Origin of the sequence: Fulvimarina fulva (genome assembly GCF_039652615.1) — a bacterium.
Lineage (GTDB): Bacteria > Pseudomonadota > Alphaproteobacteria > Rhizobiales > Rhizobiaceae > Fulvimarina.
Genome location: NZ_JBDJAC010000005.1, coordinates 1 through 56,648, shown reverse-complemented (window position 1 = coordinate 56,648; position 56,648 = coordinate 1). Strand labels below are relative to the sequence as shown.

At 62.0% G+C, this 56,648-nt stretch carries 53 protein-coding genes, 1 other RNA gene and 2 pseudogenes; 37 read left to right on the top strand and 19 right to left on the bottom strand.

The window, feature by feature from the left end; translation table 11 throughout:
* Positions 1 to 48 precede the first annotated feature (48 nt).
* Positions 49 to 1,860, bottom strand: coding sequence for a M3 family oligoendopeptidase (locus tag ABDX79_RS08845; protein WP_346219919.1), 1,812 nt, complete (start codon positions 1,858 to 1,860; stop codon positions 49 to 51).
* A 251-nt stretch (positions 1,861 to 2,111) separates the two neighbouring features.
* Here ABDX79_RS08845 and ABDX79_RS08840 point away from each other — a divergent pair, with 251 nt between their 5' ends.
* Both ABDX79_RS08840 and ABDX79_RS08835 read left to right on the top strand, forming a co-directional pair.
* Positions 2,112 to 3,548, top strand: a complete 1,437-nt coding sequence (locus ABDX79_RS08840) for a sigma-54-dependent transcriptional regulator (protein ID WP_346219918.1) — start codon at positions 2,112 to 2,114, stop codon at positions 3,546 to 3,548.
* Between the two features lie 381 nt (positions 3,549 to 3,929).
* Positions 3,930 to 5,492: a peptidoglycan L,D-endopeptidase MepK gene (locus ABDX79_RS08835; protein ID WP_346219917.1), complete on the top strand. Its 1,563-nt coding sequence runs from the start codon at positions 3,930 to 3,932 to the stop codon at positions 5,490 to 5,492.
* Positions 5,493 to 5,697: 205 nt separating this feature from the next.
* Here ABDX79_RS08835 and ABDX79_RS08830 read toward each other — a convergent pair whose 3' ends face one another.
* The 4 genes from ABDX79_RS08830 to ssrA form a co-directional block, all read right to left on the bottom strand.
* Positions 5,698 to 5,940 carry a ribbon-helix-helix domain-containing protein gene (locus tag ABDX79_RS08830; protein WP_346219916.1) on the bottom strand — a complete coding sequence of 81 codons (243 nt, stop codon included), beginning with the start codon at positions 5,938 to 5,940 and terminating at the stop codon, positions 5,698 to 5,700.
* Entirely contained in the window at positions 5,937 to 6,161 is a 225-nt protein-coding gene (locus ABDX79_RS08825) for a DUF4169 family protein (protein WP_346219915.1), read from the bottom strand. The genes ABDX79_RS08830 and ABDX79_RS08825 overlap by 4 nt, the downstream gene beginning before the upstream one ends.
* Before the next feature lie 18 nt (positions 6,162 to 6,179).
* Positions 6,180 to 6,746, bottom strand: a complete 567-nt coding sequence (locus ABDX79_RS08820; RefSeq protein WP_346219914.1) for an SspB family protein — start codon at positions 6,744 to 6,746, stop codon at positions 6,180 to 6,182.
* Between the two features lie 56 nt (positions 6,747 to 6,802).
* Positions 6,803 to 7,178: a transfer-messenger RNA gene (ssrA, locus tag ABDX79_RS08815) on the bottom strand.
* Between the two features lie 196 nt (positions 7,179 to 7,374).
* Between ssrA and ABDX79_RS08810 the strand changes: the two genes are divergently transcribed.
* The 8 genes and pseudogenes from ABDX79_RS08810 (at position 7,375) to ABDX79_RS08775 (ending at position 16,010) form a co-directional block, all read left to right on the top strand.
* On the top strand, positions 7,375 to 8,169 hold the full coding sequence (locus tag ABDX79_RS08810; RefSeq protein WP_346219913.1) for a thymidylate synthase: 795 nt from the start codon (positions 7,375 to 7,377) through the stop codon (positions 8,167 to 8,169).
* Positions 8,166 to 8,705, top strand: a complete 540-nt coding sequence (locus tag ABDX79_RS08805) for a dihydrofolate reductase (RefSeq protein WP_346219912.1) — start codon at positions 8,166 to 8,168, stop codon at positions 8,703 to 8,705. The genes ABDX79_RS08810 and ABDX79_RS08805 overlap by 4 nt, the downstream gene beginning before the upstream one ends.
* A gap of 223 nt (positions 8,706 to 8,928) precedes the next feature.
* The gene (gene hflK, locus ABDX79_RS08800) at positions 8,929 to 10,131 is read left to right on the top strand and encodes an FtsH protease activity modulator HflK (RefSeq protein ID WP_346219911.1); all 1,203 of its coding nucleotides are present in this window, start codon (positions 8,929 to 8,931) and stop codon (positions 10,129 to 10,131) included.
* Positions 10,128 to 11,003 (top strand): annotated as a pseudogene (hflC, locus tag ABDX79_RS08795) (protease modulator HflC); the annotation flags it as partial. The gene hflK and the pseudogene hflC, both read left to right, overlap by 4 nt.
* Before the next feature lie 281 nt (positions 11,004 to 11,284).
* Positions 11,285 to 11,470, top strand: coding sequence for a DUF2065 domain-containing protein (locus ABDX79_RS08790; RefSeq protein WP_346219910.1), 186 nt, complete (start codon positions 11,285 to 11,287; stop codon positions 11,468 to 11,470).
* A 309-nt stretch (positions 11,471 to 11,779) separates the two neighbouring features.
* A complete protein-coding gene (locus tag ABDX79_RS08785; protein ID WP_346219909.1) occupies positions 11,780 to 13,660 on the top strand; it encodes a Do family serine endopeptidase in 1,881 nt (626 codons plus the stop codon).
* Between the two features lie 523 nt (positions 13,661 to 14,183).
* Positions 14,184 to 14,999, top strand: a complete 816-nt coding sequence (locus tag ABDX79_RS08780) for an outer membrane protein (protein WP_346219908.1) — start codon at positions 14,184 to 14,186, stop codon at positions 14,997 to 14,999.
* A gap of 126 nt (positions 15,000 to 15,125) precedes the next feature.
* The gene (locus ABDX79_RS08775; RefSeq protein ID WP_346219907.1) at positions 15,126 to 16,010 is read left to right on the top strand and encodes an SMP-30/gluconolactonase/LRE family protein; all 885 of its coding nucleotides are present in this window, start codon (positions 15,126 to 15,128) and stop codon (positions 16,008 to 16,010) included.
* 46 nt (positions 16,011 to 16,056) lie between these two features.
* On the opposite strand, the gene ABDX79_RS08770 is transcribed toward ABDX79_RS08775, so the two are convergent.
* Positions 16,057 to 16,521, bottom strand: coding sequence for a rhodanese-like domain-containing protein (locus tag ABDX79_RS08770; protein ID WP_346219906.1), 465 nt, complete (start codon positions 16,519 to 16,521; stop codon positions 16,057 to 16,059).
* Positions 16,522 to 16,653: 132 nt separating this feature from the next.
* Positions 16,654 to 17,505, bottom strand: coding sequence for an MBL fold metallo-hydrolase (locus ABDX79_RS08765; RefSeq protein ID WP_346219905.1), 852 nt, complete (start codon positions 17,503 to 17,505; stop codon positions 16,654 to 16,656).
* A gap of 231 nt (positions 17,506 to 17,736) precedes the next feature.
* Here ABDX79_RS08765 and ABDX79_RS08760 point away from each other — a divergent pair, with 231 nt between their 5' ends.
* Entirely contained in the window at positions 17,737 to 18,174 is a 438-nt protein-coding gene (locus ABDX79_RS08760; protein WP_346219904.1) for a BLUF domain-containing protein, read from the top strand.
* Positions 18,175 to 18,204: 30 nt separating this feature from the next.
* Here ABDX79_RS08760 and ABDX79_RS08755 read toward each other — a convergent pair whose 3' ends face one another.
* Positions 18,205 to 18,711, bottom strand: a complete 507-nt coding sequence (locus ABDX79_RS08755) for a GFA family protein (protein WP_346219903.1) — start codon at positions 18,709 to 18,711, stop codon at positions 18,205 to 18,207.
* Between the two features lie 118 nt (positions 18,712 to 18,829).
* On the opposite strand from ABDX79_RS08755, the gene ABDX79_RS08750 reads away from it, so the two are divergent.
* Positions 18,830 to 19,579 carry a YebC/PmpR family DNA-binding transcriptional regulator gene (locus tag ABDX79_RS08750; protein ID WP_346219902.1) on the top strand — a complete coding sequence of 250 codons (750 nt, stop codon included), beginning with the start codon at positions 18,830 to 18,832 and terminating at the stop codon, positions 19,577 to 19,579.
* Positions 19,580 to 19,804: 225 nt separating this feature from the next.
* Here the strand turns inward: ABDX79_RS08750 and ABDX79_RS08745 are convergent, their stop codons facing one another.
* A complete protein-coding gene (locus tag ABDX79_RS08745; protein WP_346219901.1) occupies positions 19,805 to 20,395 on the bottom strand; it encodes a Uma2 family endonuclease in 591 nt (196 codons plus the stop codon).
* Between the two features lie 241 nt (positions 20,396 to 20,636).
* On the opposite strand from ABDX79_RS08745, the gene ABDX79_RS19695 reads away from it, so the two are divergent.
* Positions 20,637 to 21,179: a cell wall hydrolase gene (locus tag ABDX79_RS19695; protein WP_463671141.1), complete on the top strand. Its 543-nt coding sequence runs from the start codon at positions 20,637 to 20,639 to the stop codon at positions 21,177 to 21,179.
* Here the strand turns inward: ABDX79_RS19695 and ABDX79_RS08735 are convergent.
* The 3 genes from ABDX79_RS08735 to ABDX79_RS08725 all read right to left on the bottom strand — a co-directional run bounded on the left by ABDX79_RS08735 (position 21,132) and on the right by ABDX79_RS08725 (position 23,285).
* Complete coding sequence (locus ABDX79_RS08735; RefSeq protein ID WP_346219900.1) at positions 21,132 to 22,217, bottom strand: serine hydrolase domain-containing protein; 1,086 nt, start codon at positions 22,215 to 22,217, stop codon at positions 21,132 to 21,134. The two genes, ABDX79_RS19695 and ABDX79_RS08735, sit on opposite strands and share 48 nt — an antisense overlap.
* A gap of 262 nt (positions 22,218 to 22,479) precedes the next feature.
* Positions 22,480 to 22,812: a response regulator gene (locus ABDX79_RS08730; protein ID WP_346219899.1), complete on the bottom strand. Its 333-nt coding sequence runs from the start codon at positions 22,810 to 22,812 to the stop codon at positions 22,480 to 22,482.
* Between the two features lie 218 nt (positions 22,813 to 23,030).
* Positions 23,031 to 23,285 (bottom strand): hypothetical protein, encoded by a 255-nt coding sequence (locus tag ABDX79_RS08725; RefSeq protein WP_346219898.1) that lies wholly within the window; start codon positions 23,283 to 23,285, stop codon positions 23,031 to 23,033.
* Positions 23,286 to 23,559: 274 nt separating this feature from the next.
* Here ABDX79_RS08725 and ABDX79_RS08720 point away from each other — a divergent pair, with 274 nt between their 5' ends.
* Positions 23,560 to 24,057, top strand: coding sequence for a hypothetical protein (locus ABDX79_RS08720; RefSeq protein WP_346219897.1), 498 nt, complete (start codon positions 23,560 to 23,562; stop codon positions 24,055 to 24,057).
* 79 nt (positions 24,058 to 24,136) lie between these two features.
* Here ABDX79_RS08720 and ABDX79_RS08715 read toward each other — a convergent pair whose 3' ends face one another.
* From ABDX79_RS08715 to ABDX79_RS08700, 4 genes are all read right to left on the bottom strand, one after another.
* Positions 24,137 to 24,448, bottom strand: coding sequence for a polyhydroxyalkanoic acid system family protein (locus ABDX79_RS08715; protein WP_346219896.1), 312 nt, complete (start codon positions 24,446 to 24,448; stop codon positions 24,137 to 24,139).
* 153 nt (positions 24,449 to 24,601) lie between these two features.
* A complete protein-coding gene (locus ABDX79_RS08710; RefSeq protein ID WP_346219895.1) occupies positions 24,602 to 25,984 on the bottom strand; it encodes a DEAD/DEAH box helicase in 1,383 nt (460 codons plus the stop codon).
* 245 nt (positions 25,985 to 26,229) lie between these two features.
* Complete coding sequence (locus ABDX79_RS08705; RefSeq protein ID WP_346219894.1) at positions 26,230 to 27,393, bottom strand: D-alanyl-D-alanine carboxypeptidase family protein; 1,164 nt, start codon at positions 27,391 to 27,393, stop codon at positions 26,230 to 26,232.
* Positions 27,394 to 27,577: 184 nt separating this feature from the next.
* A complete protein-coding gene (locus tag ABDX79_RS08700) occupies positions 27,578 to 28,675 on the bottom strand; it encodes a TraB/GumN family protein (protein ID WP_346219893.1) in 1,098 nt (365 codons plus the stop codon).
* Positions 28,676 to 29,022: 347 nt separating this feature from the next.
* Here ABDX79_RS08700 and ABDX79_RS08695 point away from each other — a divergent pair, with 347 nt between their 5' ends.
* The 4 genes from ABDX79_RS08695 (at position 29,023) to ABDX79_RS08680 (ending at position 36,234) form a co-directional block, all read left to right on the top strand.
* Positions 29,023 to 30,546, top strand: a complete 1,524-nt coding sequence (locus ABDX79_RS08695; protein WP_346219892.1) for a Do family serine endopeptidase — start codon at positions 29,023 to 29,025, stop codon at positions 30,544 to 30,546.
* 598 nt (positions 30,547 to 31,144) lie between these two features.
* On the top strand, positions 31,145 to 31,822 hold the full coding sequence (locus ABDX79_RS08690; protein WP_346219891.1) for a response regulator transcription factor: 678 nt from the start codon (positions 31,145 to 31,147) through the stop codon (positions 31,820 to 31,822).
* A gap of 4 nt (positions 31,823 to 31,826) precedes the next feature.
* Positions 31,827 to 33,245 carry a sensor histidine kinase gene (locus tag ABDX79_RS08685; RefSeq protein WP_346220111.1) on the top strand — a complete coding sequence of 473 codons (1,419 nt, stop codon included), beginning with the start codon at positions 31,827 to 31,829 and terminating at the stop codon, positions 33,243 to 33,245.
* Positions 33,226 to 36,234, top strand: coding sequence for a bifunctional [glutamine synthetase] adenylyltransferase/[glutamine synthetase]-adenylyl-L-tyrosine phosphorylase (locus tag ABDX79_RS08680; RefSeq protein ID WP_346219890.1), 3,009 nt, complete (start codon positions 33,226 to 33,228; stop codon positions 36,232 to 36,234). The genes ABDX79_RS08685 and ABDX79_RS08680 overlap by 20 nt, the downstream gene beginning before the upstream one ends.
* A 158-nt stretch (positions 36,235 to 36,392) precedes the next feature.
* Here ABDX79_RS08680 and ABDX79_RS08675 read toward each other — a convergent pair whose 3' ends face one another.
* Positions 36,393 to 36,815, bottom strand: coding sequence for an NUDIX hydrolase (locus ABDX79_RS08675; protein ID WP_346219889.1), 423 nt, complete (start codon positions 36,813 to 36,815; stop codon positions 36,393 to 36,395).
* 275 nt (positions 36,816 to 37,090) lie between these two features.
* Here ABDX79_RS08675 and ABDX79_RS08670 point away from each other — a divergent pair, with 275 nt between their 5' ends.
* The 15 genes from ABDX79_RS08670 to ccmB all read left to right on the top strand — a co-directional run bounded on the left by ABDX79_RS08670 (position 37,091) and on the right by ccmB (position 50,995).
* A complete protein-coding gene (locus ABDX79_RS08670; RefSeq protein ID WP_346219888.1) occupies positions 37,091 to 37,672 on the top strand; it encodes a LysE/ArgO family amino acid transporter in 582 nt (193 codons plus the stop codon).
* Between the two features lie 23 nt (positions 37,673 to 37,695).
* A complete protein-coding gene (locus ABDX79_RS08665) occupies positions 37,696 to 38,574 on the top strand; it encodes an aldose 1-epimerase family protein (RefSeq protein WP_346219887.1) in 879 nt (292 codons plus the stop codon).
* A 121-nt stretch (positions 38,575 to 38,695) separates the two neighbouring features.
* The gene (gene trpS, locus ABDX79_RS08660) at positions 38,696 to 39,763 is read left to right on the top strand and encodes a tryptophan--tRNA ligase (protein ID WP_346219886.1); all 1,068 of its coding nucleotides are present in this window, start codon (positions 38,696 to 38,698) and stop codon (positions 39,761 to 39,763) included.
* Positions 39,764 to 39,821: 58 nt separating this feature from the next.
* A complete protein-coding gene (locus tag ABDX79_RS08655) occupies positions 39,822 to 40,316 on the top strand; it encodes a universal stress protein (protein ID WP_346219885.1) in 495 nt (164 codons plus the stop codon).
* 127 nt (positions 40,317 to 40,443) lie between these two features.
* Positions 40,444 to 41,007, top strand: coding sequence for a NifU family protein (locus tag ABDX79_RS08650; protein WP_346219884.1), 564 nt, complete (start codon positions 40,444 to 40,446; stop codon positions 41,005 to 41,007).
* Positions 41,008 to 41,031: 24 nt separating this feature from the next.
* Complete coding sequence (gene tsaB / locus ABDX79_RS08645) at positions 41,032 to 41,730, top strand: tRNA (adenosine(37)-N6)-threonylcarbamoyltransferase complex dimerization subunit type 1 TsaB (protein ID WP_346219883.1); 699 nt, start codon at positions 41,032 to 41,034, stop codon at positions 41,728 to 41,730.
* Positions 41,731 to 41,945: 215 nt separating this feature from the next.
* Positions 41,946 to 42,470, top strand: coding sequence for a GNAT family N-acetyltransferase (locus tag ABDX79_RS08640; protein ID WP_463671140.1), 525 nt, complete (start codon positions 41,946 to 41,948; stop codon positions 42,468 to 42,470).
* A gap of 40 nt (positions 42,471 to 42,510) precedes the next feature.
* Positions 42,511 to 43,317, top strand: coding sequence for a lyso-ornithine lipid O-acyltransferase (gene olsA / locus ABDX79_RS08635; protein WP_346219881.1), 807 nt, complete (start codon positions 42,511 to 42,513; stop codon positions 43,315 to 43,317).
* Positions 43,318 to 43,587: 270 nt separating this feature from the next.
* Positions 43,588 to 44,949 carry a tRNA (N6-isopentenyl adenosine(37)-C2)-methylthiotransferase MiaB gene (gene miaB, locus ABDX79_RS08630; protein WP_463671148.1) on the top strand — a complete coding sequence of 454 codons (1,362 nt, stop codon included), beginning with the start codon at positions 43,588 to 43,590 and terminating at the stop codon, positions 44,947 to 44,949.
* Between the two features lie 41 nt (positions 44,950 to 44,990).
* Entirely contained in the window at positions 44,991 to 46,013 is a 1,023-nt protein-coding gene (locus tag ABDX79_RS08625) for a PhoH family protein (protein WP_346220110.1), read from the top strand.
* 44 nt (positions 46,014 to 46,057) lie between these two features.
* On the top strand, positions 46,058 to 46,612 hold the full coding sequence (gene ybeY, locus ABDX79_RS08620) for an rRNA maturation RNase YbeY (RefSeq protein WP_463671147.1): 555 nt from the start codon (positions 46,058 to 46,060) through the stop codon (positions 46,610 to 46,612).
* Between the two features lie 46 nt (positions 46,613 to 46,658).
* Positions 46,659 to 47,816 (top strand): hemolysin family protein, encoded by a 1,158-nt coding sequence (locus ABDX79_RS08615; RefSeq protein ID WP_463671139.1) that lies wholly within the window; start codon positions 46,659 to 46,661, stop codon positions 47,814 to 47,816.
* Positions 47,817 to 47,951: 135 nt separating this feature from the next.
* Positions 47,952 to 49,589 carry an apolipoprotein N-acyltransferase gene (lnt, locus tag ABDX79_RS08610; RefSeq protein ID WP_463671146.1) on the top strand — a complete coding sequence of 546 codons (1,638 nt, stop codon included), beginning with the start codon at positions 47,952 to 47,954 and terminating at the stop codon, positions 49,587 to 49,589.
* A gap of 45 nt (positions 49,590 to 49,634) precedes the next feature.
* The gene (gene ccmA / locus ABDX79_RS08605) at positions 49,635 to 50,330 is read left to right on the top strand and encodes a heme ABC exporter ATP-binding protein CcmA (protein ID WP_463671145.1); all 696 of its coding nucleotides are present in this window, start codon (positions 49,635 to 49,637) and stop codon (positions 50,328 to 50,330) included.
* The gene (gene ccmB / locus ABDX79_RS08600) at positions 50,327 to 50,995 is read left to right on the top strand and encodes a heme exporter protein CcmB (protein ID WP_346219876.1); all 669 of its coding nucleotides are present in this window, start codon (positions 50,327 to 50,329) and stop codon (positions 50,993 to 50,995) included. Before ccmA ends, ccmB begins: the two co-directional genes overlap by 4 nt.
* Positions 50,996 to 50,999: 4 nt before the next feature.
* Here ccmB and ABDX79_RS08595 read toward each other — a convergent pair whose 3' ends face one another.
* Entirely contained in the window at positions 51,000 to 51,329 is a 330-nt protein-coding gene (locus ABDX79_RS08595) for a DUF6460 domain-containing protein (RefSeq protein WP_346219875.1), read from the bottom strand.
* A gap of 160 nt (positions 51,330 to 51,489) precedes the next feature.
* Here ABDX79_RS08595 and ABDX79_RS08590 point away from each other — a divergent pair, with 160 nt between their 5' ends.
* From ABDX79_RS08590 to ABDX79_RS08575, 4 genes and pseudogenes are all read left to right on the top strand, one after another.
* Positions 51,490 to 52,143 carry a septation protein A gene (locus tag ABDX79_RS08590; RefSeq protein ID WP_346219874.1) on the top strand — a complete coding sequence of 218 codons (654 nt, stop codon included), beginning with the start codon at positions 51,490 to 51,492 and terminating at the stop codon, positions 52,141 to 52,143.
* Positions 52,144 to 52,236: 93 nt separating this feature from the next.
* On the top strand, positions 52,237 to 53,010 hold the full coding sequence (locus ABDX79_RS08585; protein WP_346219873.1) for a tellurite resistance TerB family protein: 774 nt from the start codon (positions 52,237 to 52,239) through the stop codon (positions 53,008 to 53,010).
* Between the two features lie 654 nt (positions 53,011 to 53,664).
* Positions 53,665 to 54,486, top strand: a pseudogene (locus ABDX79_RS19690) (nitrate- and nitrite sensing domain-containing protein); the annotation flags it as partial.
* 120 nt (positions 54,487 to 54,606) lie between these two features.
* Positions 54,607 to 55,851, top strand: a complete 1,245-nt coding sequence (locus tag ABDX79_RS08575; protein ID WP_346219871.1) for a methyl-accepting chemotaxis protein — start codon at positions 54,607 to 54,609, stop codon at positions 55,849 to 55,851.
* 169 nt (positions 55,852 to 56,020) lie between these two features.
* On the opposite strand, the gene ABDX79_RS08570 is transcribed toward ABDX79_RS08575, so the two are convergent.
* Positions 56,021 to 56,648: IS3 family transposase (locus ABDX79_RS08570; protein ID WP_346219870.1), on the bottom strand; the 628-nt coding region annotated here is incomplete at its 5' end.

The window sequence follows — 56,648 nt, the reverse complement described above, 5'->3', positions numbered from 1 at the left end:
CGATCCAGTGATAGCGACGCGCGCCCTCTGCGCGCAGGACCCTCGAAATCAGTCCATCTTTTCCAGTTCGTCGATGAAGCCCGAAATCATCTGCAGACCGCGCGACCAGAAGGCCGGGTCGGAAGCGTCGAGGCCAAAGGGGGCGAGAAGCTCCGAATGGTGCTTCGTGCCACCCGCCTTCAGCATCGCGAAATACTTCTCCTGAAAGCCGTCCTCGGCGTTTTCGTAGACCGAATAGAGCGAGTTCACGAGACAGTCGCCGAACGCATAGGCGTAGACGTAGAAGGGTGAATGGATGAAATGCGGGACATAGGTCCAGTAGGTCTCGTAGCCGTCGCCAAGGCGAACGGCCGGGCCGAGGCTCCGGCTCTGGACCGACAGCCAGATCTCACCGATCCGCTCGGACGTTAGCTCACCTGACCGGCGTTCCTCGTGGAGCGCCCGCTCGAACTGGTAGAACGCGATCTGGCGCACCACCGTGTTGATCATGTCCTCGACCTTGGAGGCGAGCAGCGTCTTTCGTTCTTCCGGCGTCTTTGCCTGGGCGAGAAGCGAGCGGAAGGTGAGCATCTCGCCGAAGACCGAGGCCGTCTCCGCGAGCGTCAGCGGCGTCGCGGCCATCAGCGCACCCTGATCGCCCGCCAGCACCTGATGGACGCCGTGGCCGAGTTCATGGGCCAGCGTCATCACATCCCGCGGCTTGCCCATGTAATTGAGCAGGACATAGGGGTGAACGCTCGGCACCGTCGGGTGCGCGAAGGCACCCGGCGATTTGCCGGGACGCAGCGAAGCGTCGATCCAGCTTCTGTCGAAAAAGCGCTCGGCGATCTCCGCCATGTCCGGCGAGAAGCCGGAATAGGCCGAAAGCACGGTCTTGCGCGCATCGTTCCAGGAAATGTCGCGGCGCTTGGCGTTCGGAAGCGGTGCGTTGCGGTCCCAGAATTCGAGCGCATCGAGGCCAAGCCACTCTGCCTTCATCGCGTAATAGCGGTGCGAAATCGAGGGATAGGCCTGTGTCACCGCGGTGTTGAGCGCATCGACGACCTCGCGCTCGACCCGGTTCGCCAGATGGCGGGAGTCGGCGACATCCTCGAAACCGCGCCAGCGGTCGGAGATTTCCTTGTCCTTGGCCAGCGTGTTGGTGATCAGCGTGAAGGTGCGCAGATTGCGGGAAAAGACATTGGCGAGTTCCGTCGCAGCCTTGCGGCGCTTGTCGCGGTCCTCGTCCTGAAGAAGGTTGAGCGTCGATTCGAGGGCGAGATCGTCACCATCGACGGTAAAGCGCAGGCCGGTCAGCGTCTCGTCGAAGAGCCGGTTCCAGGCGCCTGCGCCGGTGATGCCCTTTTCGTGAAAAAGCTCTTCGACACGGTCCTCGAGCTGGAACGGTTTGTCCTTCCTGAGGTCGACGAGCCAGGGCCGATAATGGGCGAGATGCGGCTCAGCGTCCATGGCGCCGTCCATCACCGCATCCTCGATACGGTTGAGTTCGAGCGTATAGAAGAGAAGGTGAGTCGAGATATCGGTGACGGCGCCCTGGATATCGCCGTAGAACTTCGCGCGGACCGGATCGGACGTGTCGCCCGCATAGATCAGGCCGGCATAGGAGATGATCCGTCCGAGCAGTTCCTCGAGCTTCTCATAGTCGCGAACCGATTGCGCGAGCGAGGCCGGGTCGTTTTTTGCCAGGCCCTCGAGTTTGCCTTTCCAGTTCTCCTTGAACAGCGCCGCATCCTGCCGGGCCCGGTTGAGATCGCTCTGCAGCTCGGGTGAATCCATCGCGGGATAGAGATCGTCGAGGCTCCATTCGGGAAGATCCGAGGTCCCGACGGATACCCTTTCGGCGGCGGAGCTAACGGACATGGAGAAGCGGTTCGTCATGGGCAGAGCCTGATCGTTTCATATGAGAGTTCGGCGAAAAGCCCTAAGGCCATACGCTCGCATGTCCTCTAGATAAACGCTCGGACGGTTTTCGCTAGTTCCGAATTTCCTTCAATTTGAGCGAATCTCCTCAGTCATCGTTTGCCGCGTTTCTTGAGATGGCCTTCAGGGCCCGCGTGCCAGTTTGGGTCAACCCCGCACCAGAAGGGGACAAGTCAACAAGGGTACGGACAATGGCACGACAAGTCTTGGTGGTCGACGACGATCCGATCCAGCGGCGGCTACTCGATGCCCAGATCTCGCGCATCGGCCTTCAGCCGATCCATTGCGACGGCGGGCGGGCGGCGCTCGATATTCTCACCAGTCAGAAGGCGCGCGACGTCGCGGTCGTCGTGCTCGATCTTCTGATGCCCGACAAGAGCGGCCTCGAGGTGATGGCGGAGATGCGCAAGCGCCGCATCGAGATCCCCGTTGTCGTGCAGACTGCCAAGGATTCGGTCGAAACGGTCGTTGCGGCGATGCGCTCCGGTGCGTTCGACTTCGTGGTCAAACCGGTTTCGCCCGATCGCCTTCGCTCCGCGCTCACCAGCGCCTTGCGCATGCTTGATACGCGCTCGAACCCCATGCGCGTTCCCGCCACCCTGCAGCAGGCAACGATGCCCGAACCCATGGCTTCGGTGGTTTTAAGCGCGGCCAAGGCGGCGCGGTCCACCATCCCTGTGCTGATTGGTGGCGAAACCGGCGTCGGTAAGGAATGGATCGCCCGGGCCATACAGAACTGGGGCCCACGCGCGGGCAAACCCTTCGTGACGGTCAACTGCGGAGCCCTGCCGTCGGATCTCGTCGAGAGCATCCTGTTCGGCCATGTAAAGGGCGCCTTCACCGATGCCGCCCGCGAGCATATCGGCAAATTCCGCGAGGCCGATACCGGCACGCTGTTTCTCGATGAGGTCGGCGAACTCACACCGGCGGCTCAGGTCAAGCTGTTGCGGGTGATCCAGGAAGGGCTCGTCGACCCGGTCGGCGCCGATGCGCCGGTCAACGTGGATGTGCGCATCCTGTCCGCGACCAATCAGTCACTGGTGACCGCCGTCGCAGAGGGCCGGTTCCGGGAAGATCTCTATTACAGGCTCAACGCCTTCGAGTTGACGGTTCCGCCCCTTCGCCTGCGACGGCAAGAAATCCGCAGCCTGGCAAACGCGTTCCTCCAGCGCTTTGCCGAGACAGAGCCCCAGTCGCCCGCCCGGCGTTTCTCTCCCGCAACCCTTGATCTTCTTGAGAGCTTCGACTGGCCGGGAAACATCCGCCAGCTCGAGAACATGGTGCACCGGGCCGTCGTCATGGCCGAGCGGGAAACGCTCCAGCCGGCCGATTTCGATGCGTTGCTCCTTGCCAACAACGCGCAGCAGGCGGTTGAACGTACCAACACGCCCGATCGGCCGATGATGCTGGAACTGGCCGAAGAAGCGCAGCCCTGGCAGGGCGGTACCAGCGATCTCCTGCGCGATGGTCGGGGCGAGCTGAGGAAACTCGACGAGATCGAAGCCGACATCATCCGGATCGCGCTCGCCCAGTATAATGGGCATATGAGCGAGGTCGCGCGCCGGTTGGGGATCGGCCGCTCGACGCTTTACCGCAAGCTACGCGAATACGACATCTCAGCCCCTTGAGGCCCATGTCTGCGGTCATTCCGCTTCCCGCGAGATTTGCTGGTTTTAGACTATCTGCGGGCGCGATTTTACGGCGAACCGCCCGGTCATTCGGGGCGGCTGTCTCAGAGTCATGTGCGGCCCGGTTTGTGCTGCGATGCAAAAAATCTTGATCGCAAACGCGCTTCACCCGTTTTGCAATGATCAGGACCCGTTGGGGATATTTTAACCTTTACCCAACCTTAACTCTTCTCCAATAAAGTCGAAAAATGCGGCCAAGGTGTCATTCTTATGCCGCAGTTCACAGCGAACTGTGGCGTCAATGATAGCGGCAATCCGCTGACGTAACGGTGTCTTGGGGGATACGAGGCACCGGAACGCTCGATCGGAAGGGGATGGGCTTTGAAATTTGCAACCACCGCCGCGCGCCTGCGCCACTGGGCCATTGCCCTTGTCGCATGTGCCACAGTTTTTGCCGCGTTCGGGCCTGCGACGGCATCGGCCGAGACGCGCACACTGAAATTCTACAATCTGCACACCAAGGAGCGCGGCAGCTTCGCCTACAAGCGCAATGGCCGCTACGATCAGGGTGAGCTCAAGAAGATCAACTGGTTCCTGCGTGACTGGCGCAAAGGCAAAGCCACCACGATGGACCCGCAGCTGCTGGACCTGATCTGGGAGGCTTACCGGCAGGCCGGTGCGCGCGATTACATCAACGTTGTCAGCGGCTACCGCTCTCCAGCCACCAACGGCATGCTGCGCCGGACCCGTGGCGGGCAGGCCAAGAAAAGCCAGCACATGGTGGGCCGGGCTCTCGATTTCTTCATTCCCGGCGTCAAGCTTTCGACGCTTCGCGCGATCGGTCTCAAGATGCAGGTCGGCGGCGTTGGCTTTTACCCCAAATCCGGCTCTCCCTTCGTTCATTTCGACACGGGCAATGCCCGTCACTGGCCAAGGATGAGCCGGCGCGAGCTCGCTGCCGTGTTCCCGAACGGCGGAACTGTTCACGTTCCGTCCGATGGTAAGCCGCTTCCCGGCTACCAGCAGGCGCTTGCCTCCTACAAGCAGCGCCGCGCGGCGGGCGATCTTCAGGTCGCTAACGCCTCTTCGTCTTCCGGTGGCGGAAAGACGCTTCTCTCCATGCTCTTCGGTGGCGGGGCCGACGAGGAAGAGGATAATGCCGAGGCCATCCAGGTGCCGACGCAGGTTGCCCGGGCTCAGCGGCAGCCGCAGCCGCAGGCTCCGGTCGTCGCCAGCGTCGTTCCGACCTCCCGGCCGAGCAACTCCGCGCCGCGTCCGGCAGCCGTCGCAATGCTCGATGCCGGCTTTGATACCAGCCGCGACCGCCGCAACGATCCTGCTGCCGCAGTCAATGGCGAACTGGAAGAAAGCCAGGTCGCTTCGCTCGATCCGAGCAATATCCCTGCGCCACGCTGGGCTCCGGCCCGCTCGGTCCCCGCGACGGTTCAGAACAGCACGCCGGAACGGGCAGCTCCCTCTCCCGATGCGACGGCTGCGATGATCGCCGCGCTTGAGAGCCAGGCCCAGGACGAAAAGCGGATCGGTTCGGAACTCGCCTATGCGGTTCCAACCCCGAGCGGCCGCCCCGCCTTCAGCTCCGTGTTGAAGAACGAGGTCGCCGCGATCGTCCCGAAAGATGCGCCGAAAGCGCCACCAGCAATGCGCCAGGTCTCGTTGCCGCAGCCAAGCCTTCGTCCGAAGCATGAACCTGCCGCGTCAACTTCAAGCACTGCTGCTGTGAAGCCTGCGACCGATAAGAGGGCTGTTGCTGCCGTGACAGCCGCCCTCGAACCGAAGAAGAAGCCGATTGCCGAAAAGGGTGGATGGCCGCTTCGCTTCCTGCACTCCGAGGCCGGTCAGGCCGCGAGCCGCGATCCGCTCGTCAGGATCGAGAGCGAGGACGACATCAACGCCCGCATCGAGGCGGCAGTCTCCTTCGATTGAGCGTGATGTCCGCTCGGGCTTTTAGAAATCAATCGCTTCAAACTGATAAGCGGCGCTCCCTCGGGGGCGCCGTTTTCGTGTTCGGGTGTGGTGCGCGTCAATGAGGTCAAGAGAAAGAGTTCGCGTATCCGCGAAGCGGCTCAGCCCCCATGGACGGGAGAAATTACTCGGCATCGATCAGCCAATCATTCGTCCGCTGATCCAATTATGTACTGCGCGTGCCGTCGCTGCTGTCGTCGTGGCGCGCGAGTGCCTCTTCCAGAATATGGACGCGGAGAGCCGATGAGAGATTGATGGTTACATCCCGCGTCTCGTCGATCTTGGCCACGAGCTCGGCGACGCTGACGGCCTGCTCTTCGGCAAGCTGGTTCAGCCGGCGCCAGAACGCTTCCTCAAGGGTGATGGAAGTTCGATGACCGCGAATCGACAGGGAACGCTTGATGGTCACGCCGGATCGTCCGGCGCTTCTGCATCGTCTCTGGAGGTGAGTTGACCGCGATCGCGCTTGTGACCATCGAGGGCCTGATGCGCCCTGGATCGGAGCGCATCTTCAAGCGATTTGAGCCTTGCCGGCGTTCCGAATTTGATGCGGTTGTCCGCTGCCTCGGCCTCGCGGTCGATGCGGGCCTTGGCTTTTCGCGCACGTCTCAGATTGACGATGTCGCCCATTCCGTGGTGCCCGTCAGATCAGGGCTTCTTCCGAAACGCGTCGAGGGAGACGACCTGAGCATCCGGACGCTCTTCTTCGCCCGTATTCTCTTTATCGCCGTCATCGGCCGAAGCGCCGCCGCCGGCTTTTTCACGCACCGGGAGAGGGGTCGCCGAGAGCGCGCCGCCGGATGGCATATCGTCCTGCGTCATCTGATCGTCGGCGCCGTCCGAATTGGCCGCTTCGGTGCCGCGCACGTCGAATTCCAGTTCGAAATTGACAGACGGGTCGTAGAAACCGCGAACGGCTGAAAACGGGACGAGCAGCTTTTCCGGGATATCGGAGAAGGACAGGCCGATCTCGAAGGAGCTGTCGGTGACGTTCAGATCCCAGTATTGGTGCTGAACCACGATCGTCATCAGGTCCGGATACTTCTCGCGCAGACGCGAGGAGATCCGCACGCCGGGTGCGGAGGTGAGGAAAGTGATGAAGAAATGGTGCTCGCCCGGCAGGCCTGTTCTTGCAACCTCGCCGAGCACTTTCCGAATCACCCCGCGAAGGGCGTCCTGCGCAAGCACGTCGTAGCGGATGAGGTCTTGGCTCATGCCATGGTCCCGGTCTCGAAAATCGTCTGTGACGCTTTAGCAGGCGCCATGAGAAAAGTGGAGGCTTCTGTTGCCAGGCGCCTCCGGGCCCCGCCTAGGAGTGCGAACCCCCAGGGCTTGATTCGAAGCTATCGCACCGCTTACGCGGCGAGACGTGCTTCCGCATAGTTGTCGTTTGCAACTATTGATACGGCCCGATGACGGCGGAACCATTCCGAGCAAAAATTCGATCTTTACGCCCTCGTCGATCCTATTTCGCCCCCGCCGCATCACATCGTGCCCGCCTGGAAGGACGGTTTTGATGGGATGTGGTGGAGGCGCCGGGTACCGCCCCCGGGTCCGAAAGGTTTATTGCATCGAACGTTTATCGCCATAGCCGGAACAAGTCCGACACCGCGCAATATAGGGATAATAGTCCTGACTGGAAAGGGCATTTCCGCTGGCCTTCATGCCCGCCGGCGGTGCAGCCTCGCCCAGTCTGGAAATCCGACGCGCTTCGATCGTGAAATGACTCGACTTTCGCATCCCAGCCGTGGAATCGCTGAAACCGGATGCGAAAAGTGGTTTCGCCAGGTTATGGCACTTTGACCGATTTCGCCGAGGCTCATGCGACAATGCAGGTTTTACAGTGCGGCAATATCTCGATCTTCTGGAACGGGTCCTCGACCAGGGGGTGACCCGCGGCGACCGAACAGGGACGGGGACCCAGTCCGTCTTCGGACATCAGATGCGGTTCGACTTGTCTGAGGGCTTCCCGCTTCTGACGACCAAGAAGCTGCACATCCGTTCTATCGTTCACGAGCTTCTCTGGTTTTTGAAGGGCGATACCAACATCGCCTATCTGAAGATGAACGGCGTGCGCATCTGGGACGAATGGGCCGACGAAAATGGTGACCTCGGTCCCGTCTACGGTTCGCAGTGGCGGTCGTGGCCGGACTATGATGGCGGTCACATCGACCAGATCGCTGATGTCCTGATGGCGATCCGGACGAAACCGAACTCGCGCCGGCTCATCGTTTCGGCCTGGAACCCGGCGCTTGTCGACGAGATGGCGCTGCCGCCCTGCCACTGCCTGTTCCAGTTTTACGTGGCGGACGGCAAGCTTTCGTGCCAGCTCTACCAACGCTCGGCCGATATCTTTCTCGGCGTCCCGTTCAACATCGCATCCTATGCTCTCTTGACCCATATGATCGCACAGGCCTGCGACCTCGGCGTCGGTGATTTCGTTCACACGCTCGGTGATGCGCATCTCTATCTCAATCACCTCGAGCAGGCGCGGCTGCAATTGACCCGGACACCCGGCCCTTTGCCGGTCCTCAATCTCAATCCAGAGGTCCGCGATCTCTTCGCCTTCACTTTCGAAGACATTGCGATCGAAAACTACGAGGCGGCACCGCATATCGCGGCTCCGATCGCCGTATGAGCATGCGGTTCCGGATCGAATTCGTGGCCGTCGTCGCAGCTGCTAGAAATGGGGTGATTGGTGCGGACGGCGGCATGCCGTGGTCGATCCCGAGCGATCTGAAGCGCTACCGTCAGCTCACCATGGGAAAGCCCATGATCATGGGCCGCAAGACGCTTCAATCGATCGGCAGAGCGCTCGATGGACGCGACTCGATCGTTCTCACCCGCGAGCAGAGCCTGCCCATCGAGGGCGCGATCATCGCGAACGGACCGGGCGATGCGATGGCGAAGGCGATCCAGTGCGCCATGAACCGACGTGCCAATGAGATCGCCATCGTCGGCGGCGCCGAAATCTACCGCCTGTTCTGGGATGACATCGATCGGATCGCCCTCACCGAAATCGATGCCGAACCCGAAGGCGATGCGGTGTTTCCGCACATCGATGACGATGAATTCAAGCTTTTGTCAGAAGAGGACTGGACGCGCGGCGACCGGGACTCGGCGGCCACGCGATTCAAGTCCTACGCGCGAATACCCGACGTTCAACAAGATTAACGAGGTGCGACCAAATCGAATTGCAAGTGTCCGCAAGTCGATCGTTCACCCCTCAAAAGCGATCCTGCGCCGAAGGTCTTCGATTTTCCACCGCGCCGGACGCGCAAAACGGTCGCGGGCGCGTTGAAAGCAGAATTTGCAACTCTTATAAGAACCTGCAGACGGTTTAGAGCGAGCGGTGCTTTCTGCCCCTTCGCGCTTTTCATCAATTGAAAGGACTTCGATGCCTTGGAGCAATCAGACCGGTGGCGGCGGGAATAGTGGGGGCCCCTGGGGGCAGCGACCGCAAGGCCCGCGACCCGGCGGCGGTGGCAATAGCGGCGGCCCGAACAACAGCCCCGATCTAGAGGATATTCTGCGCCGTGGTGGCGATCGGCTGAAACGGGCGATGCCCGGTAGCGGCGGCCCGAGCGGCGGCGCTGGGGCGATCGTGGTGCTCGTCGTGGTCCTGCTCGGCATCGGCTGGCTTTTCAAATCCGTCTACACCGTCCAGCCGGACGAGGTCGGCGTCGAAATGCTGTTCGGAAAGCCCAAGCAGGAACTCGCCGAGCCCGGTCTGCACTTCATCTTCTGGCCGTTCGAGACCGTCGATACCGTTCCTGTCGTCGAGAGCCAGATCACCCTGGGCTCCAGCCAGCGGGGCGAAAACTCCGGCCTGATGCTGTCCGGCGACCAGAACATCGTGGATGTGCAGTTTGCCGTCCTTTATCAGGTCGACAATCCCCAGAACTTCCTCTTCAACGTTCAGGACCCCACCTCGATGGTGCAGCAGGTCTCTGAAAGCGCCATGCGTGAGGTCGTTGGGCGCCGTCCCGTGCAGGACGTCTTCCGTGACGATCGTGCCGGTATCGCCGACGAGGTTCGCGAAATCACGCAGCAGACACTGAACGAATACGGCACCGGCATTCGGATCAACGCAATCTCGATCGAGGACGCCGCGCCGCCTCCGCAGGTGGCAGATGCCTTCGACGAGGTGCAGCGTGCCGAGCAGGACGAGGATCGTTTCATCGAAGAGGCGAACCGTTATCGCAACCAGCAGCTCGGTCAGGCACGCGGTGAAGCGGCGCAGATCCGTGAAGACGCTGCGGCCTACAAGAGCCGTGTCGTTCAGGAGGCTGAAGGTGAGGCGCAGCGCTTCTCTTCCATTCTCGTGGAATATGAAAAGGCCCCGGACGTGACGCGCAAGCGTATGTTCCTCGAGACGATGGAGGGCGTTCTGCGCGACTCCAACAAGATCATTCTCGAGGGGAATGTCGGCGGCGAGCAAGGCGTGGTGCCGTACCTTCCGCTGAACGAATTGCAGCGCCAGAACGCCAATTCGAACCGCAATAACAGCAACGGCGGCAGTGGCGGCAACGGCACCACCGCTTCGGTTCCGCCAACCAGCGCGAACAGCCGTTCGGTGCCGGGAGGGCCCAATCGATGAATAAAATCTATGCCCTCATCGCCGTCATCGCGATCGCCGCGCTCGTGGCCTGGAACTCGATCTTCATCGTCAACGAGAAGGAGCAGGCCATCGTCCTGCGCTTCGGCGAGATCCAGCGGGTCGTGGACGAGCCCGGCCTGTACTTCAAAATGCCGTTCGGCTTTGCCGGGGCCGACACCGTGCAGATGCTTCCCGATCGGCTCCTGCGGTTCGATCTCGACGATATCCGCGTTCAGGTGTCAGGTGGTCGCTTCTACGTGGTGGACGCGTTCCTTGTCTATAATATCGCCGACGCCGCGCGCTTCCGGCAGGCCGTTTCGGGCTCGATACCTCAGGCAGAACAGCGTCTGCGCACCCGTCTCGATGCTGCGCTGCGTCGTGTCTACGGTCTTCGCGGCTTCGAGGCTGCGCTCTCCAACGAGCGTGGTGAGATGATGCGGCAGGTGCGCGACGAGATCATTCCCGATGCCCAGACCCTGGGTGTCGAAGTGGTCGATGTCCGAATTCGCCGAACCGATCTCACCGACGAGGTCTCCGAGCAGACTTATGAGCGTATGCAGGCCGAGCGTCTCGCCGAGGCCGAGCGTCTGCGCGCTCGCGGTCAGGTCGCGGCTCGTGAGATCCGCGCCGGTTCTGACCGTGAGGTTGTTGAAACGGTCGCATCTGCCCGCCGCGATGCGGAAATCCTGCAAGGTCAGGGTGATGCGGAGCGCAACCGCGTCTTTGGCGAGGCCTATGGTGCCGATCCGGAGTTCTTCAACTTCTACCGCTCCATGAGCGCCTATCGTCAGGCTCTCGAAAACTCCGGTACAACGCTGGTTCTGTCGCCTGATTCCGAGTTCTTCCGCTATTTCCAGAACGACGGTGGACAGTCTTCGAACGGCGGCAATCAGATCAGCCCCAGCGATCTGCCCGAGATCAACCTTCAGTCCTCGGGCAACAACGCGAACGGCGCAGCTGTCGGCAGTGATGGGGAGGCCTCATCCTCCACCAACGGGTCGGCAGCGTCTTCAGCCAATGGGTCGTCCGCCGGCGGTTCGACGACGCCGGCTGGCGGCACTTCTTCCGGTCAGCCAGCGCCAAATGGCGGTGGCGGAAACACCGGCGCCGCAACTGGCAATACGGCGGTAGCGCCTCAGGACAGTTCCGCTCAGTGACGGACTTCCTTACCGCCCTCGGTCTCCTTTTGGTGATCGAGGGCGTTGTCTATGCAGCCTTCCCATCTCTCGTGAAGCGCCTTGCCGCCGAGGCATCGCAATCACCTGAGCAGTCTTTGCGGATCGGCGGCCTTTGCGCTGCAATCATCGGGTTCGGCATCGTCTGGCTCCTGCGCCATTGATATCGTATCCGGCTGATCAAGCCGAGGACGGTATAGAAGCCCCAAGCGGCGCCGACACGTTTTCAAATCCGTGATCGCGAAACGATCAAGCGGATTTCATATAAGGCGGAGCCTCGCTGCCCCACTGCAGCGGCCCACACCCGCTTTGCACATTTGTTTGATGTCTCGATTGAAACCGGCCGGAACATTTCGCCCTACTTGCGCGATGAGCCTCCGGCGTGAAAGCTTGTGCTCTTGGCATAACGCGCCGACCGGCAGCGGCCTTGAGCCGACCCGGATGTCCGACGAGAACGGAAGACGACACCGCCGATGAAATCTCTCCTGCCGCGCCTTTTTCTCACCACCGCGCTGATGGCGTCATTCGCCGGGCCTCAAGGCCATGCGCAGACGCCCGATCAGGGTCAGGGCAGTGGGCAGAGCGATGCCGTCGAAGAGGGTGTGAGGACCCCGGATCTGCAACCGGAGGCGCAACCGGATGCCGTCCCGGAGATACCCGAAGCACCGGCCGATACACCATCCGAGCAGCCTTCTTCGGACAATCCCTCAGGCAATGGCGAAGCTCCCGAGACGGACAACCCCGCCGAGCCCTCGTCTCCGCAGCCCCCGGAAGAGACGCAGCCTTCGGAACCGAGTGCTCCCGAAGCCGAGGCGGAAGCGGTGGTTCCTGCCTTGCCTGCGCCGCCGGTCGAGGGAAGTGGAGGGACGACGGGTTCCGCTGCAGGAACCGTCAGTCAGTCGACCGTCACGCGGCCTTCATCTCGCCAGGGGCCGGAGTCGGTCTCCGAGCTTGCCGAGAGCCTGCTCGATGCCGTGGTGAACATCTCGACTTCCCAGCGGGTCGAGCGGCCCGGCGGTGGTATTCCGCCGCTCGAAGCGCCGGATGGATCGCCGCTTCAGGAGTTCTTCGACGATCTCCTGCGGGGCGACAACAATGAGAGCGGCCGCCGTGTTCAGTCCCTCGGCTCGGGCTTCGTCATCGATCCATCGGGCATCGTCGTGACCAACAATCACGTGATCCAGGACGCAGACGAGATCACCGTCAACTTCGCCGACGGCTCGCAACTCGATGCGGAGCTGGTCGGTCGCGACACGAAGACCGATCTCGCCGTCCTCAAGGTCAAATCCGACGAACCGCTCGCCTCCGTCGCGTTCGGCGATTCCGAGACGATCAAGATCGGCGACTGGGTCATGGCGATCGGCAATCCGTTCGGCCTTGGCGGTTCAGTCTCGCTCGGCATCGTTTCGGCGCGCGGCCGCAACATCAATGCCGGGCCATACGACAATTTCATCCAAACCGACGCGGCGATCAACCGAGGAAATTCCGGCGGGCCGCTGTTCGACATGGACGGCAATGTCGTCGGCATCAACACGGCGATCATCTCACCCACCGGGGGCTCGATCGGTATCGGCTTCTCGGTTCCGTCCAATCTCGCGATCAACGTGGTCAATCAGCTTCGCGAATTCGGCGAGACCCGTCGCGGCTGGCTCGGCATCCGCCTGTCCGCGGTCACGGACGATATCGCGAACGGCCTCGGCATCGGCGAGGCGCGCGGCGCGATCGTGGTCGGCACGATCGATGGCGGTCCGTCGGAAGGCGTGCTCAAGGCCGGCGACGTGATCACGTCCTTCGACGGCAAGGCGGTCGATTCATCCCGGGACCTTCCGCGTATCGTGGCGGAGACGCCGGTCGGAAAGGCGGTCGAGGTCGGGATCCTGCGCAAGACGTCTCGCGAGTCCGATGCCGAACCCATGACGGTGACCATCACGCTTGGCCGGCTCGAGGACGGAGAGCGGCAGCTCGAAGAGGAGCAGAACGGTAACGACGACGAGAATGCCGACGACGAGAGCGGGGCCAACCAGCCCGAAGAAGGCAGCGGCGAGAGCAGCGCGGTCGAGCCAGTTCTCGGTCTGACGCTCGGCGAGATTACCGAGGATGCCCGCTCCACATACGATCTGCCCGACGATGCCAAGGGTGTCCTCATCGAGAACGTGGCGGCGGGATCGAATGCGGCCGAGAAAGGCATCGAAGCCGGCATGCTCATTCGCGAGGTCGCCCAAGAGACGGTGTCGTCTGTGTCAGATGTCCAGGACAAGCTCGCCGAATTGCGACAGGATGGTCGGCGAAACGCCTTGTTGCTGATCGCCAAACCGGACGGCGATCTGCGATTTATCGTTCTGCCGCTCGACTGATACCGTATCCGGCTGATGACGTCGGGGACGGTATCGAAGCCGCAAGCGGCGCAGATACGTTTTCGCATTCATGATCGCGAGGCGGTCGGTGGATGTCCCGGACGGCACATCGCAGGATCTGAACGCGCCTTCGGCTGAGGTCATTCGCCCAGATGCCGGGCGTTGCAGCATGACAAGGGAGTCGGCAGCGAATGCCGGCTCCCTTGTCGTTTCGAAAGAAATAAAAGAGCCGGATCGACCGTTGAGAAATCACGCTTGCATCAAGTAAAGGTGAGGAGGACTTGAGGTGCTGTAGAAAAAATCAATTCCATCTGCATCTTTTTGAAAATTGCATCGTATCTTCACGCTTTCGTGCTGTTGCTTACTTGTAACATGCTGTTTTCTAAAGTCTTTTCGGGACGATTTCATCTTGCGGCACGGCCGCTTTCCCGTCAGGAATTGCGAGACTTGAACGGGACCTCTGCCGATAAATTCGGTGCCCCGCTTCACTCATCGCTCAATCCGGCAAGGGACATAGATCCATATGAAGCGCCTCCTTCTTTCGACCGCAGCCATTGCCATGATGACGGCACCCTCGCTCGCAGCGGACGTTATCTACGAAGAGCCAATGATGGCTCCGGCTCCCATGGCGATCGCGCCGGTCGCATCCGGCTGGACGGGACTTTACGTCGGTGTTCAGGCCGGCGGTGCGTTCAACCCCGAAGATCCGGACAATGTCGCACTGCGCACGAACGGTTTCGCGTTCGGTGGCTCGGCAATCCAGCGTGCTTTCGGCTCCAACTTCGACTCGAATTTCGATTCGAGCTTCATCGGCGGCGCGCATATCGGCTATGACTATCAGATCGACAGTGTCGTGCTCGGCGTCGTCGCTGATATCAACGCGATCGACGTGACCCGCTCATCGAATGCCGACTCCTCGACGCCGGCCTTCTATCGCACCAACCGCAATCTCGACTATCTGGGTACCGTTCGCGCCCGCGCCGGTTATCTCGTAACCCCGTCGGCTCTCGGCTACGTCACGGGTGGTCTCGCATATGGCGATGTCGACTACTCCTTCTCCACGAATTCGCCGGCTGTCATGGGAGCCAACCCGGCCGCGATCGTGATGGAAGACGAAGACAATGTCGGTTACACCGTGGGTGCCGGCATGGAGGTGAAGTTCACCGACAACATGTCCTTCGGTGCCGAATACCTCTACACCAACCTTGGTGGTGGCGGTTCCACGCGCCTGTCGGGTGGACCCTTCGCAGGCGGCGCCGGTGGATCGACCGATTTCGTCGTGGACGACGATTTCGACTTCCACACGATCCAGGCGAAGATCTCCTATAAGTTCAACTGATACCTGCTGGCCAATCCTGACCTGGACCCAGCACGAAACCGGCGTCGAAAGGCGCCGGTTTTTTCGTGCCTAGGGACCGATGCGCCGCTATCCTCGTTTCCAGAAGAAGCATGGGGAGGAAAAGCGATGACGGAAGATATGTTTGCGCGGGCCGTCGACGACCGCAATCTGGAGCTCGGCGAGGGGCCGAGCTACGATCCGCTGACGGATAAAGCCTATTGGTTCGATATCCTGGGCAAGACGCTTTACGAAATGGACTGCGGCAGCGAGGCCGTCACGGCATATTCCCTTCCGCGGATGGCAAGCGAGATCGCCGGCATCGATGCGGGCCGGCAGCTCGTCGCCATGGAAGACGGTTTCTACATTCGGGACCGCGCGAGCGGCGATCTTGAGCTCCACCTTCCCCTCGAAGCGGACAACCCGGATACGCGGTCGAACGATGGCGGCATCCATCCGGCCGGTGCGCTCTGGATCGGCACGATGAGCAAGAGCGGCGTGCGCGAGGCGGGTTCGATCTACCATTACCGCGCGGGCAAGGTGACGCGGCTCTTCGAGGGGATCTCGATCCCCAACGGCATTTGCTTTTCGGCCGATGGCGAAACCGGCTATTTCTGCGACACCGCCGTCAATCGCCTTATGCGCGTGGAACTCGACCCGAAAACCGGGCTCCCGACCGGGGAGCCGGAGGTCTTTCACGACCAGACTGGCGGGAAGGGCGCACTCGATGGCGCGTCGGTCGATGAGGCAGGCAATCTCTGGATCGCCCTGTGGGGGGCGAGCGGTGTCCTGGTCCTGACGCCGCAAGGTGAGGTTATCCGCACTGTCGAGATCCCGACGCGCCAGCCGACCTGCGCCGCCTTTATCGGGCGCTCGGCGGAACGGCTTCTCGTGACGACCGCCTGGGAGCACATGGAGCCTGAGCGCCGGGCGATCGACAAGAATGCCGGGAAGACCTTCATCCTCGAACCTGTTGCGCGCGGACGGCACGCACCGCCGGTCGTCATCGCGTGAGTGATGATGGCGACCGGCCGCGATAGGTCGAAGGCGAGCGAAACGTTCAGACCGCTTCGGCGAGGCCGCCCTCGGTTTCGGTGACGGAGGATGGCTCCTCACCCTTGGCCAGAAGGAACCCTTCGTCGAGCCAGCCGGTGATCCCACCGATCATTTCCTTCACGGGCCGGCCCAGTTTCGAGAGCCGGACGGCCGCCTTGTTCGCGCCATTGCAATGGGGCCCGGCGCAATAGACGATGAAGAGCATGTCCTCGTCCCATTCGCTCATCCGCCGTTCGGTGATCTTGCCATGGGGAAGATTGATCGCGCCGGGAACGTGGCCCTGCCGGTAAAGGGCGGGGCCACGGACGTCGAGCACCACGAAATCGGTCGCCTCTTGCCGAAGGCTTTCGTGGGTGTCCCAGCAATCGGTCTCGTAACGCAGCCGCCTGGAGAAATGATCGAGCGCCTCTTCGGCGGGGAGGGCGGGCACCGCCGCGACGGCACTTGGCGTTTTCTCGGTTTCGGACATCTCGGATCGTCTCCACGCATCGAGCTCTCACCTGTTTAGCTCGCTTCGATGGTTTTCTGAAACCAAAGCGATCATTGCTGCGTGAACTTCGCGTGCAGGAAATGCCGTGAGCGTCCAACTTTGGAGAAAAGTTCAAACCCCCTGAAGCACGATGACCGTCGGCTGGCGCGGCAGCGTCGTGGGGGAGACCGTGATGCTGCGTTCGCTGCTCCGTTCCACCGCGAAGTCCGGCATTACGTCCAGAAAGCGCTCGATCGGCCCGCGAAAGCGGTGCATCGGAAGAACGATCGAGGAGCGCAGCCGGTCTGCGATCTCGCCCATGCCGCGCTGGCTCATGGTCATGCCGCCATCGACCGGCACCATGAGAATGTCGAGCCGACCGATCGCCGAGAAGTCCTCGTCTGTCAGCTGGTGGTGGAGATGGCCGAGATGCCCGATACAAAGCCCCCCGGTCTCAAAAATGAAAATCGAGTTTCCGTCTGCTTCCATGCCGCCATAGGCGCGAATATCCGTTGGCACGTTGCGGACGTAGACATCGTCCTCGATCAGCCGATGGCGCGCCGGGCCTCCCGCCGGATTCCAGCCCTGCAGAACATGCTGGATCGAAGGATCGGGGTAGTTGGTGAAGTGACTGCCGTGAGCCTTGTTCATGGTCACGATGTCCGGAACGAACTCGCCCGAATACCCGGCATAATCCGTGGCGATCGTTACCCCGTTGGGCGTTTCGATCACATAGGTCGAATGGGTGATGTAGGTGATCGTCGTTTCGCCGATGGGTGGTCGGCTCTCGAACAGGCCGCGGCTCTGGCTGTCGAGCTGGGCAAACATCGCATCCGGAACGAGGCCGGCAATGGCGCGGCACTGGCTCGGCGGTTCGTCCAGCACCTGTCGATCATTTTCGCTCTGGGCCGCTGCCGGAAGGCAGCCGATGGCGAGCGGGACCAGAAAAGCGATGGTCGCGGCATTCGAGAACGACAAAGGCATCAGGGCGCTCACAAGGGTTCGACACTGACCAGAGCGGCATTCGCCGGAGACTGGAGCCCTTGGCGACGGCGCTTCGGCAAGCTTGACGAATTTTGAACCGATTGAAAGCTTTGCTCGCTTCAAAGTCGCGTTATTTCAAGCGCATGAAATAGGTGCGGCAGCGTCTGACGTCTTCGCCAGTCGGCTCGAGCCGCAACCCTGTCGTTCATCGCGGAAAGATTGGAGTGCTGCATGCCGATCCACCGGATTGCCTATTACTCGACACCGCAGCCGACGCTGACCAGCGACGATCTGGAGGCTATCGTGAAGGTCGCGCGGACGCGAAACGCCGAATTGAAGATCTCTGGCGTTCTCCTTCATGTCTTCGGTCAGTTCATCCAGCTTCTGGAGGGGCCGGCCGGCTCGATCGAGAGGGTGATGGAGGCGATCGTGCGCGACAATCGCCATTCCGACATCCATATCTTCCTGAAACAGTCCGGAGCCGTGCGCAGCTTCGAGCGCTGGGCGATGTGGTCCGACTATGTCGGTGGCGATCTGACCAGCGATGAGCAAAGAGAGCGCGAAGCGCTGCAGCAGGCCGCCTTGAAGGCATTGGCGGACATGGACCGCGAGGCCGTCATCAGTGCCCGTGCGGTCCCCGCGCCGGAGGCAATCCCGCCGGGCCGTTGAGTGTGCCCAATCTCGCGTGCTGCCCGGTCCTCACGCCATCGGCGTGCCGCCGGCTTCCAGCATCAGCCGCCAGCGCTCCTTGATTGCGGCGGATTTATCGTCGGGTTGCCGGGCATAGGCAAGCTCATCTGCGCCGATCACCACATAGGGCTGCTTGGACGAGACCCAGATATGTCCGGCCGGAACGAGCCATGAGGTGTCGTCCAGCGTTCCGGCCTTGATGTTGAGTCGGCCCGGATCGTTCTCGGATCTGTGCTGGATACGCACACCGCAGTCTGGACAGAAATCGCCAAACCGCCGTGTTCCGCTGTCCGACATACGCGAGATCGTCTTCAGGTTTCCGGTGACCGCGACCTCAGCCGGATCGCATCTGAGGCTCATTCCGAAGGCGCTCGACGTGTGGCGCTGGCATTCGGTGCAATGGCACAGGTAGAACGCCTGGGGAACGGCGCCGATCGCGTAGCGTATCGCGCCGCAGGAGCATCCGCCTTTCAACGGCAGGTCGGGCAGGGTCACGGGCTTGATGGGGTTCGCCAAAGGCTTTTCCTCTTCTTTGCGTTGCGCGTGCCCAATGCCGGCGGGTTATGGACGTGCCGCTTCATATTTTTTATATGAAGGGCACTTTCAGACATTCCAGCCTTATGACGGGGTCCCGATGGCCGGCCATTCACAGTTCAAGAACATCATGCACCGCAAGGGTCGGCAGGACGCCGTCCGCTCCAAGATGTTCTCCAAACTCGCGCGCGAAATCACCGTTGCGGCAAAATCCGGCCTGCCCGATCCCGATATGAACCCGCGCCTCCGCCTTGCCGTGAACAACGCCAAGGCCCAGTCCATGCCGAAGGACAATATCGAGCGGGCGATCAAGAAGGCCTCAGGCGGCGATTCGGAAAATTACGAAGAGGTTCGCTACGAGGGCTATGGCCCGGCGGGCGTTGCCGTCATCGTCGAGGCGCTGACCGACAACCGCAATCGCACCGCCTCGAATGTCCGCTCCTATTTCACCAAGTCCGGCGGTTCGCTCGGCGAGACCGGTTCGGTCGCCTTCATGTTCGATCATGTGGGCGAGATCGTCTATCCGGCCTCGGTCGGCGAGCCGGACGCCGTTCTGGAAGCGGCGATCCTGGCGGGCGGCGACGACGTGATCTCCGACGCGGAGAACCACGTCATCATCACCGCCTTCGAGGACATCAACGATGTTTCCAAGGCGCTGGAAGAGTCCCTTGGCGAGGCGATGAGCGTGAAGGCGATCTGGCGCCCGCAGACCAATGCGCCGGTCGATGAGGAAAAGGCCCAGAGCGTGATGCGTCTGATCGACAATCTCGACGACGACGACGATGTCCAGAACGTCTACGCCAATTACGAGGTCGACGAAGAGACCATGGCGAAGTTGTCCGCTGCTTGAGGACTTTCGCATCGGACCGAATAGTGGGCGCCGTTTTTCGGAAAATTCGGTGTGAAATCAATAAATGGAAGCATGGGGCTCGCTTCCAGAATCGGGCCCTATGCTGACCAACCTGCGGAAGCGCCCTGCGACAACTGCTCGATCGATGCGCGAAGCAGGACGCGAACGAAGCTTAACCGCGAAATAGGGGCGCTGAGCCCGGTTGAACCGCCTGGGCGCGCCCTATCACGGTTTCCCGGACCGGCCGACCTCGGTGTCCTCGTAAATCTCGTCGAGTGTCAGGTCGCAGCCGATCTCCGGTAGTTCGACGACGCCGTCGAGTGTCTCCACGATCTCCGAAGCCCAGGCGTTTTCGCCGCGCCGCCAGACGATGATCTCGGCGCTTTGGGACGCGATGAGAAGAACCACCCAAACGCTCTCGTTGGTCTTGTATTCCTCGACTTTCCGAAAACGGTCGAACGCCATGGTCGAGGGCGAGAGGACTTCGACGAGCACGCGGGGTTCTTCGGTTCGCATGGCTGTGTCAGGCCCTCGGTGACAATCCACGATGACGTCGGGACGACGGATATTTCCATTCGGGTTGATGACGGTGAGATCGTCGGTATGCGGTCGACAGGGCTTTCCACGAAGCTTCTGTCTCAGTGCCGCCAGAACATTGACCGTGATGATATCGTGTCGTTTGGATGCTCCCGTCATGGCTTTGGCTGGCAGGGCAGGTATGCCGTCGACGAGTTCGTGATTCTTGTCCTGCGTGAGCTGCCACTCGAAGAATTCGTCCGGCGTCATGCGGTGCGGTGTCGTGCGGGCTTCGCGCATTTGCGGCTCCGATAAACAGAGTTCGATCATAGTCCGATCTTGCTGAAGGTGCCATGCATGATCGGCGCTGGGCGGCTCTCTCCTGTCGATCGCTCTGCGTTGTTGAGGCATATAGGCCGAAGACTGGTTCGCGCGCCGTAATTTACCAGCTCGTCCGCGGTTAACCATTTCTTTCAACGGATGATTCATTGCGAGATGTCACCGTAGACGGATGTTGTTTTTCCGTTCGAGGAGCGCTGCGATGCGCATCCCATACAAGACGTCCGCCGCGCTGCTTACGCTTCTGTCGCTGTCTGGCTGCGCGTCCTTCGGCCCGCGAATGAGCGCCCAGGAATGCATGGCGAGAGCCATGTATTTCGAGTCCAACCGGTCGAGTGAAGAGGGCATGGTTGCCGTCGGCACGGTGGTCATGAACCGGGTGGAGTCCCCAAAATTCCCCAATTCGGTCTGCGCTGTCGTCGGCCAGAAGAACCAGTTCGCGCCGGGTGTTCTCACCAAGCGGATGGACAAGGGGCGCGATCTCGCCTTCAAGGCCGCCGACATGGTCCTGGGCGGCACCCGCCACGGCTGGGTGGGCGATCATGCCATGTTCTTCCACACCTATGGCTACAGCTTTCCCTACAAGAACATGCACTACGTGGCGATTCTCGGCGGAAACTCGTTCTACGAGAAGCGGCGCGATGCCTGGATGACGCAGGACATGGTCGCCGAACGCCAGCGTGAGGCACGCAATCGCTCAAAGGACGGGTTCTTCAGCTTCCTCGACCCGTTCGATCTCTTCTGATGCGGCCTGCTGCCCGCGCACCGCAGGGATGATCTCTTCGCCGATAAGCCTGTGCAGGTCGCGAACATAGCCTGATCCGCCCGAGGGCCGTGTCTCGTCCGAGGTAATTGCAACGGTAAGGTCGAGATCCGGCACCACATAGATCATCTGGCCGCCATAGCCCCAGCCATAGGCGACCTCTTCGCCGCCAAACCCATCGATGAACCAGCCATAACCGTAGCGGCCGTCATGCCAGCGCGAGACCGTCCGCTCGGTCCAGGATGTCGCGATCCAGTCTTCCGGGATGATTTCTTCGCCGTTTTCGGTTCGTCCGTCGTTTCGATAAAGTTCGCCGAAGGCCAGAAGCGAACGCGGCGTCATCGCCATCTGGTTTCCACCGAGATAGATCCCTTGCGGATCGCGCTCCCAACTGGTGATCCGCACACCCGCCGGCCCCAGCCAGTCATTGGCGAGGTCCAGGGTGGAGCGGCCGGTCTCGCGGGTCAGGATTGCCGAGAGAAGATGGGTTGACCCCGTGGAATAGAGCATCCGGCCACCGGGATCGGTCTCGAACGGGCGGGCGAGGGCGTTTTCCACCCAGTCGCGGCTCGCGATCCACCCACCGTAATTGCCGCCAGAGGTGCGCTCCAGCCCGGCCTGCATGGACAGGAGATTGCCGATCGTGATGTCGAAGATACGCGGATCGGGATCGTCCGGCAGCTTGTTCTTGAGAAGGGGCGCGATCGTCTGGTCAGGTCCTTCGAGGAAACCCTTTTCGATCGCGATACCGACAAGCGCGGAGATAATCGATTTCGACGCGGATTTGATGTTCTCCGGTCGGTCCGGCGAATGGCCGGAAAAGCCCTCGGCAACCACGGTCTCCCCGTCGATCGCGATCAAGAGCGTCTCGATCGTCTCGAAACTACCGGCCCGTTCGATCGCGTTTCGGAAATCGACCTTGTCCCGCGCGACCGCATGATCGATTGAGGATACGGCGATTGCAAGCCCGATAACCGGGACCGCAGATCGGATAACGATTGATCTGTAGACATTGGCCATCAGTCGATAATGGCGATTGGCCGAGATGCTTGAAAGGCGTTCACCGAATGATGAACTGGACCTGATTGCAAGCAGCGCGCGGTGTCGATCTTCTTCGTTCAATCGAGATGGCATTCGATCGAATCGAGCGCCGCGCTCATTCAGGGGCCTGCGTCATGCAGGATGCGGGCGGAAACGGTGCTTGCGTTTCCTCATCCCATAACAAAAACGCCGCAACATCTCCGGGATGCGCGGCGTTCGAGAAACGGGCCGACAGGCAAGATCAGGGAAGGATAGCCTGAATCTGCGACAGCTCGAACGGCTTCTTTACATGCGGCACCTTTCTGTACTTCGACGGCAACCGATCGACGGCGCTCGAAACGAAGCAGAATGGCACCTGCGCCTGTGCAAGCCGGCGGGCGATCGGCAGCGAGGTTTCGTGCTTGCCTTCAAGCCTGACATCCAGGAGGGCGAAATCGACACCGCCTTCGCCAAGATATTCTTCCGCCTCGGCCACCGTATGGGCGAGACAAACGTCCGCACCGCATTCTTCGCGAACTGTATCCTCAAGATCGAGGGCGATCAGAGGTTCGTCTTCCAAGATCAGAATACGCATCTGTCCGGCTCCCTTCATTTCCCAATCAATGGTTGGTCGGGCAACAGGTTGCGTGCGATCGGATATATTTTTAGCGAATGCCGCAAATTTTCATGAACACTTGGCTTCAGAAGACGAGTTCTGAACGACACTGTCTTGCCACAAATGAGATACGCATAATCGCGGCGTCGCGAGCCATCCGTGGCGGAAAGCCGGTGCCGACTTTTCGGCTCGATAGTTTATGCGGCGTAGTAGCGGCCGGAAAGCCGGGCCCTGTCCGCGCGCCCGATGGCCTCGGCCGGTCCGGTAAACCGCAGGCCGAGTTCGTCGCGAACATGCCAGACGACCGCCGCCGGGCGAAGCGTTTCCTCGCCTTCGTCAAAGAGCAGCAAGATCGCGGGAACCGGCCCGTCCCCATATCGTCTCACGCGAACCCCGCCCTCGGAGAGGTTGATGGCCGATCCGTCCTCGATGAAGCGCTTGCCGCGCGTCACGAGCTTGATCGGCCGCAGCCGCGTGCGACGGCGGCTCTCAATTCTCTTTTCTACCGTGGGACGGACGGGTGAGGGTACGGACATGGCGAAAAGACTAGGCGAGGCGTCGTGAAACAAGCGTTAAGAGCAGCCGATCCGCCGTACGGGACTCGACCCACACCAAGCTTGTGGGAACCTTTCCTTAAAGCTCGCCATGGCATTGTTCCACACAAGGCACACCCGGTGCGTTTTTCCGGGATTGCTGAATTGTGGCAACGAAAGTTCCGAGTGAGCCATGAGTACGACAGATCGCGCGTCATTTGCGAATGCCGACCACCTTGCCCCAATCAGGCGCTCCGAGGACAGTGGGTCCGACGGTATCGTCCGCGTTATTTCGTTGAGCGTCTTTTCGCTGTCGATCGCATTTTTCTCGGTCGTGACGACGATTTCCTACTTCGATCCCGATTTCTTCGAGCGAATGCTGATTGCCGATATCGAAAAGGTTTCGATCGATCCCATCATGACGGGATCGACGAAAAAGGCCACCGAGGAAATCCACGTGGATGCGATGCCGGCCGAGCGTGTGGTCCGCCGACACGAACTTCAGCCCCAGGACTTTGCCATCGTGATGGTGTTCGGTCAGGAGGCGCATCTGGCCTCGCCAGGCGAACTCTGGCGGGTGAAACCGGGTATGATCGTACCGGGCCTCGGCAAGGTTCTCTCGATCGAGGAGTCGGAGAACGGCGGAACCATCAAGACGGAAAAGGCCGTGCTGCAGGGACTTCCCAGATAATGACGCTCACCTGGGCAATGCGCGGATTGTAGACCGTCCGGCCATTTGAGCCAGACCCCGCCTCGCAAGGCCCGCGCCTTTATTTCTTTTCCAGAAGGACCTGGCCTTCCTTGCGGAGGCGGCCTTTCAGCTTTTCGGCGATCGATGCGAGGATCATCGGCAGGTCGACCTCGACGTGAACCTGTTCGTCGAGAATATCGAGCCGTCCCGTGACCGACTGGCCCATGACCCGCGCACGGAAATCGAGATGGTCGCCGGTCCAGGTGTCCTCGAACTTCACCATGCCGCCCATCATGTCCTGGCGCAGCTTGGCAAAGCCCTCGTCGATCCGCTGACGGGCGGCGGCGCGCCCAAGCTTGTGCGGGATGTCGACCTTGATCGTTTCGGCCATCAATCTCTCCGTTATGTATCTTCAAATGCGATATGGCGATTGAAGGGGGCTGCCGCAATCGACTGCGGTTCCGGCGTTTCTCTTTCCAGACAAACAAAAGCCGGACCCGAGGGCCCGGCTTTCTCTATTCCTGAGTTGTCCGCTTGAGCAGGCTCAGGCGTTTGCGGCCTTTCGGTCGCCAGAGCGGCGGGGCCGCCTTGGCTTGCCCGAGGGACGCTGGGATGAGGACTTTCCGCCGTCGCCACCACCGGCGCTGTGCCGCTTTGCAGCGCCACCCGGCCGGCCGCCACCTCCGCTTCCGCTCTTTCCACGATTGCGCGGCCGGCCGTTGCGGGCCGGCTGGCCGCGATGGCCGCGACGCTTGCCGTCGTCCGCATCGGCTTCATCGACGGGCATGTTCTGCATGTAGTCCGTCGGCTGCGGCGTCAGGTCGATGCCGGTCAGCTTGACGATCTGCTTCAGCTTCGCGCGCTCGCTCGGATCGACGAGCGCGATTGCCTGACCCGAACGTCCGGCCCGGGCCGTACGACCGATCCGGTGAACGTAGCTCTCCGGCTCTTCCGGCAGATCGAAGTTCACCACATGGCTAATGTCGTCGACATGGATGCCGCGCGCGACGATGTCGGTTGCGACGAGAACGTCGATTTCACCGTCCTGAAAAGCACCGAGCGCTTTCTGGCGCGCCGACTGGCTCTTGTTGCCATGGATCGCGAGCGCCTGGATGCCGGCCTTTTCGAGATCCGTCGTCAGTCGGTTCGCACCGTGCTTGGTACGGGTGAAAACGACAATGCGGCCCGTCTCGTTTTTCGAGACGAAGTCGATCAGCCAGTGCTTCTTGGCCTTCTGCGGCACGAGGAAGACGCTCTGGGCGATCTTTTCCACCGTCACCACTTCTGGCGTCACCGACACCTTCTGCGGATTCGTCAGGATCTTCTTGGACAGATCCTCGATCGGCTTGGGCATGGTCGCCGAGAACAGCATGGACTGGCGATCGCTGGGGCACTTGCCGACGATCTTCATGACGTCGCGTACGAAGCCCATGTCGAGCATCCGGTCCGCTTCGTCGAGGATCAGGTGCCGGGTCTCGCGCAGATCGATCGCGCGCTGCTCGATCAGATCGAGGAGGCGGCCGGGTGTCGCGACCAGAATGTCGACGCCGCGCGACAGGGCCTGGATCTGCGGGCGAACCGAAACGCCGCCGAAGACGACGCAATGGGAAATCGGCGTGCCTTCGGACAGCTCGGCGATCGTCTCGGCGATCTGGACCGCGAGCTCGCGGGTCGGCGAGAGGATCAGGGCCTTGGCGGTGCGGGTCGTCGGCTTGCCACCGGCGGTCATCAGATGATGCAGGAGCGGGAGCGAGAATGCCGCCGTCTTGCCGGTGCCGGTCTGGGCGATGCCCAGCATATCCCGCCCGTCCAGGGCGTAAGGGATCGCCCGCTCCTGAATCGGAGTGGGATTGGTGAGTTCGAGGCGCGCCAAAGCGCGCGTCAGAGGCTCGGCGAGGCCGAACCCGTCAAATGTCGTGGAGGTCAATAAGATGCCTTGAAGTGGTGCAGCCGTAGGTCAGGCCGCGATAAGCCCGGTCCTCCTTCGCGCAGAGAAGGGAAACGGAGGGCCGTGCCGAAAGCTCCGAGCCGTCCTGTCAGACGAAAGAGGCTTCCGAGGCGCGAGCCGGCTTTTTCGAACGTTGGATGTTCGTGGCCCGGCGGGCGCTGCGCTTTCACGGCGCGATGACGTGCATATCGGCGTTCAGCGCCCCGCGGTCAAGCCCGTTCCTGTTATTGTGTCTCCGAAGACTGCCAGGTGAAGTGTTCGGAGACCGAACCCAGGATACGGGAAAAGAAGCCTGACTGCTCGACCGCCGATGCGGCCTGAAGCGGGATTTCCCGTATGGTGACGTCGCCGCGCTTGATCTGAAGCCAGCCGAGGCGCTGCCCCTCCGCGACCGGTGCTTCCACAGGGCCGTTGTCGACGACGACGCGCCGCGCGTCGCTGAGGCTGCCGGTCGGCACGAGAAGGGAGACCCGCTCGGGAGAGAGCAGGGGGACTTCCTCGAGCTCTCCGCCGCGCACCGCAACGGTCGCGACGGTCTCCCCCTCTTCGGCAAGGGTCACTTCCTCGAAGTCCTGAAGGCCGAACTCCATCATCCGCTGCGATTCGCGCGCTCTCTCGCTCGCCGAGTCCATTCGCGAGAGCGCGAAGACGATCCGCCGGCCGTCGTCTTTGGCGGATGCGACGAGACCGTAGCCGGCGGCCTGGGTGTGACCGGTCTTGAGACCGTCGGCCCCGAGGGAGAGAAGCGGGTTCCGGTTGTTCTGCGTAATGCCGTTATAGGTGAAGGACGTCTGGGAAAAGGTCGGATATTCGTCCGGATAGTCGCGGATCAGATGCTCGGCGAGCGTGACGAGATCGCGCATGGTGACGCGGCTGTCGGGATGGGGCAGTCCAGAGGAATTGCCGAAGCGCGAATGGGTGAGCCCGATCTCCCGGGCGCGCTCGTTCATCTTTTCCGCAAAGGCGTCGACCGAGCCAGACATGCCTTCGGCAATCACGATCGTCGCGTCGTTGCCCGACTGGATGATGATACCCTTGATGAGGTCGTCGACGCTCACCTCTTCGCCCAGCGGCAGGAACATGGTGGAACCGCCGGAACTCGCGCCCCCGGTCCGCCAGGCGTTCTCGGACACCTTTAAGGTCTGGTCGCGGGTGATCGTGCCCTTTTCCAGTTCGTGGAAAACGACCGCGATGGTCATCAGCTTTGCGAGAGAGGCGGGTTCGATCTCCAGATCGGCGTTTTTTTCGAAGAGAACATTGCCCGTCGAAAAATCCTTCATGAAGGCTGTCGGCGCGCTGGTCTCGAACGCCGCCGACAACGAGGTCGCGGCAAGGAGGAGGGAAGTGGCGCACAGGGTCAGCCTGATCGGGCGCACGAAAAGCGTCATTCTCGGTGCCTCTCATCTGTCGATCTGGCAATGGGCCGCATGGTTCGGGCCTTCGATTGAAGCTGGATCGGGGTTTGAGCGCCAATTCGAGCGCTTTTTCAAGGATAAGACGTTTTCACGGGGTTTGCGAAGCCGAAGGGCGCGAATATCGCGTCGAAGCTGCGCATCCAGGTCCTTCTGTGGCCTATTCGACCCGGTCGACCCGCGTCACCGTCCAGTCTTTCTCACGCAAGCCGTTCACGATCCCTGTCTCTCCGATCAGATGCAGCGCGCCCACGGCAACGAAGCTGTTGCCCTCTTCGAGGAAGGGGATCATCCGCTCGGTCATCAGGAGATTTCGGTTGTCCAGAATAGCGTCTTCGAAGGCGGCGAAGGTCGCGTTGCCGCCGACGAGGGACTCCGCATTGGGAAACAGCGCCTGAAGGGTCGGCATGATGGCGCCCGTCTGTTCATCGACATAGAGCCCCACCATCGTCTCCATCATGTCGTTGACGACGTCGATATGTTCCATTGCCGAGACCAGCTGCACGACCTGCGTATCGATCGGCATGGAGGACAGGACCGACAGCTGTTCCTGCACGGTTTCGAGACCGAGGACCTCCTGTCCGTCGGCCAGGGCGCGCTTCGCGATTTCAGGGTCGAGCGAAGCCGATGGATCGTCCTGGGGAAGCGCAGGGCAATCGGGCATCGCCATGCTCGCGCTGATGAACCAGGGCTGCATCTTGTTCATTGCCGAGATCGGCACGGATTTCTTCGCCAGAGCGTCCGAGACGGTCTTGTAGTCCTCGGCAGACAAAATGCTGTCGAGCGTCTCGTCCCCCGGAAGCATCATGATGTCCGGCATCGAGAACATGATCCCGGCCATCGCGGTCGGATCGGCGATCTCGGCGAGTTCGAGCACGGTTCGATCGGCGTTGTCGATCGCCTCCGCGACGTTTTTGGGGAGCGTGACCACACGCGGATCGGGCAGGTGGATCGTGCCGAGGAGATAGGAGGGTTCGACACCCTCTTTTTCGATCTTCCAGAAAAGGCCTTCACCCGCGATCGTCTCGCTCGTCGTTTCGGCGATCGCCTCCTTCTGTTCTTTCGAAAGCGTCGAGCGCAGATCCTTGCCGCAGGAAGCGAGCGTCGTTTCGGGCGCGATATCCTTGCCCTTTGCCGCCGCCGGTCCGGCGAGCGCACCGATCAGGAGGAGAGCGAGGAGGACGAGAGGAAGGCTGAGGGCGACGGCATAGAGCCGATCGCAGAGGGCATCGGCTTTGGCGATGACAGCGTCGCGCATTTCAATCTCGCTTCCGTCGCGTGTTCGAGGTCGTTCCCCGTCTTCTAGGTCAAAGGTCTAAAGCTTTGTTTGACCCGGGCCGCGTGTGAGACGAGGACGGCGATCCGCGATCGATAGCCTTTCCAAATTGTTGAGAGTGCGAGGGTTTCGATTCGGGAGAGCCACCCTTCTTCATGGGGGTGCTGATGAGAAGAACTCGCGCGACCGGTTCATCTCGCCAGCTTACGAAAATTTCACCCACTCGAAAACGCGCTGTAATCTTGCCGGTGGCATCTTGCGAGGCATCGGCGGGTCGAGCGGTGCTTGCCTCGCCAGACCATCTACAATCAATAACAGCTGGAGATCCGATGCGGACCGAGACAACCCCAAAGCCCAAGCGTAACAAGTTCTTCGCAGCCGTTCTCGCAGCCGGCGTCGCCGGTAGCGCGCTTTCGGTCGGAATTCTGGCCAATGCGCCAGCCGTCTACGCCGACCCGGTAAAGGTCGACGCCCCACAGCAGAGCTTCGGCTTTGCAGACGTCGTCTCGAAGGTATCCCCGGCCGTCGTTTCGGTGCGCGTCACGCAAGCCGCAGAGCCCGCCGCCGATCTCGGTGGGATGGCGAGCCCATTCGAAAATCTTCCCGAAGATCATCCGCTCCGCCGCTTCTTCGGCTCGCCCGATGGCAACCAGATGCCGCGTGGTCTCAATCCCCGCCAGCGCCGTGATCGTCCCTCGATCGGCCAGGGTTCGGGCTTCTTCATCTCCGACGACGGTTATGTCGTCACCAACAACCACGTCGTCGACAACGGTTCGAACTACACCGTGGTGATGGACGACGGGTCCGAATACGACGCCAAGCTGATCGGCACCGACGAGCGGACGGATCTTGCGCTTCTCAAGGTCGACGCGAAGAACACCAAGTTCACCTACGTAGAGTTTGGCGACGACAACGCCACGCGGGTCGGCGACTGGGTCGTTGCGGTCGGCAATCCCTTCGGTCTCGGCGGTTCGGTGACGGCCGGCATCATCTCCGCGCGCGGCCGCGATATCGGGGCTGGCCCCTATGACGATTTCCTGCAGATCGACGCGGCGGTGAATCGCGGCAATTCCGGTGGCCCGGCTTTCGGCCTCGATGGCAAGGTCATCGGCGTCAACACCGCGATCTTCTCGCCATCGGGCGGCAATGTGGGCATCGCCTTCGCGATTCCCGCCTCCGTTGCCAAGGATGTCGTCAAGTCCCTGCGTGACAACGGTACCGTCCAGCGAGGCTGGCTCGGCGTCCAGATCGGCGAGGTCTCCGAAGATATCGCCGAGGCCCTCGGCCTGTCCGATGCCCAAGGTGCGATCGTCACGCTGCCGGACAACGAGACGCCTGCTTCGAAGGCCGGCATCAAGACCGGCGACGTGATCACCGGCGTCAACGGCGAAGCGGTCGAAAGCCCGCGTGAACTGGCCCGGATGATCGCGAACTACAGTCCTGGCACCGAGGTCGAGATCACCGTCTTCCGGGACGGCGAGAGCGAGACCATCGATGTCACCCTCGGCAATCTCAACTCCCTCGACGAGGCCGCCTCGCTCGATACCCCCCGCGGGCAGAGCTCCCCTGTCGATCCATCCGCCCTGTCGGGATACGGCATGACCGTGACCCCGTCGGAAGATGGTCAGGGCGTCGTCGTCACGGATGTCGATCCGGACTCTTCGGCCGCCGAGAAGGGGTTTGAGGCCGGTGACACGATCGTCGCGGTAAACGGGACGAACGTCACGTCCCAGAGTGAGGTGAGCAAGGCCATCGAGGCTGCGTCCGCGAACGGTCGTCGCGCCGCTCTCTTCCAGCTTCGCAACGCCGACGGCCAGAACCGCTTCGTCGCCCTTCCGATCGAGAAGAGCTGAGGCGAAAGGCCCGGCGATCGGGCCTGAGACCGGCGGACCTTCGACAACACGTTGTCGAAGGTCCGCCAACGGATAGAGCGGCATTCAAGCCCCTCCCATCTCGCGCGTGTTTCCCCTCTCCGCGCGAAACGCGAACGCCGGGTCCCCTCCCGACGTTCGCACTCCGTTTCGGTTCGATCGCTGCATCCCCAGGGCACAGCGCGGCCTTAGACGTTCGAACCGTTAGCGCTTCGAAGGGGCTTGGAGACTCGCTAGCGTATCCTGTCTCCTGTTTTCGAAGCGCGGGCGGCTGCGCGTGACGCCTCCAGGCTCCGTGTATGCGCGCCGCCGCCCCCTCATATCTGATCCGTTCAATCGCCTCGCGATGACGGATTTCAAAGGCGCTGACGCGCTGCGCGGGCTTTGATGCGAGAAGCCGTCTGGATCGGCCGGTCTCTCCCGTGGCATCTGCTTGCCGAACCGGAAGGAACTCTGGTCGATCCGGGGTTGGAATTCTATGAATGGACATCATCCTATAGGACGGCAGATTGAAGCGCTTCGCGATGACGCGGAGCCGCCGGTTTCCGACACGCGGGAACCAGGACGAAGCAGCGGCGCTATGCGAATTTTGATCATCGAAGACGACCGGGAGACGGCCTCCTACCTGACGAAAGCGCTGAAGGAGGCCGGCCATGTCGCCGACCACGCGGGCGATGGCGAGACAGGCCTCCACATGGCCGAAGGACGCGAATACGATCTTCTCATCGTCGATCGAATGCTGCCGAAGCGCGACGGCCTCTCCGTCATTGCCGATCTGCGCAAGAGCGGCAGCCATACGCCGGCTCTCATCCTTTCCGCCCTCGGTCAGGTCGATGACCGGGTCGAAGGCCTGAAGGCCGGCGGCGACGACTATCTGACCAAGCCCTACGCAATGTCGGAACTCCTGGCCCGTGCCGAAGTGCTCGGTCGGCGCCGTGCGACGGGCGAGGTGGAGACGAGCTACCAGGTTGGCGATCTCGAGCTCGATCGCCTGTCCCATGAAGTGCGCCGGGCCGGGAAACCGATCATTCTCCAGCCGCGCGAGTTCCGCCTGCTTGAATATCTGATGAAGCATGCCGGTCAGGTCGTCACGCGCACCATGCTTTTGGAAAATGTCTGGGACTATCACTTCGACCCGCAGACCAATGTGATCGACGTTCATATCTCGCGCCTGCGCTCGAAGATCGAGCGCGAATTCGACGGGCCGCTGCTCCACACCGTCCGTGGCTCCGGCTACATCATGCGCGCCGGCGGCTGACGCGATCGTGCGACGCCTCAAGGCCCTTCTGAAGATGACGGCGGTGCGTCTTTCCGCCGTTTATTTCCTGATCTTCGCGTGCGGCGCCACCGGCCTCGTCTTCTACGTCACCAACACCGCCAGCGACATTATCGAGACCCAGGCACGCACCGGGATCGAAGAGGAGAAGGCGGAACTCGCGCAGATCTATCGCGTGACCGGCATTGTCGGCCTGGTGCGATCGATCGACCGGCGGGCACGCCAGCCGGGCGCGGGCCTTTATCTGGCAACCGATGCCACCGGGCGGATCATTGCCGGCAATGTGGAGAGCCTCCAGGCCGGCGTTCTCGATGAAGCCGGTTCGACGCCGGGTGCGTTCGGCTATTCGCGCTATGGCGATACCGGCGTCTACCACAGGGCGATCGCCGATGTCGTATCCCTGCCCAACGGCATGCGCGTTCTCGTGGGGCGCGACCAGAGCGATGCGCTCCGCTTCAAGGAGGTCGTTCGATCCGCGCTGATCCTCGCTCTTGCGGGAATGGGCGTCTTGGCGCTCATCGCCTGGTTCATCATCGGCCGCCGGGCCCTGATGCGTCTCGATAACATGTCGGCGGCTTCGAGCCGAATTCTCGCCGGTGATCTTGGTGAGCGGCTGCCGGTGGTCGGGGCGGGCGACGAGTTCGATCGTTTGTCAGAAAACCTTAACGCTCTTCTCGCACGCATCGCCGTTCTCCAGCAGGGCCTCAGGCAGGTGTCCGACAACATCGCCCACGACCTGAAAACACCCCTGGCGCGCCTGCGCTCGAAGGCGGAGGCTGCGCAGGCCGCCGCGAAATCCGAGGAAACGAAGGACAATCTGGACAGCATCATCGGCGATGCGGACCAGATGATTCGCACGTTCGACGCCCTCCTCATGATCTCGCGGGTCGAGGCGGGGTTCCATCCGATCCAGAAGGCGAAGCTCGATCTCGATGCCATCGCCGGCGATGTGAAAGAGCTCTACGAACCGCTCGCCGAGGAAGCGGGCGCCGAGCTGCATTTCACATCCGGCGGGCCGGTCGAGATCGAGGCGAGCCGCGAGCTCATCGCCCAGGGCATTTCCAACCTCGTCGACAACGCGCTCAAATACGGCGGCTCTCCGGACGGCACGATGACGGTGACGATCGCGATCGAGGAAGCGGAGGACGCCGCGCGCATCTGCGTGTCCGACAACGGTGCCGGTATTCCCGAGGACAAGCGCACGCGCGTGCTCGAACGTTTCTACCGGCTTGATGAGAGCCGCACGATGCCGGGCTCCGGGCTTGGTCTGTCCCTCGTCCAGGCGATCGCGGGCGTTCATGGTGGCCGTTTGAAGCTTGAGGATGCGGCTCCGGGTCTTAAAGTCGTTCTTGAACTGCCAAAACAGGCCAAGGACGGCGCGGGACATGACGACAGCGACACCTGACAATGCGGGTTCTCACAGCCTGAAGATCGGTGGTGATCTCAGACCGAGAGTTCTTCTCTCCGCAGATGATGGCCGCGACTGGCTTGCCGAACTTGAGGACGCGGCCCGTGCGGCCGGATCCGCCGCTCTGGCGGACTTCTGCGCATCCGGTACAGAGGATGCCGAGACACTTCGCGCGGTGATGGCCCTGTCGCCCTATCTGCGGTCCTCGATCCTCTGGCGGCCCGCGATCCTCGATCGCCTCCTGAGTGAGGACGCCAACCAGCGTTTCGAGACGCTCATTGCCGAACTTGGCACGCTTCCCGAACCGGACATGTCCGAAAGCGCCATCATGAAGCGACTGCGCGAGATCAAGCGGGAGGCATCGCTGCTTCTTGCCCTGCGCGATCTCTTCGGCGCGGCCTCTCCCGCCGAGACGACCGAGGCGCTTTCGAAGCTTGCCGAAGGCTCGATCCGCGCGGCCCTGCGCTTTGGACTGCGCGAGGCTCACAAGGCCGGCAAGCTGAAGCTGCCGAACCCCGAGACGCCCGAAGAGGGATCGAGCATCTTTATCCTTGCCATGGGCAAGCTCGGCGCCCGCGAACTCAACTATTCCAGCGACATCGATCTGATCGTCTTCTTCGACGACGATCTGGAAATCGCCAGCGATCCGATGGAAGCGGTCGGCACTTTCTCCAAGATCGTCCGCCGCCTCGTGCGCCTGCTCAACGAGCGGACCGGCGACGGCTATGTCTTCCGCACCGATCTGCGCCTTCGCCCCGATCCCGGCGCAATGCCGCTCGCGATCAGCACCGACATGGGCATGACCTATTATGAGGGCTCGGGACGAAACTGGGAGCGTGCCGCTATGATCAAGGCGCGGACCGTGGCGGGTGATTTCAAGGTGGGCGAGGCCTTTCTTTCCGAGCTCGCGCCGTTCGTGTGGCGCAAGTATCTCGACTTTGCCGCGATCGCCGACATTCAGGACATGAAGACACGGATCGACCGCCATCGCGGCTTCGGCGAGATCACTATTCCAGGCCACAATGTGAAGCTCGGCAGGGGCGGCATCCGCGAAGTGGAGTTCTTCGTCCAGACCCAGCAGCTGATTGCGGGCGGTCGAAGCCCGGCGCTCCGAACCCGCCGCACCGATGAGGCCCTGACGCTTCTTGCGAAATTCGAATGGTTGACCGACGACGAGCGGGATCGGCTTCTCGATGCCTACTGGTTTTTGCGTCGAATCGAGCACGTCATCCAGATGGTGGACGACGAGCAGACCCATGAATTGCCCGAGGATGACGAGGGGCTCGCGGGCATCGCCGGGCTTCTCGGCTTCGAGCGTGTCGAGGATTTCGAGCATGACCTGCTCGGCACCCTCCGCTTCGTCGATCAGCAGTTCAACGATCTCTTCAACGAGGGTCGGTCTCGCGAGGCGAACGGGGAAGGCGAGCCGGAGGCCGTCCTCCGCCTCCTCGTCAACGAGGCCGACACCGAGGGTCTCGCCGCCGTCAAGGCACTGGGTTTCAGCCGGCCGGAGGATGTCGCGCGGGTCGTCCGTTCGTGGAATTACGGACGCTACCGCGCGACCCGGACCGAGAAAGCCCGCGAGCGTCTTTCCGATGTCCTGCCGGCGCTCCTGAAAGCCTTCGCCGACGCGCCAGACCCGGACGGCACGGTCGCAGCCTTCGACAGTTTCCTCGCGGGTCTTCCGTCCGGCATCCAGTTCTTTTCGCTGATCGCGTCCAATCCGAAGACGCTCGATCTGTTGCTTCTCATCCTGACGGCCGCTCCGTCCATGAGCGCGACGCTTGCCCAGCGGCCCCATGTCTTCGATGCGCTGCTCGACCCGGCCTTCTTCGACGAAGTGCCCGATCGCGACCTGATGAAGACCAGACTGGACGGCTTTCTCGAAGATGCCGATGGCTATGAGGACATTCTCGCGCGCCTGCGCATCTTCGCCTCCGAGCAGCGGTTTCTCGTTGGCGCGCGCATGTTGTCCGGCGTCGTCGATCTCGCCGAAGCCGGACCCACCTTTTCGAACATTGCCGACGTCGTTCTCAATGCGCTTCTGATCGCGGTCGTCGAGGAGTTTTCCAGAGCCCATGGCCGCGTGCCGGGCATGCGGATCGCGCTTCTTGGCATGGGCCGCCTCGGCAGCCGCGAGTTGACGGCCTCCTCCGATGTCGATCTCATCCTGCTCTACGATCACGACGAGGACGCGGAGACCTCCGATGGTGACCGGCCCCTTGCGATCCAGGTCTATTTCACCCGGCTGACCCAGCGGCTCATTGCGGCGCTGACCTCGCCCATGCGTGAAGGCACCCTCTACGAGGTGGATTTCCGCCTGCGCCCGTCCGGCAATGCCGGCCCGCTCGCAACGCGTCTCGCCGCCTTCCGCAAATATCAGGAAAAGGACGCCTGGACGTGGGAGCGCATGGCGTTGACCAGGGCTCGCACGTTGGCCGGCGACGGCGAGATGCAGGATGCCGTCATGGAGATGATCGCCGAGCTTCTCTCGCGGGAGACAGATCCGGCTGCGGTGAGCCATGATGTGGTTGCCATGCGCGGGCGGATCGGCCGCGACAAGCCTGCACGCGGGCCGCTCGACCTGAAGCTTCGGCCGGGTGGTCTTGTCGATCTCGAATTTATCGCACAGTGGGCGCAACTGAGCGGCCGCACACCAGCCGTTCCGGGGCGCGAGACGGCGGATATCCTGGCGAATTTCGAGAGCGAGAACGGCGGGAGCGGAGATATCTCGCTCGCCAGCGCCAAGCAGCAACTTTCCTCCGTCACGCAGCTTGCGCGATTGGCCCCCGCCGGCACGAACGAGATCGAAGGCCTGCCGTCGCGCCTGATCGACCGCATTGCGCGGGAGTTCGATGTGGAGGGCGCGGCCGGGATCGCCGAGGCACTCGACGCGATCACGGCATCCGTTCGCGAACGGTTCGTGGCGCTTGTCGGCGATCCGGATGCCGTAAACGCCGATGGAGAGAAGAGCGCGGAGGCCTGAGGATTTCTACCTTATACCGGCGGACCTTTGAAACCATCGGTTTCATGGGTCGTCGGCAGCCCGAGCGGCGTTTGAGCCGTTTGCCGGGCGTGGACTGGCCCAACGGGTCAATTCATTCGTCCGGCGGTTTTAGAGCATCAGACTTATCACCCTGTACTCTAATCCAGGACGTTATCCAGCTTGCCCAACAGCGAGCGCAGATCCTTCTCGTCCACGCTTTTCGCGGCATCCTTGTACGCGAACCATTCGCGGCGTCGCTGTTCGTGTTCCGGCCACTCGTCGAGAAGGTCCTCGACGGGCATCGCAAAGACGTGGACGCGGCAAGGCGTGCGCTTTTTGCGGCTAATGACCTTGTCGTAATCGTAGGTGCCGATCGGACGCTTCGTCGTCTTGCCCACGACACCTGCTTCCTCATAGGCCTCGATCTCGGCTGCCCGGCGCAGCTGCTTGCCTGGCATCGGCCAGCCCTTCGGCAGCACCCAGCGCCCGGTATCGCGCGATGTCACGAGCAGCACTTCGAGGTCACCGTCGGGAGACCGTCGGTAGGGTAAGGCAGCGGTCTGTCTCCGGCGTTTTGGCATGATTCGAGTAAGCGTGCCTTTCGCGCGAAGATCGTTAGGGATTGCAGGCAGGAACGCCGCGATGCGGGCGCGGGAACATGATTACAGGAACACGACGGCTCTGATAAGGCGAAAATGATGTTTCCGGCCATCCATTTATGCCTCGGTCAAGGTTTATCCTGCGACCCGGCGATAGCGGATGATCAACCATCTGGCTAAAAGCCCCCTGAAAGACGTCTCCTTCCAGCGGATCCTACGTTTTGCTACCCAGTTTGTCAGCCGCACTTATAGGTTTCATGACGGCGTTCAGCCTGATCCTCGCGATCGGGTCGCAGAATGCGTTCGTCCTTCGCCAGGGCCTCAAAGGCGAGCATGTGCTGCCGATCGTGTTGACCTGTGCCTTTTCGGACGCGGTTCTGATCACCCTCGGCGTCACGAGCTTCACCACCGTTTCCGAAATTCTGCCCAGTGTCGAGATCTACATGCGCTGGTTCGGCGCGGCCTTCCTCGTCTGGTACGGGGCGACACGCATTTGGGCCGCTTATCGCGGTGGTGAAGAGGGGATGGCGACCGAGGGGGAGACGACTTCCAGTCTCAGGACGGCGATCCTCGCCTGTCTCGCCTTCACCTTCCTCAATCCGCATGTCTATCTCGACACGGTGATTTTATTGGGGTCGATCGCGAGCCAATTCGACGGTCGTGCGTTCTTCTTCGGTCTCGGCGCGGTGACAAGTTCGTTCGTGTTCTTCTTCTCGCTTGGATACGGTGCCCGTCTCTTGCGCCCGCTTTTCGTCAAACCGGCGGCTTGGCGGGTTCTGGACGGCCTCATCGGACTGATCATGTTCATGATCGCCTTTGCACTTCTTGCGGGCGGTTGACGATTCTTGACAAGGAGAGCCCGGTGAGCCGGACGTTTGAAATCGCAAGCAACGGCGTCACCGCCGTCGTCAGCCGCATTGGAGCGGAACTCCGCAGCCTGAAGGACAAGGACGGGCATGAACTGCTCTGGCAGGCCGGCCCCGAATGGCCACGCCACTCGCCGCTGTTGTTTCCCGTCGTCGGACGGTTGACGGGAGATCACCTCAATCACGACGGAAAGTCCTATCCGCTCACCCAGCATGGTTTCGCCCGCGACATGGCCTTCGAGGTGATCGAAGAGGACGAGCGAAGCGTTGCCCTGCGCCTCACCGACGATGATGAGACGCGCAAGCGATATCCGTTCCCGTTCGTCCTCGATGTCCATGTGGAAGCCATCGGGACGACCTTGTCGGTTCGCACGAAGGTGACCAATCCCGGCAAGACGCCGATCGCTTGCGGCATCGGCGCCCATCCGGGGTTTGCCTGGCCCCTGGCGGACGGCGTTCGGAAAGACCAGCACCGGATCATCTTCGAGCACCGCGAGACCGGAAAGGCGAGGGGCGTCGAAGGCGGCCTTCTGACCGATTCCCATCCGCTGCCATTCGACGGCGCGGTGCTGCCGCTTTCGGAGACGCTCTTCGAGAAAGATGCTCTCGTCATGCCGGGCCTCGACAGCCGCTCGGTCACCTATGAAGCGATTTCGGCCGACGGCAATCTGGTCCGCGCGCTGACGGTCTCCTGGGATGGCTACAAGGATCTCGGCATCTGGTCGAAGCCCGGTGGCGCGCCCTTCGTCTGCATCGAGCCCTGGTATTCCATGGCGAGCCCGGAGGGCTGGGACGGCGACATCTTCGACAAGCCCGGTATCCTGACGCTCGACCCCGGCGCTTCGGAGAGCTTCGTCTGGTCGGTGACCGTCTGAACCCTCGCGGCCGGCCTCATCGGCGCGAGGCGACTTGATCCTGTCCGCACGCTCGTTCATAAGCGCCGCGTTCTTCAGGGAATGATCTTCCACAGCTTTTCGTCATCGGGAGTATGCCGGAATGAGCGATTTCGCGCCGCGCGTCCTGTCGGGCATCCAGCCGACCGGCAATCTTCATCTCGGCAATTATCTGGGCGCGATCAAAAAGTTCGTCGCCATGCAGGAGGAGATGCCCTGTCTCTTCTGCGTGGTCGATCTTCACGCGATCACGGCCAAGCTGGTGCAGGACGATCTGGCGAGCCAGACGCGCTCTATCGCGGCTGCGTATCTCGCCGCCGGGATCGATCCGGAGCGCGCGGTGATCTTCAACCAGAGCCGCGTCTCCGGCCACGCCGAACTCGCCTGGATCTTCAACTGCGTCGCCCGCATCGGCTGGATGAACCGGATGACCCAGTTCAAGGACAAGGCCGGAAAGGACCGGGAGAACGCCTCCCTCGGCCTTCTCGCCTATCCCTCGCTGATGGCGGCGGATATCCTCGTCTACCGCGCAACCCATGTGCCGGTCGGCGACGATCAGAAGCAGCATCTGGAACTGACCCGCGACATCGCCATCAAGTTCAACAATGACTTTTCCGACCGCATCGAGAAGACCGGCCTCGGCCGCGAGATCCAGATGGGCGACGAGGTCGTCCACGGCTATTTCCCGATCACCGACCCGATCATCGAAGGGCCGGCGACTCGCGTGATGAGCCTCAAGGACGGCTCGAAGAAGATGTCGAAGTCGGACCCGTCCGATCTCTCGCGCATCAATCTCACCGACGATGCCGACGCCATCGCGCGCAAGGTGAAGAAGGCGAAGACCGATCCCGATGCGCTTCCCTCGGAAGCGGCGGGCCTCGCGGGCCGTCCGGAGGCGGAGAATCTCGTCGGCATCTATGCCGCGCTGTCCGGCGAGACGCGCGATCAGGTGCTCGCCCAGTTCGGCGGCAAGCAATTCTCGGAATTCAAGCCTGCGCTCGTTGAGCTTGCGGTGACGGCGCTCGGCCCGGTGACGGGCGAGATGCGACGGCTCCTCGACGATCCGGGCCATATCGATGCCGTGCTCAAGGCGGGCGGAGACAAGGCCAACGAGATCGCCGCAAAGACGATGCGCGACGTCAAGGACATCATCGGCATGCTGCACGACTGATGGCGATGAGCGAAAAGACCGGCTTGCCCTTGGCCGGTAAGCCTGCCATCTAGCGAGTATGGTATCGAGACGCATAGGTCCCCGTGAAGGCGGCAAACGCAAGTTTCTGGCGATCATCGACGATACGCCGGAATGCCTGCGCGCCGCTGAATATGCCGCGTGGCGCGCAAAGACATCCGGCGGTGCAGCCGTCTTCCTCTACGTCGTTCGATCCGGCGAGTTCGAGGGGCAATGGCTCGGCGTCGAGGAGATCATGCGCGCCGAGGCGTTGGAAGAAGCGAGCACCCGGCTCGATCGGATCGCCGAAAATTTGCGCGTGAAGGTCGGCATCGAACCCGAGACATTGGTGCGCGAAGGCGAGGTCGTGCCCGAGATCGGCAAGGTGATCGAGGACGACAAGGAAATCGCCATTCTCGTTCTGGCGGCAGCCGACGGTAAGGAAGGTCCGGGCCCGTTGGTCATGGGCGCCGTGGGCAAAGGAGCCGGATATTCCATTCCCGTCACGATCATCCCGGCTTCGCTCGACGACGAGGAACTGGCGAGCCTGACCTGATCGCGGGCCGTGAGGTCGACGCGCCGGAGCACCGCTTGCACCGAGCGGGCATCGGCATTAAGTTTAGAACAATTCCAAAGAGCGCCGTCGTCCGTCTCAGGATCAATGGCGGCAAAAGGATCGAGCGATGTTCATCCAGACCGAAGTCACGCCGAATCCGGCGACCCTCAAATTCCTGCCCGGACGCGTCGTCCTGGAGCAGGGCACCGAAGAATTCACGACCATCGAGGAGGCGGCCCAGCGCTCTCCGCTTGCAGCTCGGCTTTTTGAAGTCGAGGGTGTGACGGGCGTGTTCTTCGGCTTCGATTTCGTGACCGTCACCAAGGATCGGGGCGATTGGGCTCATCTCAAGCCCGCGATCCTCGCCGGCCTGATGGAGCATTTCGTCGCCAACCGGCCGGTGATGGCGGAAACCTCGGCGGCCGATCATGAGCCGGGTGAGGAATTCTTCGACGAGGGTGACGAGGAAACGGTCGCGACCATCAAGGAGCTGATCGAGACGCGCGTTCGTCCGGCGGTTGCCCAGGATGGCGGCGACATCACCTTCCGCGGCTATCGCGATGGCACGGTCTATCTTAATATGCGTGGCGCCTGTTCGGGTTGCCCGTCCTCGACGGCAACCCTGAAGCACGGCATCCAGAACCTTCTGCGTCACTTCGTGCCCGAGGTCGAGGAAGTCGAAGCGGCCTGATTTCCGGCGGCTTCCATTTCCTCGATGCCTCAACCTGACGACCGCCTGATCCTTGCGATCGATACGGCCCTCGACGACTGTTCGGCGGCCGTTTTCGACGTGTTGGAGGATCGCCTTCTCGCCGCGCGCACCGAGCGGATCGTTCGAGGCCACGCGGAGCGTCTGCCGGCCGTGATCGATGCGGTGCTCGGCAAAGCCGGCTGCTCGTTTCCAGACATTTCCAAACTCGTCGTCACCATCGGGCCCGGATCGTTCACCGGCGTTCGCGTCGGTGTCGCGGCGGCGCGCGGTTATGCACTTGCTCTGGGGATCCCGGCACTCGGGATCACGACACTGGAAGCGATGGCGGCGGCTATTCGCCGTGACGCCCCGGTTCTGGCCGTTCACGATGCCAAGCGCGGCGAGGTTTATGCTGTCCTTATGTGCGCCGATGGCAGCGTTCTGAGATCCCCGGTAGCGATCGAACCAGATGCTCTTGCCGACTTCGTCTCGGCCTGTACCGGGCGCATACAGCTGACCGGATCGGGTGCCGCTATCGCGGCCGAGGTCCTCGGGGCGAGCCGCGCTGAAATCGTGAACGGCGACAGCGAAGTCGATATCGAGACCGTCGCGCGGCTCGCTGCCGCCGGCCGATATCTGCGGGACGTCAAGCCGCTCTACCTCAGAACAGCGGACGCCAAACCGCCCTCGCGTCCCTTCAGCCTTTTTGCCGATACAGCCTGAACGCAGCGGCATGTCGTGCCACGAACGCATATTATCCGAAGAGGCAATCCCGTCCGTTGGGCGGCTTCGTAGCTGCCGGTATTAAGCCTGTCGGATTTATCCTAAAATGCGGCTCTTGCAGACAAGTGCCTTTCGCGAACATTCTGTCAAAAGGAGACGGGGCGAATGGCGCAAGCTGACTGCCCGATCGAATCCGCCGGTCGAAAGGACGTGCGATGTACTGGATGCTGCCTTGGATTTGGTCCGTTTCATTCATGAACGGTTTGATTCAGCGTGGTGAAATCGTTGCGACTCCTCTCGCCGACGAGGATCTCGACGATGCGGCCCGGCTTCATGCCGAAGCCTTCCTTCAGCCGTGGTCGGGCGACGAGCTCGGCTCTCTCCTGTTCCAGAAGGGCTCTTTCGGCTTTGCCGCACGTCGGATCGGCGCGCCCGGTACGGCGCCGCTTGGTTTCGTGCTCGCCCGTTTGATCGAGGGGGAAGCAGAGATCTTGACGATCGCGGTGGCGAAAGAGGCGCGCGGTCGCGGGGTCGGTCGCCTTTTGATGGATACGGTTCTCGCCCATCTTCATGCCGAGCGCGCCAAGGTCATCCATCTCGAAGTCGACGAGACCAATACCGGCGCATTGGCACTTTATCGGGGCCTCCGCTTTGTGGAAGCAGGCCGCCGGCCGGCCTATTACGCACAGGCCGACGGCAAGCGTACCAGCGCGCTGACGCTCAGCCGCCAGCTCGATTGACGCGTTCACCGATGCTCCATTCCAAAAGCGCCGAGCGGCGATGATCGCAAAGCTTCGGATTGCATGGGTCATCGCCGCCCTCCTGGCGACGACCCTCGTTCTGCTTCCGGCTCAGGCGCTGGCCATGGCGTGTGGCTGGAAGCTCGCGAACCGCATTCCGATGGTCTGGCAGCGGGTTGCGGCGAAGGTGACGGGCATCCGCGTTCATGTTGCGGGCACGCCGTCCCGCGATCGCCCTTTGCTCCTCGTGTCGAACCATGTGTCCTGGGCGGATATCACCGTCCTCGGCTCGGTCCTTCCGCTCTCCTTCATCGCCAAGTCCGAGGTGAAGGATTGGCCGATCTTCGGCTGGCTCGCTATTTTACAGCGCACGGTTTTCGTGAAGCGGCAGGCGCGCGGGGAAACCGGCAAGCAGACGGACGCGATCGCGGAGCGCCTGACGGCCGGCGACGTGATGGTGCTCTTTGCCGAGGGGACGACCTCCGACGGCAACGAAATTCGCATCTATAAGACCGCGCTTTTCGGCGCGGCTCAGGCCTCCCTGAAGAATTCCGAGAGTGGGAGCGTTCAGATTCAGCCGGTCGTCATTGCCTATACCCATTCCCGTGGCTTTCCGCTCGGTCGCTCGGGGCGTCCTCTCGCCGCTTGGCCCGGCGATGTCGAGCTTCTTCCCCATCTCACCCGGTTTCTTATCGAAGGGCGTGTCGATGCGACGGTCGCGTTCGGCGAGCCGATCCGCTTTACGCCCCACAGCAATCGCAAGATCGTCGCAAAACAGTGCGAAGTGGAAGCGAGGCGCTTGCTTGCTGATGCCCTGGCGGGCAAGCTCGTCACGAGACGGCGCTGATGGCTTTCGGCCAGCGCGCCCCTGACGGCTTGCACGGCGAGGGACAACAAGACTAAGACGACCGGAAATCGAAGGATCGAACAGGGATTTGGATCGTTTTCGGCATTGTGCCCGTTGTGGGCTAGCAAGGCCGAGCACGGTCGAAAAGGCGATATGGAAGACGGCGCACTGACGACGAACGATCTCCGGGCAGAAACCGCGCAAGGAGGCGAGCCGGAAACGGCCCGCACGAATACGCGTAAGGTCTTCGTGAAGACCTATGGCTGCCAGATGAACGTCTACGATTCCCAGCGCATGGGCGATGCCCTGTCCGGCGAAGGCTATGAGCCGACATCGGTGATCGAGGAAGCCGACCTCGTCCTGCTCAACACCTGTCACATCCGGGAGAAGGCGGCCGAAAAGATCTATTCGGAACTCGGGCGTATCCGGGATCTGAAGGCCGAGCGCGCGACGCGCGGGCTTTCGACGCAAGTTGCGGTCGCCGGATGTGTTGCCCAGGCCGAGGGCCGCGAGATCATCGCCCGCGCGCCGGTCGTCGATCTCGTCATCGGGCCGCAGACCTATCATCGCCTGCCGCAGGCTCTTGCCCGCGCCGCTGGCGGCGAGAAAGTGGTCGAGACCGAATACGCCGTCGAGGACAAGTTCGAGGCGCTTCCACAATCAGAACGCCGCCAGATCAGGTCGCGCGGCGTCACGGCCTTCCTCACGGTTCAGGAAGGGTGCGACAAGTTCTGCACCTTCTGCGTCGTGCCCTACACGCGCGGTGCCGAGGTCTCGCGGCCTTTTGCCCAAATTATCGCCGAGGCGAGGTCCCTTGCCGAGGCCGGCGTCCGCGAGGTCACGCTGCTTGGTCAGAACGTCAATGCCTGGGACGGCGAGGACGAAGCCGGGCGCCCGATCGGTCTCGGCGGTCTACTTCATCGTCTCGCGGAGGTTCCCGGTATCGCACGGCTGCGTTACACGACCTCCCATCCGCGCGACATGGATGCCGAGCTGATCGCCGCCCATCGCGACCTGGCGAGCGTGATGCCCTATCTGCATCTGCCGGTGCAGTCGGGCTCCGACACGATCCTGAAGGCGATGAACCGCAGGCATACGGCGGACGATTATCTGCGGGTGCTCGACACGATCCGCGAGGCCCGGCCCGACATCGCGCTTTCCGGCGATTTCATCGTCGGCTTTCCGGGCGAGACGGATGCCGATTTCGAGGCAACGATGCGCCTCGTGCGCGAGGTGCGTTATGCCTCCGCCTTCACCTTCAAATATTCGCCGCGTCCCGGCACGCCCGGTGCAGAAATGGACGGCCATATCGCAGAGGCTGTGAAGGATGCTCGGCTTCAGGAGCTGAATGCGCTCCTGCGCGAGCATCAGGCAGAGTTCGCCGAAAGCCTTGTCGGCAAGTCCCTGAGCGTTCTCATCGAGAAGCCGGGCCGTCATCCCGGACAGATCGCGGGCCGCTCGCCCTACCTCCAGCCTGTCGTTCTGCCCGAGGGCATGGGGGCGATCGGCGACATCGTCGATGCGACCATCACGTCGACCGGTCCGAATTCGCTTCTCGCCGAGGGCATGACAAAACCCTCGGCAATTCCTACCTCTTCCTCCGAGGCTCCCACCATGAGGTCCGTTGCTTGAGCTACACCCGCGAAAAGTCAGATCGAACGGGCGCGTCCGACATGGCGCACATCCTGCTGACTTTCGAAGACAACCGTCTGGCCGGCGCCCTGTTCGGCCAGTTCGACGAGCATCTGGCGGTCATTGAACAGAAGCTGAAACTCGATGCGGCCGCGCGGGGCAATCAGGTGGAGATCCGCGGCGAGCCGATGGCCGCCGAACAGGCCCGCCGCACGCTGGAAAGCCTCTACGAGCGGCTTCAGTCCGGCGCCGAAATCGGTGTGAAGGATGTGGAAGGCGCGATCCGCATGGCCGTCGCCCTCGATGACCAGCTCGATCTGCCGACGCTCGAAACAAAGGGCCGGATGTCACTGGCGCAAATCTCGACGCGTCGCCGCACGATCCATGCACGCACGCCGACGCAGGACGCCTATATGCGCGCCCTCGACCGGGCGGAACTCGTCTTCGGCGTTGGTCCCGCAGGCACCGGCAAGACCTATCTCGCCGTCGCCCATGCCGCCATGCTGCTTGAACGCGGCGCGGTTGATCGAATCATTCTGTCGCGTCCCGCCGTCGAAGCCGGCGAACGGCTTGGCTTCCTGCCGGGCGACATGAAGGAGAAGGTCGATCCCTATCTCCGTCCGCTCTACGACGCGCTTTACGACATGATTCCGGCCGAAAAGGTGGAACGCGCGCTCGCCGCCGGTGCGATTGAAATCGCGCCGCTTGCCTTCATGCGCGGGCGCACGCTGTCGAACGCTGCCGTCATTCTGGACGAGGCCCAGAACACGACATCGATGCAGATGAAGATGTTTCTGACGCGGCTTGGCGAGAATGCGCGCATGGTGGTTACCGGTGATCCCTCCCAGGTCGATCTGCCGCCAGGCCAGGTCTCCGGTCTGGTCGAGGCTTTGCGGGTGCTCGACGGCGTCGACAAGATCGTCACGGTCCGCTTCAAGGCGGCCGATGTCGTACGCCATCCGCTGGTTCAGTCGATCGTCGAAGCCTATGAGGGCGATGCTGCCAGACGCGCGCCCACGAGCGCCAGCATCGAACGGCATCCACGCAAGTCCGCCGGCGAATGAGCGCCGCTCCTCATCCTATGACCGAGCCCGGTGACGATAGCGGAATGGCGGCAACAGCCGGGGAAACATGGGTGTCGCTTGCGCTCGCCATGGAGGACAAGCGCTGGGATACGGCGCTCGGCGATCCGGAGGCTTTCATCTCTAAAACGCTCGACGAGGTCGCGCTTCGCTTCGACTTTCCGGCCGATTTCGTGAGCGAACTTTCCGTCACGCTGTCGGACGACGAAACGGTTCGCGAGATCAATCGGGAATGGCGCGAGAAGGACAAACCGACCAATGTCCTGTCCTTCCCGATGGTCGAACTCGAACCCGGCGATCGGCCCGGTCCGCTCGTCGGCGATCTGATCCTCGCCTTCGAGACCTGCGAGCGGGAAGCGCTGAGCGAAGCGAAACCATTCGTGAATCACGCCCGCCATCTTCTGGTCCACGGTTTCCTGCATTGTCTCGGCTACGACCACATCGAGGACGACGAAGCCGAAGAGATGGAAGCCCTCGAGACATCCATTCTTGCAGGTTTCGGGATCCCGGACCCATATGACGTTGCGGATTTAGACCCTTCGCGCGATAATCGCGACGAGGGAAAGGCCGGTGTCGCATGAGGCCCAGCCGCCATGCCGACGAATTGACTTAACGATCAAACGAGAAATGAACACTTCCACGAATGCCACCGCGCAGTCCGGCACAGCCGGCGATCAAGGCGGAGATCAACACGCCGGGCCTCAAGCCGAGCCTGCTTCCGGCGAAGACCGAAGTCGGCCGCAAGGCGAGGCGAAGAGCCGCGACGGCTTCTTCTCCAACGTCTTGTGGCGATTTCGCCCGCGCATGCCCAAGCTCATGCGCGAGGATCTGACCCAGGCGCTCTCCCAGCCCAACGACGACGAGGACGGTGCCGACAACTTCTCGCCCGAGGAACGGGCGATGCTCAACAACATCCTGGCCCTGCGCGAGGTGCGAGTCGAGGACATCATGGTGCCGCGCGCCGATATTCAGGCGGCCGACATCAACATGACTCTCGGCGACCTGATGAAGCTGTTCGAGTCGAGCGGCCATTCGCGCATGCCGGTCTATGGCGAAAGCCTCGATGATCCGCGCGGGATGATTCACATCCGCGACGTGGTCGGCCATATCACCCGCGTCGCGCGGCCCGCTCGCGGCCGCAATGGCGGCGTTCACGGGCGGTCGAACGGGAACGGACATGCCAACGGCTCGTCCGGAACCAACGGCTCGGACAAGGACAAGAAGCCGAAATCCGGTCTCGACCTGCGCCAGATCAACCTCGCACGCACGGTCGAAAGCCTCGGCATCCTGCGCAAGGTTCTGTTCGTTCCACCGTCCATGCCCGCCTCGGACCTGATGGCCCGCATGCAGGCGACCCGAACGCAGATGGCCCTCGTCATCGACGAATATGGCGGCACCGACGGTCTCGTCTCGCTGGAAGACGTCATCGAGATGGTCGTCGGCAATATCGAGGACGAACATGACGACGAGGCCCCGATGATCCGTCTGGCGGGCGACGGCATCTATACCGCCGATGCCCGTGCCGGCCTCGATGAGGTCAAGGCGATGATCGGCGAGGATTTCGATGTGTCGGAATACGAGGAAGAGGCCGATACAATCGGCGGACTTCTCTTTTCCGAACTCGGGCGCGTGCCGACGCGCGGCGAGGTGGTTCAGGCCGTGCCGGGATTCGAGTTCCAGGTGCTCGAGGCTGATCCGAGGCGTGTCAAACGCGTCCGGATCGTGCGCTTCCGCCAGGGCGAGAAGCGTCGCCGTATCGTCGAAGGTCTCGCGGCGGCATCGTAATCGATGTCGCCCAGCTTGTTTCGCAAAAGCCCGGCGGCTTAAAAACGATCCGACCATGGCGATTCGTGCCATGGCTCGGACCCTTTAAGCGAAGCGGATCATCCTAGGTGATAGAACTTGGCTAGTGCCGGCGTCATGGAGAGGCGGTCGCTGTTCGACCGTCTGGCAGGCCGATTGATCCTCGCGTCCGGCTGGCGCCGCGCGCTGATCGCGCTCCTTGCCGGTGCCACCGCGACAGCCGCGCTTGCGCCGCTGGACTTTCCCTTCGCCGGTTTCATCGCCTTTCCGGTTCTTGTCTGGCTGCTGGATGGCGTTGGCGTCGATGTCGAGGCCGGACGCATCCGCCGTCTCGGCCAGCCTTTCATGATCGGCTGGCTCTTCGGCTTCGGCTATTTCGTTTCCGGCCTCTGGTGGCTCGGCGCAGCGCTCCTGGTGGATGCGGGCAGCTTTATCTGGTTTTTGCCGCTCGCCGTTCTCGGCCTGCCGGCGGTGCTGGCTATCTTCTTCGGCCTCGCGGCGGTCCTGTCACGCCTGTTCTGGTCGGATTCGGCCTGGCGCATTCTTGGTCTTGCCGCCTCGTTCGGCTTTGCCGAGTGGCTGCGCTCCTTCATCCTCACCGGCTTTCCGTGGAACGAGATCGGCTACATGGCGGCTAGCCATGCCGTCCTGATGCAAAGCGTCAGCGTGATCGGCGTTGGCGGCCTCACCGTTCTTGCCGTTCTCGTCTTCTCCGCGCCGGCTGTTCTCGTGGATCGTCGCGGCCGCTTGCCGGTCGTCGCGCTCGCCGTCCTCATCCTCATCTCAGATCTCGGCTACGGCATCTGGCGGCTCGAGACCAATGCGACCACGTTCAACCAGACCGTCGCGCTTCAGCTCGTCCAGCCGAACATTCTCCAGAGTCTCAAATGGGACCCGGAGATCGCCGAGAAGAATTTCGACAAGCTGATCGATCTGACGCTGTCGAAGGAGGCGTCGCCCGGATCGCCCGAGGGGAGGGGTGCCGGCCAGGAAAATGCGCCGCGCCGCCTGATCATCTGGCCCGAAACGGCCTTCCCCTTCGTGCTGACCGACCGGCCGGACGCGATCTCCCGTCTCGCCGATACGCTTTCGGCCGGCGAAACGCTGATCGCGGGCGCTGCCCGCGTCGATCGCTCGGAAGAGGGCCGGCAGCGCGTCTACAACACGATCTACGTCATCGACGACGAGGGGACGATAAAGAACGCCAGCGACAAGGTGCACCTCGTTCCCTTCGGCGAATATCTTCCCTTTCAGGATCTTCTGGAATCCTGGGGCATCTCGAACCTGGTCAACATGCCGGGCGGCTTTTCCGCAGGCCCCATGCTGGAGCCGGTGCCGCTGGAGGACGCGCCACCCTATCTGCCGCTCATCTGTTACGAGATCATCTTCCCGTCGGAAATCAAGGTCGGCGAGCCGGCACCCGGCTTCATTCTGAACGTCACGAACGACGCCTGGTACGGCGACACGCCCGGTCCCTACCAGCATCTGCGCATGGCGAATGTGACGGCCGTCGCGCTTGGCTTGCCGCTGGTGAGAAGCGCCAACACAGGCATCTCCGTCGTGACGGACGCATTCGGGCGCGAAATCGGAGGCCTTGGCCTTGGCGTCACCGGCAATCTCGTCGCCAGCCTGCCCGCGGAGACGGTCGTCACGATCTACCGGACCTATGGCGACCGCATTTTCTTCGTGCTGCTTCTCGTCTTCGCAGGCGTTTCTCTCGGCGCCAGACTGGCCCTGCGCCTCGGAAGACGCTAATCCCTCTGTCCATGAAGGGCGGGACGTTTTGACGATACTTTCATGCTGACGATCGCGGCGGAAGCGCTGAGTGTCGGGCGCGGCCGGACGGTTGCCGCCGGTCCGCTGGACTTTTCGCTCTCGGCAGGCGAGGGGCTTGTCGTCACGGGTCCCAACGGCGCGGGGAAATCGACGCTCCTGCGCACGCTCGCAGGCCTTCTTCATCCCTTGAGCGGCCGCATCCATCTTGAGGGCGCGCTGGCCGCGGATGGCGAGGACGCCCGCTCGATCGCCGAGATCGCCCATTATGTCGGCCACCGCAATGCCATGAAGCCCGGCATTTCCGTCGGCCGCAATCTCGATTTCTGGCGCAAGACCCTGCGGCTCGCAGGCGATGGTGTCGAAAATGCGGAGGCGCTCTCGGCCGTCGGCCTTCCGGATCTGAGCGCGCTTCCGTTCGGCTATCTCTCCGCCGGCCAGCAGCGCCGCGCCTCGCTCGCGCGCCTCCTCGTCGCACCGCGCGATGTCTGGGTGCTCGACGAGCCGACCGCTGCGCTCGACGCCGAAGCGCAGGTTCTCTTCGGCAGGCTGATGGAGCGGTATCTCGCGGCGGGCGGCGTCGTCATCGCGGCTACCCATCAGCCGCTCGGTCTTGAAAGTGCCAAGCGTCTCGATCTCGCAAAGACATCAAGCAAGGCGCTGCCAGCTCCCTCCGCCATGCTGAGCGAGGACGAACTCGCCGAAGCGGAGGGCTGGCTGTGAGATCGCTTTCGGCCCTTTATGTCCGGGATCTGAGGCTTGCCATCTCCGGCGGTGGCGGCGCGATGATCGGCGTCATCTTCTTTCTCGCCGTCATTGCGACGGTCCCGTTCGGGATCGGCCCGGACCTCAATTTGCTGTCGCGGATCGGTCCTGCGATTCTCTGGATCGGCGCGCTGCTCTCGACGCTTCTCACCCTCGATCGCCTGTTTCAGGCCGATCGCGACGACGGAACTCTCGACCTCCTCATCATGGGTCAGACGCCCATGGTGGCGGTGGTGTTTGCCAAATGCGCTGCGCTCTGGACCGCGAGCGGCCTCCCGCTCGTGGTCGCTGCGCCGTTTCTCGGCCTGTTCCTGGCGATGGAGCCGGATGCCATTGCAGCGGCGACGCTGACGCTCCTCGTCGGAACGCCGGCCATCACGTTTATCGGTGCCGTCGGTGCCGCCGTTGCCGTCGCGCTTCCACGCGGCGGGCTTCTCGTGTCGGTGCTGGTGTTGCCGCTGGCGATCCCGGTGCTGATCTTCGGCGTCTCGGCGAGCTACGGCGCGGTGAACGAGCCCGACCCGTTCCTTTCGCCTTTCCTCATCCTCAGCGCGCTGACACTGTTTTTCGGCACTCTGGGCCCGGTTGCTGCGGGTGCCGCGCTCAGGGCCAGCGCCGACTGAACCATCAATACCGCCCGCGTCCGCCCATCTTCATAATGCGCATGACGATGAAGATCGGTACGACGATCACCGCGCCCAGCAGGAAATAGGTGATGACGTTGTCGATCGAGCCAAATGCGACATTGACGACGCGGTTGAAGGTGTCGACGAACCAGTTGACCACGCTTCTCGGCGAGATTTCGAACCAGGACAGAAGCAGGCCGACGAAGATCGACATGAGAATGAGGCGGATGCCGACGCCCAGCGGCGAGCCGCCGAGGAAGCGCTCCACACGGTGGGAAACGCGGCCTCTGCCATAGCGTGAGCCATCGTCGTGATCGGAAATTTCTCGCATCGGTCTCGCTTTGCTCATGCCGGTGTGGTTTGACGCTGGCCAGGATATAGGAAGCGGGCTTGGCGAAATTCAGCCCATTTGTTGCAAACGACTTCGAAATGCCGCGAACACCGCCGATATGAGGTGGTGATACGCATTGAAGAGCGAAGAGAATTCATTCATGGCCGATCGCATCATAGAACGCGGGCCGGGCAACCCGGCGAAGAAGGAGATGAATCCGCTCCTCAAATTCGCGCTGGAGCTGGGGCCCCTTGTGGTTTTCTTTTTCGCCAACAATCGCGGCGAGCAATTGGCGAAGACCTTTCCAGTGCTTCAGGAACTCGGCGGTCCGCTCTTCATCGCGACGGCGCTCTTCATGGCGGCGCTGGCGATCTCGCTCGCCGTTTCCTACGCCATTCAGAGAACCCTGCCGATGATGCCCCTCGTTTCGGGCATCGTCGTTCTCGTCTTCGGTGGGCTGACCCTCTACCTGCAGGACGAGACCTTCATCAAGATGAAGCCGACCATCGTCAACGGGCTTTTCGCGGCCATTCTCCTGGGCGGCCTCTTCTTCCGCAAATCGCTTCTCGGCTATGTGTTCGATCAGGCGTTCAAGCTGGATGCCGAGGGCTGGCGCAAGCTGACGCTCAACTGGGGCCTGTTCTTCATCTTCCTCGCCGTTCTCAATGAGGTCGTCTGGCGCAATTTCTCGACCGATTTCTGGGTTGGCTTCAAGGTCTGGGCGACGATGCCGATAACCATCATCTTCATGCTGACCCAGTACCCGCTCATCAAGAAGCATTCGCTGGAGCCGATGGGCAAGGATAAGCAGTAGACGCATGCGATCCGGCTGCCCTCGCGGTATTGCCAATCGCGTCGGTCGTTTCGATATCCGGGGTCAGCGATACACCAATCGAGGACCCGACCCATGGATATCCAGCGCCTTCTCTCCGATTTCCTCGGCAGCCAGACGCAGGGCTCGTCGTCCCACCGCAATCCTTGTCGCGCGGGTGACGTGCCAAAGGGCGGCAGCTCGGGCGGCTCGCTGATCGATCAGGTCGGCGGTATGCTGCAGGGGCGGGGTGGCTCCATGGTGACGAGCGCGGTCGTCGGCGGGCTTGCGTCCCAGCTCTTCAAGAAGAAGCGCGCAAAGTCCTTCGGCGGCAGCGCGCTAAAGCTTGGCGGCGCCGCGCTCGTCGCGGGGCTCGCCTATAAGGCCTATCAGAATTACCAGACGAAATCCGGCGCCACCGCGCTGCCCGGCGCAGAACCTGTGCAAAGCCTTCCATCCACACAAAGTCCCGATGAGGTGCCTGAACCCCACGGCACCGCCTTCATGCCATCGGGCGAGGAGGACGACCGCGCCCGGCTGATGCTCTCGGCTATGATCGCCGCCGCCAAGGCCGACGGCTATATCGATGCCGACGAGGAAAAGGCGATCTTCGGCAAGATCGATGACATGGAAATGGCGAGCGACGAAAAGGCCCTCGTCATGGACGAACTTCGCCGCCCGAAAACGGTGGACGATCTCGCCGCCGAAGCGAAGACCCCCGAAGTCGCCATGGAAATCTATACAGTCTCGGTGTTGGCGATCGACGCCGACCACCCGGCAGAGCGCGCCTATCTCGATCTCCTCGCCGCGCGGCTGGAACTGCCCGCCGAACTTGCCCACGAGATCCGGGAGACAGCCGGCGCGGAATAGTGAATCCTCGGATCACAGTCCGCAATATGACCTTCGGGAGGACGCAGAAGGCCATCCATCAGATGGCTTCATGACCGAGTCGCGCGAGATGAGGCGAAGCGTCCTCCAGCGTGTGGTAACCCGTTCGATCGCTTCGCGGTGACGGTTTTCACGAACGCGTCTGTGCGGTGTGTTTTCATGAGAAAGCCGGCTGCATGAGCCGGACGCCCTGTCATACCAAGGGGCATATGAAGCCAACGGTTTCAAAGGTCCGCCGGGAGCCCGAACGGCGCCTGAGCCAAACGCCGGACAAATGCTGGCAGCGGCAGTTTACGCCCGCCAGTTATTTCAGCCTGATGCCCGCATCGCGGGAAGCAAAGCTCCTTCGGTCGCCGCCCGGCAATCCTGCACGCCTGCGCCTTTATGAGACGCTCGCAAAACGCGCCGAAAAAAGATCGACGTCGTAAACTTGTGTCAGAATCGCGCCTTTCTTCCGTCTCGAGCACGGCGTTTCGCCAATGTCTCCAGCGCAGGTCAGCGACTCTGAATTGAACTCCACATCTAAAGCCATCATAAAATAAGGCATTTTTAACAAATAAAAAATATAAGCAAAGCGAATTAGAAACCTCAAAATTCACACGTTTAAGTCGTTATGCGCGTAAGAGGACGTGAGCCATGCGCCTGAGAGATATCCCCGTTGGCATCCGTTTGGCTGCAACGCTTTTAATACCCGCCGCACTCCTCATCTTCGTGGCACAATCGGATTTGCGTGCTTCTTGGACGCGTTATCACCACATGTACGATCTTCGTGACGCGACTATGGAGATCGAAATTGTCGCAAACCTCATCCACGCGCTGCAGGTCGAGCGCGGGACGACGGCAGCTTTCATCGGCAGCGGCGGGACACAGATGGGTGAGGCGATGCAAAAGGCGCGTGTCGTCACTCACGAAGTCCACGAGGATTTCGAGAATTCCGAGCACGCAATCGAAAAGGTCGGCGATCAATACGCCGCGCCCCTGATGGCGCGCATAGACCCGATGACACATGACGGAATGGAGAAAATCCGGGCCCGGATCGATGCGTCGACCATTACGGCAGCGGAAAGCTTTAAATTCTATACCGACCTCATTGATGGTTTGACCGCCCTTTCTGTCTCCCTTCATCACGCTATCGACGAAATGAAGATCGCGGCGCCGCTTGCGGATTTCACCCTGCTCTTGAAGGCCAAAGAGTTTGCCGGGCAGGAACGGGGCCTCGGCGCAGGTGCGATCAGCGCCGCCCGCTTTTCGCCGGATCAATATTTCCGTTTCATTGAAATGGGCGGCAAAGAGGATGCACTGATAGACCTCTACTACCAAGGTGTCGGTCCAGAAACAGCCGATGACGCCCGAAGGCGACTTGAAACTTCGCGAACGGCTATGATCGCCCTGCGGCGGGAGATGGTTGCAAATGGTCGATACACGGATTTGTCGACACAAAATGCAGCCAAGTGGTTTGAAATCGCAACAAACCGTATCAACGTTATGCGACAGCTTTCCGAAGAAACAATCCACCGCATCGAAGCGAGCGCTGTTGCTTTGGGTAATCAGGCCTATGCTGAATTTGTCAAGCTTGCTGTGATCGTTGTCTGTCTCACGCTCGTCGTCGCCGCCGTGACCCTGGTTCTTGCCCGCTCGATTTCGCGTCCAATACAGGCCCTGACGGACAGCTTGAAGGCTTTGCTGCAGGGAAGCGCGGAGATGCGCGGTATCGACGATACGAGACGGGATGAGCTCGGCGAAATGGCGCGGACCGTTCGCGGCATCATCGTCCAGACCGAAGAGCGCGCCATCAAGGAACGGGACGAGGAAGCCGCGCGGGTCGCAGAGCGCGACCGCGTCAGAGCCGCGAACGAGGCCGAAAGGGCAGAGACCGCAGCTGCATCACTGCTGGCCGTCGAAGAGCTCGGAACGGCGTTGAAGCGCCTCTCGGAAGGCGATCTCAGCTATCGCATCAAGACCCGGTTCGCCGATACGTTCGAGCCTTTGCGCGAGAACTTCAATCGCTCGCTCGCCTCGCTCGACGACGCCGTGAAGGCGGTTGCCGAGGTGTCCGGTTCGCTGCGTGGCAATACCAGCGAATTGCAGATGGCCTCTGACGATCTTTCCCGGCGCACCGAACAACAGGCCGCAGCCCTGGAACAAACGGCGGCAGCGCTGAGCGAGGTTTCTCAAACGGTGGCAAGCAGCACGAAGCGAGCCGAGTTGGCGGGAGGCATCGTCGCCAAGGCCGCGAAGGAAACCCAAAGCTCGAATGCCGTCGTCAAGGAGACTGTCGCGGCGATCCGGGCCATCGCGGCCTCCTCGGAAGAGATCACCCGCTTCGTCGGCGTCATCGACGAGATTGCCTTCCAGACCAATCTTCTGGCGCTGAACGCCGGCGTCGAAGCCGCTCGAGCCGGGGAGAGCGGCAAGGGGTTCGCCGTCGTCGCCAGCGAAGTGCGAGAACTCGCCCAGCGCTCGGTCGGTGCCGCCAAGCAGATCAAGGAACTGGCCGCCCGTTCCGTGACCGAGGTGGACAACGGTGTTGCTCTGTCTGAACAGACCGGGGTGTCGCTCGAATCCATCCTGCAGCAGATCGAGACGGTCCATCGGGAGATGCAGGCGATGATATCCTCGGCACAGTCGCAATCGAGTGCGATCGCGGAGGTCAATCAGGCAATTCTTCAAATGGATATGACCACCCAGCAGAACGCTGCGATGGTCGAGCAGTCGACCGCTGCCACCACCAATCTTTCCGAGCAGGCGCATACGCTCGATGCCAAGGTGGCCGGTTTCATCCTGTCCGGCAGCCAGCGAGTCGGCTACAACCTCGCCGCTTGAGGTTGGAGCGGATATCGGTCGGTGAAGCAGGCCTTTGCTTCACCGCCAATTTCGCGAAAACCATGAGAGATGATCGCGATTGCATTGGCTTGCCCGCCCGTTTGGATCGTGTCTCACTGTGTCGTGGAGCTGACGTGGCCTGCCCCTACCGGGTGGTCCGGGGTGAATCTTAGTGCATTGTCGGCCTCTGCGCCACGGCTGGCGTGGTCGGCGACGCCGGTCCGTTAAGCGGCGCCGGCCATTGAACGGCTTCTGGAGCCGGCGGCCGGTACCCGAGCGATGAATGCGGACGTGCCGTGTTGTAGTGGTGGCGCCAGCTTTCGATCACGATTTTAGCCTCGGCGAGTGAGTAGAAGATCTCACCGTTCAGAAGCTCGTCCCGGAGCTTGGAATTGAAGCTCTCGCAATAGCCGTTCTCCCACGGATTGCCGGGCTCGATGAACGCCGTCTTCGAACCGACCGCGACGATCCATTCCCTGACCGCTTTCGCGATGAACTCCGGGCCATTGTCCGACCTCACATGTCCGGGCGGACCACGCAGAATGAACAAGTCCGTCAGGACATCAATGACGTTGATCGAGTTCAGCTTCCGATCGATCCGGATCGCCAGGCTTTCACGGGTGAACTCGTCGATAACATTCAGCATGCGGAACTTCCTTCCGTCATGTGTCCGGCTTTCCACGAAGTCATAGGACCAGACATGGTTGGGATACTCCGGTCGCAGACGGATGCACGATCCGTCATTCAGCCAGAGCCGGCCTCTCTTCGGTTGCTTCTGTGGGACTTTGAGCCCTTCC

Coding starts and splice junctions, on each gene's coding strand:
- trpS (WP_346219886.1), top strand. CDS start 38,696: ATGAGCGATTTCGCGCCGCGCGTCCTGTCGGGCATCCAGCCGACCGGC.
- ABDX79_RS08840 (WP_346219918.1), top strand. CDS start 2,112: ATGGCACGACAAGTCTTGGTGGTCGACGACGATCCGATCCAGCGGCGG.
- hflK (WP_346219911.1), top strand. CDS start 8,929: ATGCCTTGGAGCAATCAGACCGGTGGCGGCGGGAATAGTGGGGGCCCC.
- ABDX79_RS08700 (WP_346219893.1), bottom strand. CDS start 28,675: ATGCGCGACGCTGTCATCGCCAAAGCCGATGCCCTCTGCGATCGGCTC.
- ABDX79_RS08770 (WP_346219906.1), bottom strand. CDS start 16,521: ATGTCCGAAACCGAGAAAACGCCAAGTGCCGTCGCGGCGGTGCCCGCC.
- ABDX79_RS08655 (WP_346219885.1), top strand. CDS start 39,822: ATGGTATCGAGACGCATAGGTCCCCGTGAAGGCGGCAAACGCAAGTTT.
- ABDX79_RS08590 (WP_346219874.1), top strand. CDS start 51,490: ATGGCCGATCGCATCATAGAACGCGGGCCGGGCAACCCGGCGAAGAAG.
- ABDX79_RS08735 (WP_346219900.1), bottom strand. CDS start 22,217: ATGGCCAATGTCTACAGATCAATCGTTATCCGATCTGCGGTCCCGGTT.
- tsaB (WP_346219883.1), top strand. CDS start 41,032: ATGCCTCAACCTGACGACCGCCTGATCCTTGCGATCGATACGGCCCTC.
- ABDX79_RS08765 (WP_346219905.1), bottom strand. CDS start 17,505: ATGCCTTTGTCGTTCTCGAATGCCGCGACCATCGCTTTTCTGGTCCCG.
- ABDX79_RS08640 (WP_463671140.1), top strand. CDS start 41,946: ATGTACTGGATGCTGCCTTGGATTTGGTCCGTTTCATTCATGAACGGT.
- lnt (WP_463671146.1), top strand. CDS start 47,952: ATGGAGAGGCGGTCGCTGTTCGACCGTCTGGCAGGCCGATTGATCCTC.
- ABDX79_RS08715 (WP_346219896.1), bottom strand. CDS start 24,448: ATGGCCGAAACGATCAAGGTCGACATCCCGCACAAGCTTGGGCGCGCC.
- ABDX79_RS08750 (WP_346219902.1), top strand. CDS start 18,830: ATGGCCGGCCATTCACAGTTCAAGAACATCATGCACCGCAAGGGTCGG.
- ABDX79_RS08675 (WP_346219889.1), bottom strand. CDS start 36,815: ATGCCAAAACGCCGGAGACAGACCGCTGCCTTACCCTACCGACGGTCT.
- ybeY (WP_463671147.1), top strand. CDS start 46,058: ATGGCGGCAACAGCCGGGGAAACATGGGTGTCGCTTGCGCTCGCCATG.
- ABDX79_RS08785 (WP_346219909.1), top strand. CDS start 11,780: ATGAAATCTCTCCTGCCGCGCCTTTTTCTCACCACCGCGCTGATGGCG.
- ABDX79_RS08695 (WP_346219892.1), top strand. CDS start 29,023: ATGCGGACCGAGACAACCCCAAAGCCCAAGCGTAACAAGTTCTTCGCA.
- ABDX79_RS08690 (WP_346219891.1), top strand. CDS start 31,145: ATGCGAATTTTGATCATCGAAGACGACCGGGAGACGGCCTCCTACCTG.
- ABDX79_RS08825 (WP_346219915.1), bottom strand. CDS start 6,161: ATGGGCGACATCGTCAATCTGAGACGTGCGCGAAAAGCCAAGGCCCGC.
- ABDX79_RS08780 (WP_346219908.1), top strand. CDS start 14,184: ATGAAGCGCCTCCTTCTTTCGACCGCAGCCATTGCCATGATGACGGCA.
- ABDX79_RS08670 (WP_346219888.1), top strand. CDS start 37,091: ATGACGGCGTTCAGCCTGATCCTCGCGATCGGGTCGCAGAATGCGTTC.
- ABDX79_RS08585 (WP_346219873.1), top strand. CDS start 52,237: ATGGATATCCAGCGCCTTCTCTCCGATTTCCTCGGCAGCCAGACGCAG.
- ABDX79_RS08745 (WP_346219901.1), bottom strand. CDS start 20,395: ATGCGCGAAGCCCGCACGACACCGCACCGCATGACGCCGGACGAATTC.
- ABDX79_RS08615 (WP_463671139.1), top strand. CDS start 46,659: ATGAACACTTCCACGAATGCCACCGCGCAGTCCGGCACAGCCGGCGAT.
- ABDX79_RS08805 (WP_346219912.1), top strand. CDS start 8,166: ATGAGCATGCGGTTCCGGATCGAATTCGTGGCCGTCGTCGCAGCTGCT.
- miaB (WP_463671148.1), top strand. CDS start 43,588: ATGAACGTCTACGATTCCCAGCGCATGGGCGATGCCCTGTCCGGCGAA.
- ABDX79_RS19695 (WP_463671141.1), top strand. CDS start 20,637: ATGCGCATCCCATACAAGACGTCCGCCGCGCTGCTTACGCTTCTGTCG.
- ABDX79_RS08680 (WP_346219890.1), top strand. CDS start 33,226: ATGACGACAGCGACACCTGACAATGCGGGTTCTCACAGCCTGAAGATC.
- olsA (WP_346219881.1), top strand. CDS start 42,511: ATGATCGCAAAGCTTCGGATTGCATGGGTCATCGCCGCCCTCCTGGCG.
- ABDX79_RS08720 (WP_346219897.1), top strand. CDS start 23,560: ATGAGTACGACAGATCGCGCGTCATTTGCGAATGCCGACCACCTTGCC.
- ABDX79_RS08705 (WP_346219894.1), bottom strand. CDS start 27,393: ATGACGCTTTTCGTGCGCCCGATCAGGCTGACCCTGTGCGCCACTTCC.
- ABDX79_RS08650 (WP_346219884.1), top strand. CDS start 40,444: ATGTTCATCCAGACCGAAGTCACGCCGAATCCGGCGACCCTCAAATTC.
- ABDX79_RS08820 (WP_346219914.1), bottom strand. CDS start 6,746: ATGAGCCAAGACCTCATCCGCTACGACGTGCTTGCGCAGGACGCCCTT.
- ABDX79_RS08595 (WP_346219875.1), bottom strand. CDS start 51,329: ATGCGAGAAATTTCCGATCACGACGATGGCTCACGCTATGGCAGAGGC.
- ABDX79_RS08625 (WP_346220110.1), top strand. CDS start 44,991: ATGGCGCACATCCTGCTGACTTTCGAAGACAACCGTCTGGCCGGCGCC.
- ABDX79_RS08730 (WP_346219899.1), bottom strand. CDS start 22,812: ATGCGTATTCTGATCTTGGAAGACGAACCTCTGATCGCCCTCGATCTT.
- ABDX79_RS08775 (WP_346219907.1), top strand. CDS start 15,126: ATGACGGAAGATATGTTTGCGCGGGCCGTCGACGACCGCAATCTGGAG.
- ABDX79_RS08760 (WP_346219904.1), top strand. CDS start 17,737: ATGCCGATCCACCGGATTGCCTATTACTCGACACCGCAGCCGACGCTG.
- ABDX79_RS08845 (WP_346219919.1), bottom strand. CDS start 1,860: ATGTCCGTTAGCTCCGCCGCCGAAAGGGTATCCGTCGGGACCTCGGAT.